This is a genomic window from Pseudomonadota bacterium, assembly GCA_039815145.1.
In the GTDB taxonomy this organism is placed as follows: domain Bacteria; phylum Pseudomonadota; class Gammaproteobacteria; order Steroidobacterales; family JBCBZW01; genus JBCBZW01.
The window spans coordinates 1-55,803 of sequence record JBCBZW010000024.1; the positions used below are offsets into that span (position 1 = coordinate 1).

Below are 55,803 nucleotides of genomic sequence, written 5' to 3' on the forward strand. Positions count from 1 at the left end.
CCTAGTCAGATCACCCGCGATGCAGACGTGACGACGTTCGGCTACAACGCCGATCTCGAGCCACTCCAGGTGACACAAGACGCTGCGGATGAGCCTGGCGTGTCAGGGCATTGGTACTACACCGACGGCCTGACGACCTACCTGTCCGACAGCGGCACACACGTCTACCGAATCCCGGTCGAAGGGGTGGTGATCGGTGCGGCTGACTCCGCCACCGGCGAGGTGACGTACTACCACTACGATTTACTGGGTAGCGTCGTCACGACGACGGATGCGGCGGGAAATCTAGATGCCGAAGTGCGCTTCGACGCGTTCGGCAAGCGGCGGCTTCTGAACGGCAACGCTGACGCGAACGATAGCCTGCTCTTCGGTCAGGAAGACGAAGATCTCCCCGGTTTCACGGGGCATCAGCAACGAGATCTTGCGGGGCTGGTGCAGATGAATGCACGTACGTACGACCCCGTAGTAGCGCGCTTCATGAGCGTGGATCCGTTGATGCGGGATGTGCTGGATAGTCGCTCGCACAATGCGTACTCGTACGTGGAGAACAGCCCGCTGACGTACACCGATCCTACGGGGTTGGCGTTGGATGGGGCTGGTGCTGGAGGTCCTCCAGTCAATATATCCGTTCTCTCGGGTAGCGAGACCACGTTCGCCCTCATTCAAGAGCTCGCGCTTGGAACGGAACGTCGAGTCGCTCTTGAGGAGTACTTTGTCGGTGTTGGGCGCGCTGACGAGATTCAGTTTGCTGCCGGACCTGCTAGCGCTGCTCTCGTTTCGGATCTTTACACGACTGAGACTGGCTTTTTCGATCGCCCGCTGGGGGTGCCGGGGCGAATCGGAGTGGCCGCGCTGGGTGGGGCAAGTGTGGTCGGAATAGGTCTCCTCCTGGCTAAAACGGGCGTTGTCACTGCATGCGTGTCGAGCGTTGTGTGCGCAGTTGGGGTGGTTACTGTGGCGAGCGGTGCCTTGGTCTACGATCTTACCCACGGTGGAGCAGAACGTATTCGGGATTCCTTCGTGGCATTCTTCACCAAGGAGACTGCCACCGTCGGGCAATCCCTAGAGGTCGGAGGGGTCACTTTCGGGGTATTGGGAGGTGGTCTTGCAGGGGGGCGTTTCGCCCTTCGCTTGCCACGAGGATCCGTGCGACGATTGGTAAGTGATCTGGGACTTCCCGTAGAAGCCCAGAGGGCGCTGTTGCGGGAGTCGCTAGGGAGCACGCCAGGCTCAGGACAGGTAGCGCATCACCTTGTGCCATTGGAGGCAATTAGTCGGTTTCCCGGGTTGCTTCAGAAGGCCGCCCAGGGAGGGTTTAACATCAACGGTGCGAACAACGGGATCTTACTCAACGCTGCGGAGCACGTTGGCGGGCACCCGATCTACAATCAAGTGGTATTGCAGGAGCTCGCCAGAATTCCCGCTGGACTAAGTGCTCGTCAGTCTGCGGTCCGTTTGCAGCAAACGGCGGATACACTTAGGCGGGCGATCCAGCGGGGCACGTTTGGTCCAATCGGTTAGGGGATGAGTTATGGATGATCGATGGAAGACATCCTGGGATGCCTTCGCGAGAGAAGTTGCGAGTAGATTCAATTCTGGGGAAGACGACGCCGGACTATCTAGTAGGTTCGGCGGAAAGACAGTCCGTTGGTTTGGGGTCATCGCGGAGATGCAGCTGTCAGCTCAGTACGCTCCCGGTATTTCCCTGAGAATGCCGAGCGTGCGGCTACCTGTCCGTGGGGATGTCACTTACATCGCCGAGCAAGTTTTCGTTGGAACAACTCCGGAGCTTAGTGACGCTTGGAGGGATACGGACGTCGGCGATGAAGTTGAGTTTGATTGTGAGATCGGTGCAGGAAATGAGCTATTTCCCGGGATTAGAGTATCCGTGTTCGAGGAGGAGAAGGAGTGTTTCCTTGAGCTGGCGCTAGAGCGTGCTAGGTTGCGCTGTGTGCGTTGACGTGTGCTTAGGCATGTGGATCGAGCAGACTGAAGGCGCGAAGTTCTGGATGCGCGTGATGACCGAACTGCGAGGCCGTGGTACCCAGGGTATTCTCATCGCCATCGTCGATGGGCTGAAAGGCTTTCCTGACGCCATCACGGGCGTGTTCCCTTAGACGGTTGTCCAGACCTGCATCGTGCATCTAATCCGCTACTCAATGCAGTTCGCTTCGTGGAAGGAGCGCAAGCAGGTCGCGGCAGCGCTGAGATCGGTCTACTCAGCCCCAAGCGCTGAGGCCGCCGCAGAGGCCCTGGGTACCTTCGAGCAAGGCGAATGGGGCCAGAAGTGCCCGGCCCTCGTTCAGAGCCTGGAGGCGGCGCTGGGAAGAAGTGATCCCTTCTTCGCCTTCTCCTCGGAGGTGCGCAAGATTGTCTACACCACGAACGCCATCGAGTCGCTCAACAGCAGCGTGAGAAAGGCGATCAGGAACCAGGGCCACTTCCCCAACGACACAGCGGCCACGAAGCTGATCTACCTCGCGCTCAAGCGCATCGAGTCGAAGTGGAAACGGGCACCGAAGGAGTGGCATCCTGCGAAAGCGCAGCTGGCAATCCAGTTCGGTGATCGATTTATCGTTGAGGAATGAGACTGAGGATCGGCTCAGACACAGAAATCCTTACACCGCCGGAGTGCTAGCGCTGATAGCTCAATGGGCAACCGCCGCTGCAGTGATTCTCTGCCTGCCTCGACCGGCAATCACTACCCCCGAGTGGGATGTGAGCTCAACCGTAGATCCCGTAGATCTCTCTCACCTGCGATGTGTCAACCGCCGGCTCTTCCGAAGGTCGCTCGAAGCTAGAAACGACTCCGTTCGAACAAAGAAACTTGGCTGGATACTCGGCACTACTCTTCGCGAGTGAGCATCCGCACGAAGCGCAGGCGGTATTCCGAAGGGCTTCCTCTAGCGGTGGGCCAAGATACGCTTCCCAAGCAACATCGACGGCGTAGATCTCTCCGCATTCGAGACACGAGAGCAATTCGTACCCGTAGTCACCTTCGGCGTAGGTGACGAATACCGACGTTTCGTCACAGTCTCCGCACCGAGGCACCGTGATCTCCCAGCATCGGATTTTCACCTTTTTCATGTTGGGACGACCTTCACGCCCCGGTGGTGGGGAATCAGAACGAACTCCTAACCCCCCAAGTAAGGCTGCGACCGCAACAACAACAACGCCCCACTAGGCGACATCACCACCGGATGATCCACCCCCCGCTTCCCCAGCAGGTAATCCCCAGCCACCAACAACTCCCCACCAATCTCCAGATCCCCCTCCAACACCAAACACTCCTCATCCATCTCATGCGCGTGCGCGTCCACCTCGGTACCAGGCTGCACCCGCCACAGGGTCGTCTCCGCCCCCGTATCCGCATCCTTGTGCAGCAGCTTGATCTCGATCCCGGGTGCGAAGTCCTGCCACTCGCCCTCTTCGCGGCGGACGATGAACAAATCCGGTGACTTGTTGATCTGCTCCATCAGGCGACGCTTGAAGGCCTGGCGGCGCTCCAGCGGCATCGGGTGTTGATTTACGGCGTCCAGCATCTCATCGAGGGGCGGTTGATCGTCGTGGGTCTCGGGTGTTGTTCGTGGGTCGTTGTTGCTGTGGTCGTTGTGGTTCATCGTTCAGGCCTCCGTGCGCGCGGGGTCATGGGTGGCCAGGTGCGAGCGCATCGCTCGCATGGCGCGACGGGAATGGGATTTCACGGTGCCGAGGGGCATGTCGAGGGTCTCGGCGATCTCCGTGTGGCTCAGATCTCTAAAGAAGCTCAGGCTCACCACCTCGCGTTGGGCGGGGGTGAGTTGGCGGATGGCCTCGGCCACGGCGCTCTGCTCGTCGAAGGCGTTGAGCAGGCGCTCAGGCGCGTCGTGCTCATCGGGCACCTCGGGGGGGGCGTCCATGAGGATCTGCCGTTCGCTCTCGCGGCGGCGTCGTCGGAGCAGGTCCAGCGCCCGGCAGCGGACCATTAACATCAACCAAGTCATAGGGTTAGCGCGGTCGGCATCGTAGCGATCGACGTTGCGCCACACCTGCAGGTAGGCCTCCATCATGGCCTCCTCGGCGTCCTCGACAACGGGCAGGATGGTGCGTGCCACGGCGTGGGCCCGGTCCACGGTGCGTTCGTAGAACTCGCCCATGGCCTTCTCGCTGCCGCTGGCGATGCCGGCGAGCAGGTCGTTCAGCGTGGCCACCGGGGTGGTGCTCGCGGCGCCGGAGGCGCTGCTCGGGGTCATGTCCGTTGCTGTATTCACGGTCCGCTCCGTCTGCGGGACACACTCGTATTGTGCGCTTCGTTGGATCCTGATGGGTATACGGAGCGGGCGAGCCCACCGGATGCACCGGCGGGCTCCTGGTGGCGGGAGGGGTGTGTGCCCGGGGAGTGGGTGCCCCCTAAGAGCGTTCGAGGCGCAGCAACTTGTCCCGATCGTAGGGGCTGAACATCACGATCCTCCAACCCTCCTCGGTGCGGTACAGCAGGTAGAGAGACGCGGTTTCGTAGGCGATCTCACCGCCCTCGGTGAAGCCGACGCCAACGTTGTTGGCGAGCACCTTGTTGTCGCTTAGCACCTGGAACTCGCGGCTCACCCACTCGAGGCGCTCGACGCCCTTACCCTCGAGCATGGTCACGAAGCCCTCGAAGCCGGCGGTGAAGGACTCGACGGTCTCGGGCACACGCGGCGTGCTCATGGGCGGCGATTGCAGGAATGGCATCAGCACCTGCTGGCTGAGTTCCTCGCGGAACTGGGTGCTGCGTTCGGGATGGCCGAAGCGACGGTTGTAGACGGCGAGGTAGCCGTCGAAGAACGCGTCGACTTCCTGCTTCGTCTTGGGGTCATCGATGTCTGCGGCTGCCGCGAGTGCGGTGCCGGTGAGTGCCAGGAGTAGGCTGGCGGCGAAGGTAGTCACAAGGTGCATGCAAAGCTCCGGGTAATCCGTCCTGGATGATAGGGAGCTGGCACTATCGGGCTCGGCCTCGGGAGCCGAGTCGTTCGTAGACCGGTGGCTGACTTCCGTCGACGACTGCGCCCTGCTGACCGGCGACCTGTGCCGCGCTCGCCCGTGGGCGCGAGCCTGCTAGGCGGCGGTGACGGCGGCCTCCAGCTCCTGGATGCTGTAGTCGCCCTTCATCAGGTAACCCCCCACGAAGTCGTAGGCCTTGGAGCGGAGCATGTCGCGTTGGTGCCCTGAGGTGGTGATCATCATCACGGTCGTGGCGCCGAGGTCGTGGCGGGTGCGCAGCTCGGTGAAGGCTTCGAGAAAGCCAAAGCCGTCGAGGAGCGGCATGTTGATGTCGAGGAAGATCTTGAGGGGCGGGAAGTCGTCGCCGAACTTACGCTTGTTCTCCTCGTACTGCTCGAAGAACACCACGGCGTCGGCGCCGTTCTTGGCCTCGTGGATGGCGAGGTCGACGGACGCCAGGCTCTCGAGTTCGCGCTTCAGCAGGTAGCGGTCGATCTGGTCGTCATCCACGATGAGCACGGGCACTTTGGTCATTTGGTCGTTCACCCCTGCAGGGCCTTGGGTAGGTTGAGCACGAAGCGCGCCCCGCTCTCCTTGGCGGGCGCCTCGTAACGGATCTCGCCGTGCATCCGATCGACATGCCGCTTCACGATGGCGAGCCCGAGGCCAGAGCCTGTGCCGACGGTCGGGTGGAAGCGCTTGAAGCGGGTAAAGAGCTTGGGTTGATGCTCGGCAGGCACGCCGAGACCGTTGTCCTCTACGACGATCTGCCAATCGCGGTCGCGTTCGGCGACGTCGACGTGTACCCACCGATCCGTCTTGCTCGCGTCGGCGTACTTATAGCTGTTGGACAACAAGTTGTTCAACACCTGGGCGAGGCGTATGCGTTGCGTTGTGATCTGGTCCGCAGGCGGGACGCTCGCAGTCATGCGCACACCGCTCTCGTCGGCGAGGGGGGTGAGCTCCTCGGCAATCTCATCGAGGAGTTCGCTGACGGCGAACCGGTCGCTGGGTGAATCGACCAGATCGGTCTTGGCCAGGGAGATGAGATCTTCCACCAGCGCTTCGAGCGAGGCCATCTGGTCGTCGATGGCCCGAAGGTTTTCCTGCGCCTCCTGGGTCTCTCCTCGCTTCAGATCATCGAGGATGAACTTGATCAGGCGTCGCGTGCGCGTGAGCGGAGCCTTGAGGTCGTGGGAGCTGCGATAAGCGAACTGCTCGAGCTCATCGTTTGCGTCTTGCAGGGCGGCGGTCTTGCTATGGATCAGCGCGCGCAGCCGCTCGTTGGTGTTGATGTTGAGGAGGTCCTGCTCCAGCCGTGCCTCGGCCACCCGGAGCAGTTCGCGCAGCTCCGTCGACAGCCGGCTGCCGAGTTCGCCGGCGGAGCGCTCACGGTGCGAGTCCGACTTCAGCAGGCCGATGGCCCGAGCGATGGAGCCGGAGATGGTGCGCGAGAGGTAGGTGATCAGCGCGATGTTGAACAGGGAGATGAACAGGATCAGGGGGATCAGCGTGCGCAGGGTGAACTGCACGGTGTTGGTCACGGGTTCTTCGAAGGCCGATGAGTTGGCGATGAACTCATCGCGCGCAAAGCGCAGGGCGCTCTCGAGCTCGGCCTGGGGCAGGGTGCCGGCCTCGTAGCGGTCGATGGCGGCCAGGGCGGCGTCTGCGTCCGCGATGTCCTTCTCGCAAAGCTCCAGCGCGCGAATCGTATCGATCAGACGCATGATGACGCGATCGAGGGCACCCGCCTTCTCGATGCAGGCGATGGGCTGTTCGCGGATCAGGTTGATGGTGGTGCGCAGGGCGTCGAGCGCCAGGCCGCCGTTGGGTGGCATATCGGCCAGCTGGTCGGAGAACTGGGCGTTGTACTTCAGGTGCAGGGAGTTGAGCTGGTGGTAGGTGGCGCCCTTGGCGATGCCAAGCGCGGCCCAGACGGTGACGCTGACTTCAGCGACGGTGAGCAGAACGATGATCAGGAGGCGTTGCGCAATGCTCATAGGCGGCAGGCGACGCCTCGTCAGATCTCGGCGATCGTCTCAGCCTTGCCGCTAGATCCCACCGTATCCACGCGCACGCGGAAGCCCCACAGGCGGCGTAGGTGACGGGTGACCTCCAGCGCAGCTTCCTTGTTGAGCGGCCGATCGTTGTACTGCTGGTGACGCACCGTGAGGCTGCGATCGCCCCGGTGGTTCACCTCATACACCTGTATGTTCGGCTCGCGGCTGTGCAGGTTGTAGTTGTCCGCCAGCGCCGTGCGTAAGCGTCGATAGCCCGCCTCGTCGTGGATGGCGGCGATCTCCAGGGTCTCCTCGCTCTCGTCGTCGAGCACGTCGAACAGGCGCAGCTCGCGCATCACCTTTGGGCTCAGGTACTGGGCGATGAAGCTCTCGTCCTTGAAGTTACGCATGGCGAAGTCGAGGGTGGGCAGCCAGTCGCTGCCGGCGATGTCCGGGAACCAGTAGCGGTCCTCGTCCGTCGGGTCTTCGCACATGCGCTTCAGGTCGGTGAAGATCGAGAAGCCGAGCGTGTAGGGGTTGAGACCTGAGTAGTGTTGGCTGTCGAAGCTCGGCTGGTAGACCACATTGGTGTGCGACTGCAGGAACTCGATCATGAAGCCGTCGCTGCAGTAACCCTCGTCGTAGAGGCGATTGAGCAGCGTGTAGTGCCAGAAGGTGGCCCAGCCTTCGTTCATCACCTGGGTTTGGCGCTGGGGATAGAAGTATTGCGCCACCTTGCGCACGATGCGCACCACCTCGCGCTGCCAGGGTTCCAGTAGCGGCGCGTTCTTCTCGATGAAGTAGAGCAGATTCTCCTGCGGCTCGGCGGGGAAGCGCTGGTGCTTCTGATCGTTCGCGGCGCTGCCCTGGTTGGCGTACTGGGGGATGGTGCGCCACAGCTCGTTCACCTGGCGCTGCAGGTAGTCTTCGCGATCACGTTGACGCGCGCGCTCCTCCTGCAGGGATAGCGGCGAGGGGCGCTTGTAGCGGTCGACGCCCTGGTTCATGAGGGCGTGGCAGGAGTCGAGGAGCAGCTCTACGGCTTCCTGGCCGTGGCGCTCCTCGCATTCGTGGATGAAGTTACGGGCGAACTCGAGGTAGTCGATGATCGCGTCCGCGTTGGTCCACGCGCGGAAGAGGTAGTTGCCCTTGAAGAAGGAGTTGTGGCCGTAGCACGCGTGGGCGATCACCAGCGCCTGCATGGGCAGCGTGTTCTCCTCCATGAGGTACGCGATGCAGGGGTTGGAGTTGATCACGATCTCGTAGGCGAGGCCCATGAAGCCGCGACGGTAGGCCTTCTCCACGTTCAGGAACTGCTTGCCGAAGCTCCAGTGGTGGTAGTTGATGGGCATGCCTACGGAGGAGTAGGCGTCCATCATCTGTTCGGCGGTGATGATCTCGAGCTGGTTGGGGTACGTATCGAGGCCGTACTCCGCCGCCAGCTCGGCGATCACGTGGTCGTACTTCTCGATGAGCGGGAAGGTCCAGTCGGAATCTTCCGAGATGATCCGATGGGTCATGAGCTGAGTTGACGGGCGAAGAGCTTGCGAAACACCGGGTAGATGTCGTTGGCGCCGTCGATCTGCTGCATGGCGAAGTTGGGATGTGCTTCCTTCACGATCTCATACTCCTGCCACAAGCGCTGATGACTTGCGGGGGTGATCTCGATGTAGGCGAAGTACTGCATCAGGGGCAGTAGCTCCTCGCTCAGGATGGCGCGGCAGCCGGGCGAGTCGTCGGGCCAGTTGTCGCCGTCGGAGGCCTGGGCGCAGTAGATGTTCCACGCGTTGGAGGGGTAGCGATCGCGAATGATGTCGCGCGTGAGGTTCAGGGCGCTGGAGACGACGGTGCCGCCGGTCTCGCGCGAGTGGAAGAACTCGTCCTCCTCCACCTCGATGGCCACCGTGTGGTGGCGGATGAACACCACGTCGATGCGCTCGTAGTTACGCTGCAGGAAGAGGTACAGGAGGATGAAGAACTGCTTGGCGAGGTCCTTGCGCTCCTGGGTCATGGAGCCGGACACGTCCATCAGGCAGAACATCACGGCCTGGGTGCTCGGCTGCGGCTGCTTGATGCGGTGGTTGTAGCGCAGGTCCACCGTGTCCAGGAAGGGGATGGCGCGCAGGCGCGTACGCAGGGAGCGCATCTCCTCTTCCAGCTCCTGGCCGCGGTCACCTTCCTTTTCGTCGTCGCTCAGGGCCTCGAACTCGGCTTCCAAGGTCTTTAGCTGGCCACGGAGCGGACCGCCCATGGCGATGCGCCGCGCGAGGGAGCCGCGCAGGGAGCGTACGACGTTGATGTTGGTGGGCATGCCGTCCAGCGTGTAGCCGGCACGCACAGTCTTGTAGTCGGGCAGGCGGGTGAGTTCTTTCTTGACCAGGTGGGGTAGCTCGAGATCTTCGAACATGAAGTCGAGGAACTCCTGGCGACTCAGCTCGAAGGCGAAGTCATCCTCGCCCTGGCCGTCCTTGCTCGCCTTGCCGCCGCGACCGCCCTTGCCGCCCTTCGGCCGCTGCACGCGATCACCGGTGATGAACTCCTTGTTGCCCGGGTGCACCATATCGCGACGGCCGCCGTCGCCGATCGTGAACTGCGGCTCGGAGATGTCGCGGGCGGGAATGGTGACCTTCTCGCCCTTGTTGATCTCCGTGATGCTGCGACCGGAGGCCGCGTCGTTCACGGCCTTCTTCAGCTGATGCTTGAAGCGCTGCAGGAAGCGCTGGCGATTGACGATGCTCTTCTTCTTCGCATCGGCCCGCCTGTCGACGATCAGTGACACTAAAGCGCTTCCCTAGCTGGTCTTTCGAACGCGCAGATACCACTCGCTGAGCAGACGCACTTGCTTCGGCGTGTAGCCCTTCTCGACCATGCGGTCCACGAAGTCCTGGTGCTTCTTCTGATCCTCGTCCGACGCCTTGGCGTTGAAGGAGATCACCGGCAGGAGGTCTTCGGTCTTCGAGAACATCTTCTTCTCGATGACGATGCGCAGCTTCTCGTAGCTGGTCCACTTCGGGTTCTTGCCCGAGTGCTTGGCGCGAGCGCGCAGCACGAAGTTGACCACCTCGTTGCGGAAGTCTTTGGGATTTGAGATGCCAGCGGGCTTCTCGATCTTCTCCAGCTCCTCGTTGAGGGCGGCGCGATCGAGCAGCTCACCGGTGTCCGGATCGCGGTAGTGCTGGTCCTGCAGCCAGAAGTCGGCGTAGGTCACGTAGCGATCGAAGAGGTTCTGGCCGTACTCGGCGTAGGACTCGAGGTAGGCCTTCTGCAGTTCCTCGCCGATGAACTTGGCGTAGTTCGGCTGCAGGTAGTTCTTGATGAAGCCGAGGTAGCGCTCCTCCACTTCGGGCGGAAACTGCTCGCGCAGGATCTGCTGCTCCAGCACGTAGAGCAGGTGCACGGGGTTAGCCGCCACCTCGCTGTGATCGAAGTTGAACACGCGGGAGAGGATCTTGAAGGCGAAGCGGGTGGACAGCCCGGCCATGCCTTCGTCGACGCCGGCGTAGTCCTGGTACTCGCGGATGGACTTGGCCTTGGGGTCGGTGTCCTTCAGGTTCTCGCCGTCGTACACGCGCATCTTGGAGAAGACACTCGAGTTTTCGGGCTCTTTCACCCGCGACAGCACGGAGAACTGCGACAGCATCTCCAGCGTGTCCGGCGCGCAGGGCGCTTCGCTGAGGCTGCTGCCCTCGAGCAGCTTGTTGTAGATCTTCACCTCGTCGGACACGCGCAGGCAGTACGGCACCTTCACGATGTACACGCGATCGAGGAACGCCTCGTTGTTGCGGTTGGACTTGAAGGCCTGCCACTCCGATTCGTTGGAGTGGGCGAGGATCAACCCCTCGAAGGGGATCGCACCCATGCCTTCGGTGCCGTTGTAGTTGCCCTCCTGCGTGGCGGTGAGCAGGGGGTGAAGCACCTTGATAGGTGCCTTGAACATCTCGACGAACTCCATCACGCCTTGGTTGGCGAGGCAGAGGCCGCCGGAGAAGCTGTAGGCATCCGGGTCGTGTTGGGCGAAGTTCTCGAGCTTGCGGATGTCGACCTTGCCGACCAGCGAAGAGATATCTTGATTGTTCTCATCGCCCGGTTCGGTCTTGGCAACGCCGATCTGTGCCAGGCGCGAGGGGTAGCGCTTCACCACGCGGAAGCGGGTGACGTCGCCATTGAACTCCTGTAAGCGCTTCACGGCCCAGGGCGACATGATGGTGTTGAGGTAACGACGCGGGATGCCGTAATCCTCTTCCAGGATGTCGGCGTCTTCGGTCGGGTCGAACAGCCCGAGCGGCGACTCGTTTACCGGTGAGCCCTCCAGCGCGTAGATGGGCATGTGTTCGATCAGTTGTTTGAGCTTCTCGGCGAGGGACGACTTGCCGCCGCCCACGGGGCCCAAGAGGTAGAGAATCTGCTTGCGTTCTTCGAGGCCTTGGGCGGCGTGCTTGAGGTAAGAGACGATCTGTTCGATGGTCTCCTCCATGCCGAAGAAGTCCTGAAACGCCGGGTAGACGCGCAGCATCTTGTTTTGGAAGATGCGTGATAGGCGTGGATCATCACGCGTATCGACCGTCTCCGGCTCACCGATCGCCATCAACAGGCGCTCGGCGGCGTTGGCGTAGGTGGCGGGTTCCTGCTTACACAGTTGGAGGTAATCCTGGAGGCTGATCACCTCCTCCTCCGTGCCCTTGTACCGCTGCTGATGCCGCTCGAAAATGTCCATCAGGACCTTACCTCTCTAGCACGAAGACGTGACTCGCCGGTTCGATCGTTGGGCAGCTGGCTCATTAAGCGCGCTCGCGAACCGATCGATGCGGGTACATGGGTTTTTGAAGGCGAGGGTGAAACGAAGCGCCGCTCCTAAGGTCGCCCTTATGGCTGAGACGCCTTCCAGGTAAACCTAGTTCCATGGTTGGCGCTCGAACGTCACCTTGGATAACACTCTTGATGCTACACATCGCCGCGGGTGTCAAGGCGATGTAGAAGCGCGCACAAGCCGTGTCGTCGTGAGGTGACCGACGCTTTCGACCGTACGCCGCGGGGGCCTTGGGCGCTGTGACACGAATCACGTATGTCACACCGATATGTTGCATGGCTGGACGGCCCGCCGAGCGGACTCCGACGGCACCGCAAGCAGCGCGCTACACTGGCAGTCGAAGGAAGCAGGCGTCGGTTGTGGAGGCACCGTGAGCGAGTCAGACCCGATCAGGATTTGTGTCAGTCATACCTGGTCAGAACACGATGACTATCACCGATTCTTCGAGTACATCGGTGAGGTAGACAGTTTCTTCTACAGCAACCTGAGCAAGCCGCTGGCCGAACCGCCGACGTCGCGACTCGATGTCGAGCAGCGCCTCGGCACGCAGATCGAGGCGGCCGAGATATTGATCGTGCTGGTGCCCGTGTGGGAGGAGAACGCACCGCTGATCGAGTTGCAGATCGCGTTGGCGCGGCGCCACCGTCGACCGATCATCGCGTTGCGCGCTTCCGGGGCGCAAACGTTCCCAAAAGCCCTCGAAACACTTGTTGACGATGTCGTGATTTGGAATGAACGCCTGATTGTAGACGCAATCTTGCGCCATGCCCGCGGCGATCATACGAATCGATTCGAAGTACTGGATTTCCCTTGATAGTCTTGGCGTTGGCAGACCTGATCGAAGGTTCTGCCGCCTAGGAAACAACAATACGGGGGAAAAGCATGACCAAGCTTACCGAGATCGAGGGGATTGGCGCGACGTACGCGGAGAAACTGTCCGCAGACGGCATCAGCACCATCGAGAAGCTGCTCGAGGCGGGCTGCACCAAGGCCGGTCGCAAGAAGATCTCCACCCAGTGCGACATCAGCGAGAAGCTCGTGCTGAAGTGGGTCAACCGTGCCGACCTGGCGCGCGTGAAGGGCATCGGCGAGGAGTACGCGGATCTGCTCGAGCTGGCCGGCGTCGACACCGTGCCGGAGCTGGCACAGCGCAACGCGGCCAACCTGCACGCCAAGATGGCCGAAGTGAACGAAGAGAAGAAGGCTGTTCGCCAGCTGCCCAGCGCCGACACGGTGGCGGGCTGGATCGATCAGGCCAAAGATCTGCCGCGCGTTGTCACGCACTAGCAGTTCGCGACAAGACCGGCGGCATCGCACACGATGAAGTTCTCTCTGTTTCTCATCGCGGCAGGGTGTTCCGCCCTCGCCGCGGCGTGCTTCCTGATCTTCCAGGTGGAACAGGGGGCGACCACCAATGCCGTGGGCCAGTACGTGTTGGCGGGCTTGCTCGCCTTCGCTCTGCCGCTGGTGACGGTGCTCGTGATGCGTTTGCTCACACCGGCCAGGAGCTACCTGGCCGGTGCGCTGGCATGGATCGCCGTGGCCGCCGGCACGGGCGGTCTGTTCGGCATTCTCCTGCTGCGCTAGGCGCAGTCGCCGCAACTCGGTGCAGCCAAGGGAGCTTCGCCTAGCCACGCCTGGCCTCTACTTGGCTGGGCGCTTGTGGTCGCCGCCGGCGCCGGCGGCGGATGCTGTGCCAGTGCTCGCTGTGCACGGGTTCCAAGACAACGCGGCGAGCTTCGATCGCCTCGCCCCTGCCTGGCTCGCCCGTGGCGAGTGCGCCTGCAGTGAGCTGTTCGCGCTGGATCTCGCGGGTCACGGCAGATCCGGCTGGCGGGCGCCGGGCGCCGGGTACTTCATCATGGATTACGTGGCCGACGTGCTCGCCGCTGCCGACGCGCTCAGCTGGTCGCGTTTCGTGATCCTCGGCCACTCGCTGGGTGCGGGCATCGCCACGTTGCTGGGCGGTGCGCGGCCGGAGCGTCTTCTCGGCGCGCTGCTCATCGACGGCCTCGGCCCCGTCTCGATGGCGCCGGGGAAGGGGCCATCGCTCGCGGCCACAGCCTTGGCCGAGCGCTCGCGCGCCCCCTCGCGTGCGCGGGAGATGCGCGACCTCGAGGAAGCGTCCGCCGTTCGGGCCAGCTCGCGGATCCGGATCGACCGCGACGCCGCGAGAATGCTCTGTGCCCGCGGCACGCAGGCCACCGCCGAGGGCAAGGTGACCTGGCGCGCAGACCCGCGCTTGAGTCGCCCCTCCCTGAGTCGTCTGACCGAGGACACGGTGCTGGCCTTCTTGCGAGCGATGGCCGTGCCTACGCTGCTGTTCGAAGCCGATCAGGGGGTGTTGCACAGCTTGCCGGCAGGGCGCTATGCGGCACGCCTCGAGGCCCATCCCGCGCTTACGCGGGAGGCGTTGCCAGGTCATCACCACCTGCACATGGCGTCTGCGGCGGCGCCGATCGCCGATCGATCAGACGCGTTCTTGCGTACCCATTTGCCGCCTGGCTCGCGGTAAGCTTCGCGCTCACGCCATTCATTCATCCTGGCAGCCCGCCTCGGCTGAGCGCTGCCCCACCGGAGCCTCTGCATGGAAGTCAGCGCTGTCCATCCCTACTCCTATCCGCTCGATCAGGTGATCGCGCAGTTCATGAGCGCCGACTTCTACCGCGCCAAGTTCACCGCCGTGGGGGCGCGCAACATCGAATTGCTCGACGAGCAGCGCGGGGAGGATAGCTACGTCATCGTCACCGAGCGCGAAGTGCCTCTGGAGGGCGTGCCCGGTGTGCTAAAGAACTTTCTCGGTGCCTGGAACAAGATCCACCAGAGCGAGCGTTGGGAGCGTGCGGGCGATGAGTACTTCAACGAACTGAAGATCACGGCGGCCGGCGTGCCCGTGGATCTGACCGGCAGCATGATGTTGCGGCCGGACGGCACCACCTGCGTCAACGAAGTGCACATGGAGGTGACCTGCGCCGTGCCGCTGGTGGGCGGCAAGCTGATGGAATTCGTCGCTGAGAACACCTCGCGCGGCCTCGCCGACGAGCACCGCGTCATCAGCGAGTACCTGTCGCAACACCTGCCCTCGTCTTCTTGAACGATCGAAACGTGCAGTCGATCGCCGCTGCTTCCTGCCTGCAATCGGTGCCTCGATGGAAATAGTCGGATTGGACTTGGGGTGCGGGTACACCAAGGCGGTGTCCGGAACGCGGTCGGACGTGTTCAAGTCGGTGATCGGCACCGCCAGCGAGCGACCCCTCAGCGACGATCTGGCGCTGACCGACGCGAGCGACCGCCATCGCGAGTTCGCCTTGGCGGACAGCGGCAAGCGCTACTACCTCGGCGACCTCGCCGAGCGCGAGTGCGACAGCCCCAAAGCCACCCTGGAGGCGGGGGAGTTCTTCGACGAGTTCGCCCCGTCCCTGGCGCCGGCCAGCCTGGCCTGGTTGCTCGGCCGCGACGTGGAGGAGCTCGGCGTGGTCGTGGGCCTGCCGATGGCGCAGTTCGCTGACCACCGCGAACGCCTGACGGATATGCTCACCGGTCAACACCAGGTGGACCTCTACGAGCGCGGCGGCGGGAGCAAACGGGTCAAGGTTACGGTGAGCGAGGTGTGCGTGCTACCGCAGCCGTTGGGGTCGGCGCTGCACCTGATGCTGGGCGATGACGGCCAGGTGGTCGAGCAGGAGATTTTCGACAAGAAGATCGGGGTGATCGACGTCGGGCTGCACGCTACCGGCTTCGCGGTCGCGCACCGCGGTGACTATTCCCGTCGCGCGAGCGCTACGGCACCGAACGGCCTCGCGCGAGCCTATCGCGTCATCGCCGACCGGCTGCAAGAGGCGAGCGGGGTGGCGGTCGATCTGCATCGCCTGTCCGCCGTGCTGCAGGCGGGCAGTATCCGCATCCACGGCACTCGTTACGACCTGCGCCGGATCGCCGAGCAAGCCTACGAGGATCTGGCCATCGTCATCGCCAAGTACGCTGAGAAGCACTGGCGCGACGAGTGGGATCTGGACGTGATGCTGCTAACGGGCGGCGGCGGGCCTTTGCTGGCCCCGTGGCTGGCGCCTGCTTTGCGGGGAGAGGTGGTGTTGGCGGACGAGGGCACCGATCCGCGTCTGGCGAACGCCTGGGGGTTCGCCAAATACGGCCGGCGCCTCTGGTCGCTGTCACCGTCGGCTTGAGTCCTCGGGTGTTACGTTTTCGAGCGCGAGCGTAGGGATGAGATCAGCTCGCTCAGCAGGTAGAGCGTGAAGTAGGCCGGCACGCGACGCTGTCGTTCCGGAGTGGGCGTAACGCCCTTGGGCGCCTCGGCAGATGCCTCGTCGTCGATGCGTTCCATAATCCTTGGGCACCTTTTGCTGCGATCGGTATCTACACAGAGAGCAAGCTGCGTGCCACGCTATCAAGGGACGATGATTCAGTGACATGCGCCTGAAGGCACGAGTGCTGGCCGCGAGGCTGTAAAGAAGGTCGACGACCAATGCTGTATCGCACCAAGACCATCGTAGGCTGCCTCCTCGGGCTGAGCCTGTTGGCTGCCAGCGTCGCGGCTACGGGGCAAAGCGTGGACGCCTGGAGCAGTTCGGCGGACGCCAAGGGCCGCACGCTCGTGCGTACCCGCTCGGTCAGTGGCATCGAATCGGTCGACGTGCACGCGGGCACGGGCGTGGTGGCCTTGCAGGGCGCTGCCGAGCAGGCGGAGTTGCTGGTGTCCGTACGCCTCACGGAAAACGAGGAGGCGCTGCAGCCCGGCGCCGTGGAAACGGGGCGGGCGCAGGCCAGTGCCGCGATCGCCGCCGCGAGCCTGGAGGTCGACAACCGCGGCAGCTGGCTCTTCCTGGAAGTGCGTTACCCCCCTGGAACAGATCCTGCCCTCGTGCGCGAGCAATGGACCGTGACCTTGCCGCCGGGCATCGACGCCGAGGTGGAGATGGCGGCCGGTCGCCTGTTCGCCCGAGATGTGGATGGACGCCTCGACCTGCACCTGGGGGTGGGCACCATCAAGGCATCAACCCGTGGCCCGGGCATCGATGCCGAAGTCTCCTACGGCGATGCCTCGATCGACGTCTTCACGGCGTCCCCCGGGCGTCTCTCGGCGATGACCGGGACGGGCAACGCCCGGGTCACCCTCGACGGGGTCGCCCTGCCCATGCGTCGCCCCCTTCCGGGCGCGGTGGTGGTGGGCAACGCCGGCGGGCAGAACGACTACATCGTGCGGTCCGAGGTGGGGAGCGTGGAGCTCAGCGTGCGCCGTCTGACGCCCGAGGGCGAGGAAGTGCCACTGGAGGAGTGAGCGGGCCTCAGCCGGGCTTGCGCTGGGGTGCAGCCCGCGGCGCGCTCGCGTCCTGCCCCGGCGATGCCACCGGTGCGGTGGGCGCGGCACTTGCCTTGGGACTTTCGGGGGGACGCTCCTCGCCGAGCACGCGGCGTAGTTGGGCGATCTCCTTGTCTCGTTGCTCCACCTGAGCCTGCAAGCGTACCAGCTGGTGCCTCAGCTGCTGCTGCGCGCGAGGATGGGCATTGTCGCCGGGCGTGGCGCCGCGGCCTCTCAGGTCTCTTGCCTGGCGATGTAGTCGACGTTGCATCGAGGAGAGTTCTGCCCGCGCGTGGTAGCCGCGCACCAGCCAGCCGGCGAGGGCGCCGAGGGCGGCCGTCAGCATCAGGCAGACCAGCACTTGGCCGATGATGTACAACACGAAGCTAATTCTCCTGCTCGGTCTGTTGGAACACGAGCTGCAGCCTCACCGGGTCGCGCTGGCCCGCGACGCGAGCGACGGCCACCAGCTCGGCGCCGAGCCCTGCCTCGATGAGGTAGGCGCGCACGTCGTCGGCGAAGGTGGCAAAGCCCCGGGCCGCGACGTCGGGCGCGGCGACGACCAGTCCTGCGCCGCAGCTTTGCACGAGCGCGCGGACCTGGTCTAGCGTCAGGCGGGCACGACGATCGAGGCCCGAGAAATCGCCGTCGGGCCGAAGCTCGCCGCCATCGATCATCAGTCCCAAGGCGCTGCGGCAGCCGTCCTGATCGACGCGACCGTCGCGAAAGATCGGGACCAGGTTCACCCGCAGGGCGAACTGGGCGGGCGCACGCTGGCGCAGCGACTCGCGCACGGCGCTGAGCGTGGTGCTGTCGGCGGCAGCGCCCGTCAGGGTCAGCGATGCGCGGCCTTCTCGGTCGCGGCGAAGCGTCGCGTTGGCCACGTCGAGCAGGGCGATGGTGGAGATCGCCGCCGCTGCCGCCTGGCGCCATTGTTCGCTGGCGCGCGGGGTGAGTTCCAGCTCCGTGGTCACCGCCTCGGCGGTGAAGCGGCGCTCCGCGTCGTGCACCAGGGCCGTGGTAGTCTGCGCGTCACCCACTTCCCCCACCAGGCGGAGTTCCGAGCCATCGAACACGATCCACAGGCTGCGCGGCAGTCCTGGCGCCGCCGTGGCGCCCATCTCTTGCGAGGCGGCAGCGATCTGATCGGGCGGCACGGCCACCACCAGGTGGTCGTGCACGCGGGTGACCGCGGTGAGCTCACCGACCGCTTCGCGAATCCGCGCCTGATCGAGGTCGCTCGGCGCGATACCGAACAGCAGCACCTCGCGTCCGAGCACGTCGGCTTGTACCCACGTGTCGGCGAGCTCGCGGGCGAGCACGCGGTCGACGCGGGCGGTGACGTCCCGCTCGATCACCGGCACGGCGCGCAGGCTGCACCAGAGCGAGAACATGGCGAGCAGCCCCGCGCTGGCGAGGGTGATCGCGTTGCGTTCGAGCCGTTGCTGTTCGTCGAGATCGCCGGGCTTGCGTTCGATCGCGCTCAGCATTCGCGCGTGCAGGCCCCTGGCGGCATTCATCGCCCGATCCGCCTGTTGGCTCAGGTGGGGGCGAAGGCCACGGGAGATCGCTCGCAGGCGAGGCGAATCAGTCATCGGCGTTGCGCCGTTGTCGCGGGTGGGGGAGCGTCAGGCGATGCATGACATCGGAACCTACATCGTGGCGGTGCTGACCTTGGCCGTGGCGGCCCAGTGGCTGGCGTGGCGCATCAAAGTGCCGTCGATCATCCTGTTGGCGGTGGCTGGCCTGGTGGCCGGACCTTTGACCCTCAGTCTAAACCCGCACGAGGTGTTTGGAGCGTCCTTGCACCCGATCGTGGGCTTGTGCGTGGCGATCATCCTGTTCGAAGGCGGTTTGCACCTACACATCGGCGACCTGCGGGTCGCCGGTCCGGGCGTGCGGCGCCTGGTTGTCCGTGGCGTGCCCCTGAACTGGCTGTTCGGCGCCCTGGCCGGGCACTACATCGGTGGCCTGTCCTGGCCGGTCGCGACCGTGTTCGGCGCCATCATGACCGTCACCGGGCCCACGGTGATCCTGCCCATGCTGCGTCAGGCGGGTCTCAACCGGCGCACGGCTTCGTACTTGAAGTGGGAGGGCATCGTCAACGACCCCGTGGGCGTGATGCTCGCCGTGCTCGCTTTGCAACTGTTCACCCAGGACGGTCACGGCGGCGTCGGCAGCCTGGCGCTCGCCCTGGGCAAGACGGTGTTGGCCGGTGGCCTCGGCGTCGGCGTCGGCTACGCGGTGGGCAGAGTGTTCCGCGCGGGTGGCGTGCCCGAGTACCTGAAGGCGCCGGTCATGCTCATGTCGGTGTTCGTGGTTTACCAAATTGGTAACTGGCTGCACGAGGAGGCGGGGCTCTTCGGGGTGACCGCGCTCGGTGTGGTGCTCGGCAATATGGGCCTTGCCAGCATCGAAGACATGCGGCGCTTCAAAGAGTACATCGTGGTCATCCTGGTCGGGGTCGTGTTCATCCTCCTGAGCGCCGACATCTCCCGCGAAACGCTGCTGGCCGTGGATTGGCGTGTGCTCGCCCTCGTCTTCACGATCATGTTCGTGACCCGTCCCGCGGCCACCATGTTGGCCACGGCCGGGGCGGGCATGACCATGAGCGACCGCCTGTTCCTCTCCTGGATCGCGCCGCGTGGCATCGTGGCCGCGGCGACCGCCGGCCTCATGGCGGCGAGCCTGCAGGCGGCGGGCTACGCCGACGCCGAATCCATGCTGGCCCTCGTGTTCGGGGTGATCTTCGCCACCGTGATCCTGCACGGCGCCACCGTGGGCTGGCTGGCACGTCGCCTCGGGCTGGTTTCGAAAGAGGTGGGTTCCCTGCTCATCGTGGGTGCCTCGCCCTGGAGCATCGCCCTCGCCAGCAAGCTCCAGGCCCTGGGCGTGCGGGTGGTGATGGCGGACGACTCCTGGCGCAGCCTGCAGCGCGCCAGAATGGCTGAGCTACCGATCTTCTACGGTGAGATCCTGTCGGAGCACGCGGTCGACTCGGTCGAGATCGCCCACGTGAGTACGGTGTTGGCGGTCACCCACAACGACATGTACAACGCTCTCGTGTGCACCGCGATGGCACCGGCGATCGGGCGCAACAACGTGTTCCAGCTGGCGATGGATCGTGAGGAGGAAGATCCGCGACACGTGGCCCGTCCCCTGCGCGGGCGCGTGGCCTTTGGTGGGGATGTCGATTTCGACCGCCTGTGGCGCCTGCACGCGAGGGGCTGGGAGTTCGGGTCCTCGCGCCTGAGCAAGACCTACGACTACGAGGCGTTTCAGGCTGATCTGCCCGAGGACGGGCTGGAGCTGATCGTGCGCAAGGCCCAGGGCACCCTATCCGTGCGCGACGGCAAGGAGAGCGCGCCGGGCGCCGAGGAGGATGTCATCGTCTATCTCGCCCCCGCGCGGGAGAAGACCAAGCGGGCCGAGTCGCCGCGCGAGGAGAGTTCGGCACCGGCCACGGACGCGCCGGAGAACTGAGCGAAGGGAAGTGAAGGATCGATGTCATCGACAACAGCTGAACGGTTGACGATCGCAGGCCCCGGCGGGGCCCTGCAACTCTTGGTGGAGTCGCCGGAAACGGACGCCCTGGGGGTCACCGTCGTGTGCCATCCCCATCCCCTCCACGGCGGCACCATGGACAACAAGGTCGCCTACACCCTGGCCCGCACCATGAACCTGCTCGGCCGCACGGCCGTGCGCTTCAACTTCCGTGGTGTCGGTGAGAGTGCGGGTACGCACGACGACGGCCGGGGCGAGCGCGAGGACGTGCTCGCGGTGATCAAGTGGGCCGCCGAGCGCTATCCCGGGCTGCCCTTGTGGCTTGCGGGCTTCTCCTTTGGTGCCTGCATGGCTGCTGCGGCGGCGGACGAGGCGGGCGTGGAACAGCTCGTGTTGGTCGCGCCCGCGGCGGATCGCTACGGGATGACCGAGGTCAGCGTGGCCGCCCCGCTGGTGCTCGCCCAAGGCATGGCGGACGACGTGGTCAGCCCGGAGGCTGCCCTGCAATGGGCGCGCAGGCAGGAAGGCGAGGTCACGGTGTTGGAGTTCGCCGACGTAGGTCACTTTTTCCACGGTGCGCAGGTGTCTTTGCGCAGCCGTCTGCTGGAGGCGCTGGGTGCGCCGGAGGGTGGAGCATGATCCAGGCGCTCAAATCGTTGCTGGGGCTGGACCAAGCAACGGCGAGCGACAATGTTCGTTTGACCAGTGAGGACCTGCCGCTGGCCACCGCCACCTTGCTGGTCGAGATGACCCGTGCCGACCACAACCAGACCGAAGATGAGCGCGCCACGGTGGAGCAGGCGCTGGTGAGTCACTTCGCCCTGCCCGCCGACGAGGCGCGTGCGCTCCTGGAGGAAGCGGAGCGGGAGACGGACCGGGCGATTTCCCTGTACGACTACACGGCCGCGCTCAATCAGGCGCTCGACGATGAACAGCGGGTGAAGGTGTTGGAACTGCTGTGGCGAGTCGCGCTCGCCGACGGTCACCTGGACAAGTACGAGGAGTACCTGGTGCGCAAGGTGGCCGATCTACTCTACGTGCCCCACGCCAGCTACATCCGAGCCAAGCTGGCGGTGGTGGACGCCCAGGACGAGGGCTAGCGGCGCACTAGCCTCGTCCCGGAGCGGCGCGGGCGACCGTCCTTAGCGCGGCGGTCGCCCGAGCGACATCAGACCATATCCTTCAGAGTCTTCAGCGCCTGAATCTTCACGGTCTTGCGAGCCGGCTTGGCCTTGAACATCTGCTCTTCACCGGTGAAGGGGTTGATGCCCTTGCGTGCCTTGGTGGCCGGCTTGGTCTGAACCTTGATCTTCATCAGGCCGGGCATGGAGAAGATGCCGGGGCCGCGGCGACCGAGGTTCTTCTTCATCAGGCCCTGCAGGCTCTCGAAGACTGCGTTCACGTCCTTGCGTGCCATGCCGGTTTCCTCGGCGATGTGCGCGAGGATCTCGCTCTTGGTGGGCGGCTTCGGCGCCGCTGCAGCAGCACTACGCGTGGTGGTCTTTTTCTTCGTTGCCATGGGTGGATCCCCCTCAGGACTCCCTCTCGGGAGTGATTTGTTGAACTCAAGCCGGCACGCACCTGCGACCGGCGTCGATGGGTACTCGCCTTGACCCGTTGCCGCTCCGGCTGACGGGTCGCTGGGCGAGGCAGCGATTCGGTCAGAACTTGAAGGTGCGCCGGAACTTCAAATACTGCGAGGCAGTCTCGTTTTCCGGCGTCACGTCCAGTTCGATCATCAACGTTTCGGTGCTGCTGACGGGCAGCTCCGCGATGTAGTAAACGGCCTCACCGCCCTCGTCGATCTCGCGAAAGGAGAGGTCCTTTCGCTGCGCCGAGAGATTGGCCACGTTCGAGACCACCTCAGCCTTCACCGGTGTGGCGAGGCCGTCCCCGTTCTTCTTCAGCACGGACACGTTCACCAGCACTCGGCGCTGGCCACGGGTGATGCCGTAGCTGCGAGCGATCTCCGGGGAGAGCTGGTCCGTGGTGAAGGTGTTGAAGTAGATGACGTAGTCACCCGTATCGAGGGATGAGACGTCAGCGCCGAGGGCGGTGGCGGGTGCTTGGCGAGGAGCGGGGAGGCGGGTGCTGTCGGCGGTGTCGCTACAGCCGCTTGCAAGTGCAAGCAGCAGCGCAGTTGTCGTTGTGGCAGCTACCCATCGCCTCATGCGGCGGTCCCCGGTCAGCGCAATTGGCCGTAACTATAGTGCAAGGTTTCCCCCAAGTCATCGAAAAACACCTTTTTTTAAGGGTTTTTTGCGTGTTCGATGAGCGAAAAGCGGGAATTTCAGCAGGATTAGGCGTTTTCCGACCGTTGATCGGTGTCGTGAGAGCGTCTGTCGCCCCTGTTGGCTAGCAGATTTGCTGGCACCTCGACCCTGCGTTTCTCAGCTCAGAAAGTGGATCGTGGAGAGCTGAATCATGATGGCCTGGAGCGCGATGATCGCCACCAGCGGAGACAGGTCGAAGCCGGCGATGGCGGGTAGTACGGACCGGATCGGTCGCAGGACGGGATCTGCGATCTGCCCGAGTAAGCGCGCCACCGGGTGACCCGCCATCCCGGGCGCCCAGCTGAGCAGCGCGTTCACGATGAGGATCATGATCAGGCAGCGCAGCGTGGCGAGCACGCCCTGCAGCACCGCTTCCAGCAGGGTGCCACCGAGGGGCAGTGTGATCCCGCGCAGCACGGTGAAGACCACCACGAGCGAGACAGCTTCGATGACGATCACGGCGAGCACCGTGGCCAGCTCCACGCCGCCGACGTTGGGGATCACCTTTCTCAGGGGCGCGATCACCGGGTTGGTGACCCGATAGACGAACTGAGAAAGGGGGTTGTGAAACTCGGCGCGCACAGCGTAAAGCAGGAACCGCAGGATAAAGACCGTCGAGAGCAGGGTGAATGCGGTGGAGATCAGAAAAACCAAAGCAGCCATGCGGGCAGGCCTCCTCGTGTGCGCGGGTGCAGCGCTGGGCGGCGCCCAGCATAGCGGCGCCTCGGCGGGCGAGCCAGTACTCAGGTAGCGGGTCTTGGACCGAAGATGGCGGTGCCGATCCGCACGTGCGTGGCGCCCTCGGCGATCGCCGCTTCCAAATCGCCGGACATGCCGGCGGACAGTACGTCCAGGTGGTGGCCCGTGTCATTCAATTGACGTTGCAGCAGGTGCAGTTGGCGGAAGTGCTCACGCTGGCGCGCTTCCTCCCGCTCGGCGGGGGGCAGGGTCATCAGTCCGCGCAGGGCGAGGCGAGGTAGCGAGGCGACGTGTTCGGCGAGGGCGCCGAGTTGCTCAGGGGGCACGCCGTTGCGCCCGTCCTGGCCCGTGAAGTCCACCTGCAAGCACACCTGCAGCGGCGGCCGGTCGTCGTCCGGTCGCTGGGCGGAGAGGCGATCGGCGATCACCGCCCGATCCACCGAATGTACCCAGTCGAATCGCTCGGCCACGGCGGCGGTTTTATTGCGTTGGAGGCGACCGATGAAATGCCAGCACAGGGAGAGATCGCCGAGCGCGTCGAGCTTGTCCTGCGCCTCCTGGGCGTAGCTCTCGGCGATGTGTCGATGGCCCACCGCGGCTAGGGCGCGCACGGCTTGCGGCGGGTGTCGCTTAGCGACGGCAATCAGGGTGATGCTCGCCGGGTCGCGGCCGTAGCGTTCGGCGGCGGTGCGAATCCGCTCGTGAACCGCGTCAAGATTCGCTGTGACCTCGGTCATGTTAGCTCCGCATTCCCTTGGCTATACTTCAGCACCGCCCAATACGGCCCTGCTATGCTCCGGCGCATAGGCTCATCGCTGGCCGCGACCCCTGGATGACCCAATGGCTGTAGACATTTCCCAGCTGCTGAACTTCGCCGTCAAGCACAACGCGTCCGATCTGCACCTCTCCGGCGGCATGCCGCCGATGATCCGGGTGGATGGGGACATGAAGCGCGTCAACATGCCGTCACTCTCCCACAAGGAGGTGCACGCCATGGTGTACGACATCATGAACGACAAGCAGCGTAAGGACTACGAAGAGTTCTTCGAGACCGACTTCTCCTTCGAGCTGCCGGGCGTCGCGCGCTTTCGCGTAAACGCCTTCAACCAGAATCGCGGCTCGGGTGCCGTGTTCCGGAGCATCCCCTCGCGCATCCTCACGCTCGAGGATCTCGATGCGCCGCGGATCTTCCAGGAGATCTCCATGTACCCGCGCGGCATCGTGCTGGTGACCGGGCCTACGGGCTCTGGTAAGTCGACCACCCTCGCGGCCATGGTCGACTTCATCAATGACTCCAAGCCGGACCACATCCTCACCATCGAGGATCCGATCGAGTTCGTGCACGAGAGCAAGCGCAGCCTTATCAACCAGCGCGAAGTGCACCGAGACACGCACGGTTTCGCCGAGGCACTTCGCTCGGCGCTGCGTGAAGACCCGGACGTGATCCTGGTCGGCGAGATGCGCGACCTCGAGACCATCCGCCTCGCGCTCACCGCCGCCGAGACGGGGCACCTGGTGTTCGGCACCCTGCACACGAGCTCCGCCGCCAAGACCATCGACCGCGTGGTCGACGTCTTCCCCGCGGCCGAGAAGGACATGGTGCGCTCCATGCTCTCCGAGTCCCTGCGCGCGGTGATCTCCCAGACGCTCTTGAAGAAGACCGGTGGGGGACGCGTGGCCGCGCACGAGATCATGATCGGCACGCCGGCCATTCGTAACCTCATCCGCGAGGGCAAGATCGCCCAGATGTACTCGGCGATCCAGACCGGCCAGGGCATGGGCATGCAGACCCTGGATCAGTGCCTGCAGGACCTCGTGCAGCGCGGCGTGGTCAGTCGCGATGAGGCGCGCCTGAAGGCGGCCCAGAAAGATCAGTTCTAACACCTAGGCGAGATGCTCGGCGCACGCCGGGATGACGCGTTTCGGGGAGTGATCAGAGATGGAAAGAGAACAGGCCTCGAAGCTGGTCAAGGATCTGCTGCGCCAGATGATCATCAGCGGCGCCTCAGATATGTTCATCACGGCGGAGTTTCCGCCCGCCCTGAAGATCGATGGCAAGATCCGCACGGTCTCCGAATCGCCGCTCACGCCTGAGCAGGCGAACCTCGTCGTGCGCACGCTGATGAACGACAAGCAGCTGAAGGAGTTCGACGCGACCAACGAGTGTAACTTCGCCATCTCCCTGGCCAATGTGGCCACCCGAGGCGGTGACAAGGTGCACGGTCGCTACCGCGTGAGCGCCTTCGTTCAGCAGGGCAACGCGGGCTGCGTGGTGCGTACGATCAACACGCGTATCCCCACCTTCGAAGAAATGGATCTGCCCTCGCAGCTGCGCGACGTCGTGATGACCAAGCGGGGGCTGGTGTTGGTGGTGGGCGGCACCGGCTCGGGTAAGTCGACCAGCCTTGCGGCCATGATCGGCCACCGCAACCAGCACACGCGCGGGCACATCATCACGATCGAGGATCCGATCGAGTTCGTGCACCCGCACCACGGCTGCGTGATCACCCAGCGCGAGGTGGGTGTCGACACGGACAACTGGCATACGGCGCTCAAGAACACCCTGCGCCAGGCGCCGGACGTGATCCTGATCGGTGAGATTCGAGATCAGGAGACGATGCAGTACGCCGTGCAGTTCGCCGAGACCGGCCACCTGTGCCTTGCCACCTTGCACGCGAACAACGCCAACCAGGCCCTCGACCGCATCGTGAACTTCTTCCCCGAAGAGCGCCGGCCGCAGCTGCTCATGGATCTGTCCCTGAACGTGCGTGCCCTCATCTCCCAGCGCTTGCTCACCCGCGAGCAGGGCAACGGCCGCGTCGCCGCCATGGAGATCATGACCACCTCCCCGCTCATCGCCGATCTCATCCATCGCGGCGAGTTCCACAAGATCAAGGAGGTCATGGCCAAGTCGAATCGTCTCGGCATGATGACCTTCGATCAGTCCCTCTTCATGCTCTACGAAGCGGGCTTCGTGAGCGAGGCGGAGGCGATGCGCAACGCCGATTCGAAGAACGAGCTGCGCCTGCGCATCAAGCTCGAGAGTCAGCGCGCGCGAGACAACGACAGCGCGGAGGCGGACAAGCTGCGCATCCTCGAACCGGATTCGAAGGGGGTGAGCGGCTTGGCGCGCGGCGCTGGCGGGCACCAAGAGGGAAGGGGCGAATGATGCGCGGCGTTAGTGGACGCAGGGAGGCGCTGCCCCGATGAACATGCGTCCGCTCCTGAAGTTGATGGCTGAGCGCAAGGCCTCCGATCTCTTTCTCACCGCGGGTGCCCCGGTCAAGATCAAGATCGAGGGCAAGATCATGTCGGTGAACAAGCAGGTGCTGAACCCGGCCAATGTTCGCCAGGCGGCCATCTCCCTGATGTCCGCCGACCAGGTCGATCGCTTCAGCCGCGAGATGGAACTCGATTTCGCGGTGAGCGAACCTGAGTGGGGGCGCTTCCGCGTCAACGTCTTCCACCAGCGTGGCAACGTGGCCATGTGCCTGCGCTACATCACCGGTGGGGTGCCCACGCTGGGCGAGTTGAAGATGCCTGACGTGCTCGCCGATCTGGCCATGCTCAAGCGGGGCTTGGTGTTGATGGTGGGGTCGACCGGTTCGGGTAAGTCCACCACTCTTGCGGCGATGATCGACCATCGCAACCGCAACGCCAGCGACCACATCCTCACGATCGAGGATCCGATCGAGTACCTGCACTCGAACAGTAGTTGCATCATCAATCAGCGTGAGGTGGGGCTCGATACCGTGTCCTACTCACGAGCCCTGCGCAGCGCCCTGCGCGAGGCGCCGGACGTGGTGCTGATCGGCGAGATCCGCGATCGGGACAGCCTGCGCTCGACCATCGACCTGGCCGGCACAGGGCACCTCGCCGTGTCCACGATGCACGCGAACAACGCGGCCGAGACCCTCGACCGGGTGGTCAACATGTTCCCGGCGGAGCAGCACACGCAGGTGCTGATGGATCTCTCCCAGTACCTGAAGGCCATCGTGTCCCAGCGCCTGGTGATCGGCCGGGATGGGAAGCGGGTGGCAGCCGTCGAGGTGTTGCTGGTGACGCCCTACGTGAGCGAACTCATCAAGAAGGGTGATATCACGGCCGTGAAGGAGGCCTTGGCCGAGGGGCGTGAGTCGGGCATGCAAAACTTCGATAGTGCCCTGTACGATCTTTACGCGGCGAACCGCATCGGTCTGGAAGAAGCCCTGTCCAACGCCGATTCGCGCTCCAACCTCGAGTCTCGCATCAACTTCTCGTAGGCATCCGTAGCAGTCGCCTAGACGTGGACCGCTCCGCGGTCCAGGCGCAGTGTCTTCCATACCCGTTCCAGCACGGCCATGCGAATGGCCACGCCGTTGGCCACCTGTTGGCGCACGGTGGAACGGGGGTCTTCGACCAGGCTCGACTCCATTTCCAGGCCCCGATTCACCGGCCCCGGGTGCATCACGATCACCCCCGCATCCGCCTGCGCCAGGCGCTGCGAGGTAAGGCCGTAGTCGCGGAAGTATTCCTCGGGCTGCGGCATCTCGTCGCTGCGCATGCGCTCGCGCTGAATACGCAGTCCCATCACCACGTGGGCGCCGGCGATGGCCTGGTCGATATCGGTGTAGCGCGTGCAGCCGGCGTACTGATCGGGTTCGGGCAGCATCGCGGTGGGGCCGCACAGACGCAGTTCATCGACGCCCAACACCTGCAGCGCATCCACGGCTGAGCGGGCGACGCGCGAATGGCGGATGTCGCCCACGATCGTCACCTTTAGCGATGCCATGTCCGGGTGGTGGCGGCGAATGGTCATCACATCCAGTAGGCCCTGGGTGGGGTGTGCGAGGTTGCCCTCACCGGCGTTGACGATGGCGACGCGCGGATCCACCTGCTCGGCCACCTGCGCCAGGATGCCCTTGTCGCCGGTGCGGATGACGAAGATGTCGCAGCGCATGGCCTCCAGCGTCAGCACCGTGTCGAGCAGGGTCTCACCCTTGCTCTGGGAGGAGGTGGTCACGTCGAAGTCGAGCACCGTGGCGCCGAGGCGTCGGGCGGCCAGCTCGAAGGAGGCGCGGGTGCGGGTGCTCGGCTCGCACATCAGATTCACCACCGTGGCGCCCGCCAGCAGGCGGTACTCGGGGAGGGGTTCGCTGCGGTCGGGGGCGAACTGCTCGGCGCGGTCCAGTAGTTCGCGCAGCATCGGCGCTGACATGCCTTGCAAGGTCAATAGGTGACGCAGGTTGCCGTCGGCGTCGTACTGGGCGTTCATGGACGGTCATCTCCGGTTTGGGCCAGCCAGGTCTCGACGATCAGGCGGGCGGCGTGGGAATCGAGATCACCCGGACGTACGCGACGCTTGCGTACGCCGGAGCGACGTTGCTCGCGAAGCTGCTCGCGGGCTTCGAAGGAGGTCAGGCGCTCATCCACCAGCTCCACGGGCAGGCCCGCACGGGCGCCGAGGGTCTCGGCGAAGGTCTCAGCCGCGGTGGTCATGGCGGAGTCCGTCCCGTCCATGTTCGACGGCCGGCCTACCAGCAATCGCGTCGGCGACCATTGGGCGATGAGGGCATCGATGGCGGCCCAGTCCGGCTCGCCGCCTTGGGCCTGCAGGGTGGCTTCGGCGCTGGCCGAGGCGGTGAGGGTCTGGCCGACGGCCACGCCGATACGCCGCGCGCCGTAGTCGAAGCCGAGCAGCAGCTCCGTCGTCATGCGGCTCAGGCGTGCCCCACGTCTGAGGAGAGCAGGGAGAGATCCACGCCGAGCAGCTGCGCAGCACTTTCCCAACGTCGATCGAAGGGCGTGCTGAAGATGATCGCCTGATCCGCGGGCACGGAGAGCCAGGCGTTGTTGCTCATCTCGTCTTCGAGCTGGCCCGCGTCCCAGCCGGCGTAGCCGAGGGCGACGAGGGCATGGTGGGGGCCATCGCCCGCCGCCATCGCCTGCAGCACGTCGCGAGAGGTGGTCACGGACAGGCCGGGCGCCACCTTCAGGGTGGACTCCCACTCGCTCGCGCCATCGTGGAGCACGAATCCGCGCTCGGGCTGCACCGGCCCGCCATCGAGCACCTCGCGGTTGCTGACGGTGTCCGCCGGGTTCTCGAGCGACAGCTGATCGAACACCTCACGCAGGCGCATCTGCCGCGGTCGGTTGATCACTATCCCCAGCGCGCCCTCTGCGTTGTGTTCGCAGATCAGCGTCACGGTACGGCGAAAATTTGGATCGGTCATCGTAGGCATGGCGATCAGGAACTGATTGCTCATGTCAGAGGTGGTGCTCATCGGCGCCATTGTAGCGGACGGCCCGCATGCGTGCGGCGCCGCTGGCGCTCACGGACTGATGATACGGCCACCTGCGAAACGCCATTCGTAGACGAAGCGGAGGGAGTCGTAGTCGCGCCTCAGGTGGTCGGGGAAGGGAGCGAACGGGGCCGCCAGGCGAAGGATCCTCAACGCCGCCTGGTCGAGGAGTGGGTGGTCGGACGGGCGCACCACTTGAATGCTGCGCAGGCCACCGTCGGCATTGATGGCCACCTCCACGAGTGGCGAACCGGACAAGCCCTGCTGGCGAGCAGCGTCCGGGAAATACAACGTGCCTACCTCTTCCACGCGGTCTTTCCAGCGCGCCATGTACTCCGCCACGTTAGAGGCCTGGGTGGACACGGAGATCTCCAGCTCGCGAATCTCGCCCTCCGCCTGCAGGCGATCGCGCCGCTGGAAGGTGGTTTTCGGCGAGGCGAACTGAATGCGGGCGCTAAGGCGCGCCGGCGCCGTTTGTCGAGCCGCGTCGGGCGGGGCGTTCACCTCGCGCCGGGCCTCGTTGGGCGTGACGAGCTGCTCGTGGGGGATTTCTTCCGCCGCCTGCTCCTGTTCTTCGGCGGCATCGCCGTCCGTCTCACCGAGGGCGTCCACGGCGTTGGCGGGCATCACGATGCCGCCGCTGTCTTCGGCGCGCTCGGTGCCCGAGCCAAGGCGGTTGGCGGCAGCCGCGTACACGGCATCGTCGGGCGTGTAGTCGAGTTCCTGCGCCTGGGGGTCGCTCAGCACCACCTTGAGCGGTTGTCCGCTGCTGGAGGGGGTGGCTGAGTTGTCGAAGGTGATGCCGAGGATCAGCAGCCCGTGGAGCAGCGTTGCGCCGAAGAGTGCGTAGACCAGGGCATCGCTGCTACTGGCGTGGCTGGGGCTGCCGAGGCTACTCACGCGGGCGCCAGCCCCCGGCGTTCGGCGATCACCTGCATCAGATCCCCGGCGATATCCAGGCCGAACTGGGCGTCGAGCTCGCGGATGCAGGTGGGGCTGGTGACGTTGATCTCCGTCAGCTTGCCGCCGATCACGTCCAGCCCCGCGAACAGGATGCCCCGCGCCTTGAGTTCGGGGCCGACGCGGGCACAGATGGCGAACTCCGCGTCGGTCAGGGGACGGCCGACGCCGCGGCCGCCGGCGGCGAGATTGCCGCGCAGCTCGCCCTTGGCCGGGATACGTGCGAGGCCATAGGGCACCGCCTTGCCGTCGATCAGGAGCACGCGCGTATCGCCTTCCTCGGCGATCTCGGGGATGTACTCCTGAAGCACGGTGAAGCGTTTACCGTGATCGGTGAGTGTTTCAAGGATGACGCTATTGTTCTGGTCCTCGCGGGACATCATGAAGATCGACTTTCCGCCCATGCCGTCGAGCGGCTTGGCGACCGCGCGCTCGTAGCGAAGCGCGAATTCCCGAAGGCGCTCCATGTCCCGACCGATCATCGTGGCCGGGCATAGTTCGGGGAACCACGCGGTGAACGCCTTTTCGCTGATATCGCGCAGGCTCCGGGGGTCGTTCACCACCAGCACGCCGTCCAGGGCCGCCCGTTCGAGGATGTAAGTTGTGAACACGTACTCGATATCGAAGGGCGGATCCTTGCGCATGAGGATGACATCGAGCTGGTTCAAGGGAATGTGATCTGGGTCAGAGAGTGACCACCAGCGACGCGTATCGTCTTGGACTTCCAGTTGGCGCACCGTGGCGCTGGCCTGGCCGTCCACCAACTGCAGATCGTCCAGCTGCATGTAGTAGAGGCGCCAGCCACGCCGGGCCGCCGCCAGCAGCATGGCCAGCGTGCTGTCCTTTTGCGGCTTGATGGCCTCGATGGGATCCATGATCACCCCGACCCGTAGCGGCTCTACCGACATGACCGATTTCGACCCCTTGCGACTGAGGAACCGGATCATAGCAGGCACGCGAAGTGGCCCCAGATGAGGTGCGCTGGGCGTCACGGATTTGGACTGCGGAGCCCGACAGATGACGATTTGTTGCGGAGCTGTGGTATACAGCCGCTGCGGGATACAGAAATAGGGAAGGATTTCCCACATCGAGGACAGGAGGTCCGATGATAACAAGGTCGCACCACTTGCCTCTGGACCTTCCGAAAGAGGGGCTCACGTGAGCAGTAACGAAAGCAGCGCCACCACGTCGGATGCCGTCGCCTCGCCCTTCGAGGGGTTGAAGGTGTTGGTAATCGACGACAGTAAGACCATTCGCCGAACGGCCGAGACCCTGTTGAAGCGCGAGGGCTGTGACGTGGTCACCGCCGAAGACGGCTTCGACGCCCTGGCCAAGGTGGCGGATCATGAGCCGGATATCGTCTTCGTCGATATCATGATGCCGCGTCTCAACGGCTATGAAACTTGTTCACTGATCAAGAACAACCGGGCCTTTCGCAGCATCCCGGTGATCATGCTGTCGAGCAAGGATGGTTTGTTCGATCGTGCTCGCGGCCGCATCGTCGGCTCCGAGGAGTATCTGACCAAACCCTTCACCAAGGATGAACTTCTCGAAGCTATCGAACGGCACGTAGAACGGTAAACCGGATGGAGCAATGGCCATGGCACTTGTTCTGATCGTGGACGATTCACCAACGCAGACGCACGCTTTGCGCACATCGTTGGAGAAGCACGGCTACGATATCGCCACAGCAGTCAATGGCCAGGATGGCGTACGCAAGGCGCAGGAACTGCACCCGGACTTGATTCTCATGGACGTGATCATGCCGCATCTGAATGGATTTCAGGCGACGCGCGAGCTGTCGAAGCACCCCGAGACGGCTGCGATTCCCGTGGTGATGGTGACCACGAAGGACGAGGAAAGCGACCGCGTCTGGGGCATTCGCCAGGGCGCCGTCGACTACCTGGTGAAACCCGTGTCGGAGCGCGAACTGCTCGACACGGCGCGCGCCGCTTTGGAGCGCCGCAGCGCATGAGTGAGCCGTCACCGCCGTCGGAGAACGCCGAGGAGCACGCGGCCTCTTCGCTGCTCAGCCTGCGTCACGACCCCTACCGCCTGCTGCTCGAGATGGAGCGCCGCGCGCGCGAGGCTCGCCTCGGGCCGGGCGAAGACGGTGCGCCCGGGCAGGAGTGGAACGGCATCGCCCTGCGGGTCGGTGATCTGCGCCTGCTCACGGCCCGCGAGGAGATCATGGAGGTGTTGATGCCGCCGGAGGTCACTCGCGTGCCGGGCGCGCAGCCGTGGCTGCGTGGCATCACCCAGCTGCGCGGTCAGCTCATCCCGCTGACGGACCTGCGCGCCTACCTGTTCGATGCCCCGGTGCCCGTCGGCTTGAGCGGCACTCGCGTGCTGGTCGCTAGCCACCGGCAGATTCCCGCAGGCTTGATCGTGGACGAGGTCTACGGCTTCCGGCGCATCCCGGACACGCGCCGGCGCCAGGTGGAGCTGGATGGACTGCCACCGCGCATCCGGCCCTGCGTCGAAGGCGGTTTCCTGGTCGACGATCAGGTTTGGCCTGCCGTCCGCCTGCACACGCTGATTGAGAGCGATAAATTCCTGGATCCGGCGGTTTAGCGCCTCGCGATCCGACTGACCGCGCCCCGGCGCGGGATCATACGAGAGTCGATCATGTCTGAAAAAAGCCTGTCGGAACGATTGCTTCCGTTGTTCGGAATCGCCCTGGTGGCGTCCTTGGCGGTGGCTGCCGCGAGCCACTTCCTCGGCGTTCAGGAGGAGGAAGGCGGTTCGCGAATGGCGGCAGCGGTGCAGCAGCAAGGCGTGCTGTCACAGCAGCTGATCGCCGTTGCTGGCGCCGCTCGACGGCACGAGACCGAGGCCTTCGACTCGCTCGGCACCCTGTTGAACGGGGTAAGGGCGACGCAGCCGTTGCCCAACGAGGCGTCGGCCGTCGCCGAGGCTAGGGACAAGGTCGCCCGCCATGCGAGCGCCGTGCTCGAGACGCGCTCGGCGCTGGAGGAAGTGAGTGCCGCCGCGACCCAGATCGATGCCCAGGTGGACCAGCTCTTCGAGCAGCTGGGCGACCTCCTCGGCATGCTGCCCTCAGCTGAGCGGGCCGCCCTGGCGCCGCACATCGAACGCTTCGAGCTGACCGCCAAGGGCATGCAGCAGGACGCTGCGGCGCTGAACGGCGGCTTTGGCACGATCGCCCTCGTGGTCGAGCGCATGAGCTCGGGCGAGGAGTACCTGGGACAGATGATCCGGGGCCTCAGCGAGAAGAACAATGCGCTCGGTGTCCCCGATGTCTCGAGCGGCACCACGCGCGCCCAGCTGGCGCGCGTCTCCAGCACCTTCAACGAGTTGTCCGGTGCCGTGCGCATCGCCGTGGGCGCGGCGGATCGCCTGATCTTCATGCAGAGCCGCGCCGATCTGCTGACGGCAGCCTCGGAGCAATGGTTCAAGGCCTTGCCGGCCGTGACCGGCACAACCGTGGCCAGCGGCCTGAGCTCCCTGCTGATGCCGATTGCCCTCGGCGTCGGCCTCGTGCTCGCCCTGGTCATGCTCGTGCTGCAACGGGGCGCCGCCAGCGCGCAGCGTCTGGCCAAGGCCCAGGCGGCCCAGAACGAACGCAACCAGACGGCGATCCTGCGCCTGCTCGACGAGCTCGGCAGCCTCGCCGACGGCGACCTTACGGTGCAGGCGACGGTCACCGAGGACATCACCGGTGCGATCGCCGACTCCATCAACTACGCGGTCGAGGCCCTGCGCGGCCTGGTCGAGACCATCGACGCCAGTGCCATTCAGATTGACGCCGCTGCCCGCCAGACCAAGGCGAGCGCCGCTCACCTGGCCACCGCCAGCGGCAACCAGTCCCGTCACGTGGCCTCCGCCACCGAGTCGATCGCCAACATTGCCAAGCAGATCGAGGAGGTCTCCGGCAACGCCGAGCGCTCCTCCGACGTGGCACGCCACTCGGTGGACGTCGCGCACAAGGGCGGCGAGGCCGTGCGCCGTACCATCGACGGCATGAACACGATCCGCGAGACCATCCAGGAGACCTCCAAGCGCATCAAGCGTCTTGGCGAGAGCTCCCAGGAGATCGGCAACATCGTGGAGCTGATCAACGATATCGCCGATCAGACCAACATCCTCGCCCTAAACGCGTCGATCCAGGCCTCCATGGCCGGCGAGGCGGGCCGCGGCTTCGCGGTAGTGGCAGACGAGGTGCAGCGCCTCGCCGAGAAGTCCGCCAACGCCACCAAGCAGATCGAAGTGCTGGTGCGCACGATTCAGGCCGATACCAACGAGGCCGTGATCTCCATGGAGCAGAGCACCACGGATGTGGTCAGCGGTGCGACCTTGGCGGAGAATGCAGGCGCATCCCTCGATGAGATCGAGCAAGTGTCGAACCAGATCGCCTCCCTGGTGCAGAACATCTCTGCCACCGCCCGCCAGCAGGCCACGGCCGCCGGCGGCGTGACGCGCAACATGGCCGTGCTGCAGGAGATCAGTGCCCAGACCGCCGAGTCGACCGGCGCCACCTCCACCGCCATCGGCAAGCTCGCTAAGTTGGCGAGCGGGCTGCGCAAGTCGGTCGCCGGCTTCACCCTGCCCGACCGCGCGAGCGGCAGCAGCGGCCCGAGCACCACCACCGGTGCGATCGATATCTCTGGCGCGGCAGAAGACGACAGTGCCCGCGCCTCCTCCAACGCTTCGGCCCAGCGCACGGCGGGAGCTGCCTGAGATGACGCAGCCCCCGGCAGGGCCCACGACGACGAGCACCGCCGGCAGCAGCGGATCGCGTCCGCGGCCGGCACGCCGTGGGGCGGGAGTCGCCTGGTCTCACGAGACCGTGCAATGGGTGAAGCGCGAGCTGGCGAACAGTATCGTTGACGCCCACGCGCTCCTCGAGCGCTTCGCCGAGGACCGCGAGGCCCTCGATCTCATGCGCCGCTTCGCCAACCTCATGCACACGGCCGCTGGCGCCCTGCGCATGGTGGACATCCAGGGAGCCACCTTGCTGGTGGAGGAGATGGAGGTGGTGGCCGAGGGCATCGAGCAGGGCACCCTGCTCAGCGCCGACGACGGCCTCGACGCCCTCACCCGCTCGGTGGTTCAACTGCCCGCCTACGTCGAGCGCGTGGCCGCCGGCGAGCGGGATATTCCCCTGCTTCTCCTGCCCCTGCTGAACGACCTGCGTGCCGTGCGCGGCAGCCCCCTGCTCTCCGAGAGCACGCTGTTCATTCTCAACATTCCGGCCGAGACCATGCCGGAGAAGTTCGGCGGTAAGGCCAGCGCCGAAGACATCTCGCAGGTGCTGCGCAAGCTCCACCCGCACTTCCAGCTGTCTTTGCTCGGGTGGCTGCGTGGACGTGATGCCGAACGTTGTCTGAGCCGCATGAACGTGGTGTCGGAGAGCGTGATCGATCTGACCCGCGTGTCCTCCCTCGCCCGCTTGTTCTGGGTGGTGTGCGCGGTCATCGAGGCGCTGCAGGACGGTGGCTTACCCACCGGTGCGTCGATCAAGCGACTCATGGGGCAGGTCGAGCGCCAGCTACGCCGCGTGGTCACGGCTGGCGAAGAGGATTTCGAAGCCTCTCCAGCGGAAGAACTGCTGAGCAACCTGCTCTACTACGTGGCGCGGGCCGGTTCGACCGGTGAGCGCGTCGGCGCAGTAAAGCAAGCCTTCGCCCTGCGTGAGCTGTTGCCGGAGAACGAGGAACTCGACTCGGCGCGCGCCGATCTCGGTGGGCCCAGTGCGGAGCTCATGGAGACCGTGGGCGAGGCGATCAAGACCGATCTCTCGCGTATCAAGGAGCTATTGGAGCAGCACCTCGCCAGCGGTGGCAGCGCCGACTCGGCGACCCTCAGCGAGAACGTCGAACAGTTCAAGAAGATCGGCGATACGCTGCGCGTGCTCGGTCTGGGTGACCTGTCCCTGCGTATCGAAGGGCAGCGTGACGCGCTCGAGGGATTGATCGAAACGGGGCAGGTGGATGCCGAGGCCCTGCTCGGCGTGGCTTCCGCCCTGCTCGAGATCGAAGATGCCCTGGACGATGCCCTGGAGTCGCAGTCGCTTTCCTCCAGCCGCGACGAGGAAGAAGGCGCCGGGGTTACTCAAGAATTTCAAAAGGTGGTGGCGGCGGTCGTCCGCGAGTGCAACGTCAGCCTCGGGGAGATCAAGGAGATCCTGGCCCGCTACTCGCGCGATCCGCGCGACCGGCAGGATTTCGAACGCCTCGGACCGCTTCAGCGCACGGTCGCGGCGGCCCTGCACATGCTCGAGAAGCACGAAGCTGCGACTATCGCCCGCCGCCTGGTCACCGTGGTGGAAGGGCCTCTCCTGAACGGTTCTTCGCCGCCGGCGGACAGCGACCTCGACCGCCTTGCCGACGCCTTGGTGGGTCTAGAGTATTACCTCGAGACCATCGGCGCCGGGCGGCCGGACCCGGGCTACATGCTGGAAAACGCCGCGACCTGTCTCGATGTGCTCGCGCCCGTCGAGGAGGCGGCGCCCGTCACCGAAGCGATTGCGGAGGCGCCGCCGAGTGCGCCGGGCGCCGCTGACGAAATGGAAGCTGTCCGGCTCACTGGCGCCGGTGTCGCCGTGGACCCAGAACTGCTGGAACTCTTCCTCGAAGAGGCCCGGGAGGAGATCGAGTCGATCGACGCGTACCTGCCGGCGTGGCGGGACGCCTCCGACAGCCGCGAGATGATCGTCGCCCTGCGCCGCTCCTTCCACACCTTGAAGGGCAGCGGCCGCATGGTCGGCGCCATGGACATCGGCGACTTCGCCTGGGGCGTCGAGCACCTTCTGAACGGATTGCTCAACAAGCGTTTCTCGGCTACCGCCGAGCTGCGTGCATACATCGATGAGGCGGCGCTCGCCTTACCTGGCTTCATTGCTTGCCTGGAGCAGGGGTCGGCGATCGACGAGTCGCTGCGAGCCATGATTCGGCGCGGCGCTGAGCTCGGTAACCTCGCCGTGCCCGCAGCCGCATCACCGCCGCCGGTAGCACCTGCGGCGCCTGAGCCGCCGCCGCAGAGCGAAGCGCTCGAGGAGGTGATCGAAGAAGCCTCCGCGCCGACCCCGAGCGACGATCAGCCCGCGCAGGACCACGACGCGCAGGTCGGTGCTGTCGCCGAGACGGACGAGGAACCCTCGCTCGCCCCGATGGCCGATGCGCTCGAGGACAATCCCGACAGCCTGGACTCGACCACCCATCTCGACGAGTGGGACGCGGCGACCGCCGCGATGCGCGCGCGCCGCGACCCCACGGAGAGCCTGCCCACGCTGCTCGAACTGCGCGATGTGGCCGGCGATGAGGAATTGGAAGACTCGGGGCTCATGACCAGTCCCGGGTTGGAGGCGCTGCCGCCGCCTGAGCTCGACGATGCGATGCGCGAGGCGATCGACTCGGCGGTGGGGCAGGTAGGTACGCTCACGACCGAGGCGTGCACGAGTCTCGGGGTGGCGGCGGTCGATCCACAGCTGGTCGAGGCGTGGAGAAGCGTGGAACGCCTGGCGAGCGATGCGAGCCTGGAGCCCCTCGAGCGGCTGGCCGAAAGCGTGTGGCGCTACCTGGAGCGGGCCGCCCTGGAGGCATTGGCCCTGCCCGATGCCGCTGCCGAAGTGCTGGGTACTGCGGCGGTTACGGCCGAACGCTGGATGGAAGATCCGGCGGAGCTTCAAGCGCCTGACTCGATCGACGCCCTGGACGATCTCCTGGAGCAGCTCTACGACCTGCCCGAACCGGACGCAGCGCCGCAGGCCGTACCTGACGAGCTGGTCAGCACCGTCAGCCACGAGCACACCGCGCCAGCGGCGAGCGACGAGGCAGCGGACGACGGGGAGCACGCACCCGCCTACGACGACACGCTCGTCGAGATCTTCACCGAGGAAGCGGGGGAGTTGCTCGAGGCCGCGGACAGCAGCCTCCAGCAATGGCGCCAGGAGGCGGGTGACAGCGCTGCGGCCGTCGCCGAACTCAAGCGCGTGCTGCACACCCTCAAGGGCGGCGCGCGCATGGCGGGCATCACGCCTATCGGCGACGTTAGTCACGAGCTCGAAACGCTCTTGATTCGCGCGGGTGAAGGCGAGGATGCGACCGGCGATCAGCAAATCCTGGATCTCGCCCAGAGCACCGTCGACAGTCTCCAGGGCATGCGCGACGCGTTGGTGGCACGCGAGCCCCTGCGCGGCTCCGCCGCGGCCCTGAATCGCATCCGCACGGCGGCCGGCGGCGGCCACGAGACTGAGGCGGATCCGGAGCCGCAGGCGCCCGCGCAGGTCAGCGCCCAAGACGACCCCACACCGCAGGCGGACGTGGTCGCCAAGGGCATCGCTCGGGCGGCTGGCGAAGACGCTGCCACAACTCGGGCTGCGCCGGCAGCGCCAAGGGCCGACCTGACCAAGCGCCGCGAGACGATTCGCGTGGGTGCAGATCTGCTGGATTCCCTGCTCAACGATGCCGGCGAGATCAGCATCTTCCGCTCCCGCATGGAACAGCAGGTCTCCTCCATGGGCTTCAACGTGGCGGAGTTCGGGCAGACGGTAGATCGCCTACGGGCTCAGCTGCGCAAGCTGGAGCTCGAGACGGAGGCGCAGATCCTCTTCCGCCACCAGGACGACAGCTCGCGTGAGCGCACCAACTTCGATCCCCTGGAGCTCGATCGCTACTCCCTGATCCAACAGCTCTCGCGCGCCCTGGCCGAGTCGGTGAACGATCTTGGCAGCTTGCGCGACATACTCTCCGGCATGCACCACGAGTCGGAGAACCTGCTGGTGCAGCAGGCTCGCGCCACCGGCGACCTGCAGGCAGGGCTGATGCGCACGCGCATGGTGCCCTTCTCTCGCCACACGCAGCGCCTCACGCGCATCGTGCGCCAAACGGCGGATGAACTCGGCAAGCAGGCAGCCCTGCGCGTGGACGGGGGCGCCGGCGAGCTCGATCGTCAGATCCTCGAGCGCATGCTGCCGCCCTTCGAACACATGCTTCGCAACGCCGTCGTGCACGGTATCGAGTCGCCGAGCGACCGCCGCAACGCCGGTAAGGCCGAGCAGGCGCAAATCACCATCAGCCTGCGCCGCGAGGGTGCGGAGATGGTGATCGCTGTGGCCGACGACGGCGCCGGCCTCGATGTCGACGCGATCCGCGAGCGCGGCCTGCGCCAGGGGCTCATTCACGAGGACGATCAGCTCAGCAATCGCGATCTGATGCAGCTGATCTTCCGCCCCGGTTTCAGCACCGCCTCCGAGATCACGCAGGCCGCGGGCCGCGGCGTGGGCATGGACGTGGTGGCGAGCGAGGTGCGCAAGCTCGGCGGCACCCTCGACTTCGAATCCGAGCAGGGCCAGGGCACCCGTTTCGAGGTGCGCTTGCCCTTCACCCTCGCGATCACCCAGGCCTTGCTGGTGGAAGCTGGCGGCGAGGGCTACGCCATTCCCCTGCCGGCGGTGGAAGGCATCCTGCGCCTGCCCACCCCCGAGGTGGAGCGGCACCTGGAAGAGTCCGGTCCGGTCTACGAGTACAGCGGCACCCGCTATCGCTTCTCCTTGCTAGGGAATTTGCTAGGTAACGAGACGGCAGCCCTGCCCGATACGACGACCACGCCGGTGATCCTGGTGCGCGCAGGCGAGCGCAGCACCGCTCTGGTGGTGGACGCCCTGAACGGCAACCGGGAGATCGTCGTGAAGACGGCGGGGCCACAGATCGCGGCGATCCGCGGTATCGCCGGCGCCACGGTGCTCGGCGATGGCGCGCTGCGCCTGATCCTGGACGTCGGCGCTCTCGTGCGTGGCGGTGCGGTTCGCGCGGCGCAGGCCGAAGAGCTTCCCCCGGCCGAGCACCACAAGCCCCTGGCGCTGGTGGTGGATGACTCGATCACCGTGCGGCGCGTGACCAGCCGTCTCCTCGAGCGCAACGGCGTGCGCGTGCTCACGGCGCGCGACGGCATCGATGCGATCTCCGTGATGGAGGAGTACATGCCGGACGTGCTGCTGCTGGACATCGAGATGCCGCGCATGGACGGCTACGAACTCGTCGCCCACATGCGCAAGCAGGATCGACTGCGGACCATCCCCATCGTGATGATCACCTCGCGCGTGGGTGAGAAGCACCGTGCCCACGGACTGGCCCTCGGGGTCAACGACTACCTTGGCAAGCCCTATCAGGAAGCTCAGCTGCTCTCGGCTCTCGAGCCGTTCTTGAATCGATCTCGCGTCAGCGGTGCCGGTGCCGGTGGAGGCGCCTAAGCAATGAGCAATGCCCACGATCTGGCGTCCGATAGCGGCGCCCTGTACAGCCTTCTCGTGCCCCTGGAGCAGATGCGCCTGATCGTGCCGCGCGATTGCGTGGCCGAGGTGGTGGGATGGGATGCGGCTCGCCATGCGCATCGCGACTCGCGCACGCCCTGGCTGATGGGCAAGCTCCCTTGGGATGACGTGGACGTTCCCGTCATCTCCTTCGAGGGGCTCTGTGGGATCAACGTGGAACCGCCCGCTCACCGGGCGCGCGTGGTGGTGATGCGTTGCCTGGGCGATGCCTTCTCGCCGGGCTACTTCGGCATCCTGACGGCGGGCTTTCCGCAACTGGTCCGCGTGAGCGCCGAGGTGCTGGTGGCGGACGAGCAAAGCAACTGGCCCGCGTCGGCGCCCGTACTCTGTCAGCTGCGCATGGTCGGTCAGTCGCCCGTCATTCCCGATCTGGAACTGCTAGAGCATCAGCTCGCCGAGACCGCTGCCTGAGGGCAGCGCTAGCCCCCCAGGCTGAAGACGAACACCAACCCGATCGCGATCGGCGCGACGAAGCGCGTGAACAACTGCCAGAGCCGGTACCAGAAGGTCGGTAGCTCCAGTTCAGCACTGGTGATCGCGCTCGAGATCCACCAACCGGCGAACAGCGCGTAGAGCATGCCGCCCAGGGGCATGATCACGTTGGTCACCGAGAAATCCAATAGATCGAAGATCGTCTTTCCTTCGAAGCGCGGGATGAACGCGAGGGGGTGGAAGTTGCCCAGCACGTTGAAGGAGAAGACGGTCAGCAGGCCGAACACGAACGCGGCAGCTGCCAGTAGCGGGGCCATCGTGCGTCGGTTCAGCTTCGGCGACTCCTCCGCGCGCGAGGTCATGAGTTCGAGCATGCCGATGGCCGAGGTGAGGGCCGCGACGAAGACGAGCAGGAAGAACAGGGCGCCGATCACCGAGCCACCCGCCATCTGACCGAAGGCGGTGGAGAGGGCCACGAAGATGAGTTGCGGCCCCTCGGCAGGGTCGATGCCGTACTGGAAGACGATCGGGAAGATGGCGAGGCCGGCGAGCAGGGCAACCAAGGTATCGCCCGCCGCCACGATCAGGGCGGCCTTGGGCAGGTGAACGTTGGCGGGCAGGTACGCGGAGTAGACGAGCACCGACCCGATGCCTACGTTGACCGAGAAGAAGGCCTGCCCCAGCGCGTCGAGGGCCACGTCGAAGTTGACCTGCTCCAGGCGCGGCACGAACAGGTAGTTCATGGCGGTGGGGAAGTCGCCCGCCACCATGCCGTAGATCACCATGAAGATCAGCAGCACGAACAGCGCCGGCATCAGGAGCTTGAGGGCGCGCTCGATGCCGCCGGTGATGCCTCGCGATACCGTGTAGCCGGTGACGGCCATGAACAGGGCGTGCCAGAACACCAGCTCCGCCGGCCGGGACAGGAAGTCGCCGAACATCTGCCCCGCGCCCTGGGCGGACAGATCGACGAAGGCGCCAGTCACTGCTTTCATTAGGTAAGCCAGGGACCAGCCTGCCACCACACTGAAGAAGCTCAGTACGATGAAAACGGCGACGATCCCGGCCCAGCCGAGCATGGCCCAGGCGCTGCCGCCGCGGTCGCCGGCCAACTGGCGCAGGGCCTGGGGCGGCGACAGCCCCGTGCGGCGTCCGATGATCATCTCGCTGAGCATGATCGGGGTGGCGATGAGCACGATGGCCACCAGGTACATGGCGACGAAGGCGGCGCCGCCGCTCTGCCCCAGGGTGTAGGGGAACTTCCATAGGTTCCCCAGGCCAACGGCCGTGCCGATAGCGGCCAGCAAGAAGGCGAGGCGGGAACTGAAGTGCTCGTGGGCAGGGGCGCTGCTGCTGCTGCTGGTGGCGGTCGCTGACATGTAATCGTCCGTGAGTGCAGAGGGCTTGGCGGGTTCGGTTAAGGCCCGCGCGGCGGTGCTTCGAGGGAGGACAGTAGCAAACCGTTGCCGCTGCCGGGGCTTCTCATCGCGATTCCCAGGTGTCGGCTGCCTTCGATCATTCAGCGCCCGCCAGCGCTGCGCGGTGGGCCATAGCGCCGTGGAGCATCGCCAGGGAGGCAAGGCCCGCGGTGTCGGCGCGCAGCACGCGCGGCCCCAGGGAGAGCCGCTCGAACTGGGCGGCCTCCAGCAGGAGATCCTCGCGGGGATCGAAGCCGCCCTCGGGGCCCACCAGCAGCACCACCGCGCGCGGCGTGCTCGTCAGGGTGCCAGCGCGCTGGCCGAGATGGTGTTCGGCGCGCGGATCCAGCCACCAACGCAGGGTGTCTTCGTGCGGGTCCAGGCCGCGCACGGCGTCCTCCAGGGAGGTCGGTGAGGCCACCTCAGGCACGCGGTTGAGACCGCACTGCTCGCAGGCTGCGTGCACGACCCGTTGCCAATGCTCGCGCCGTTGCTCGCCGCGCTCTCCCTGGAGCTTCACCACCGCCCGATGGGTCTTGAGGGGCACGATCCGGTGCACGCCGAGTTCGGTTGCCTTCTCCACCACCGTATCCATGCGCCCACCGCGACAGACCGCCTGCCACAGGGTGACGGCCAGCCCCGCCGCATCGCGATCATCCGCACGATGCTCGTGGATATCTGCGGCGAGGCGTCCGCTGCGTTGCACGAGCGTGGCGTGGTACTCGCCGCCACGGCCGTCGAACAGCACCAGCGGCTCCCCGGGGCGCAAGCGCAGCACCCGCTGAACGTGGTGGGCGATAGGTTTCTCGAGGTCGAGGGAGTCTCGACCGTCGATAGGCTCCTGCACCAACACTCGGGGGATACGCATAGGGGGTCGCGGTCGCTCTCGGTAAGGCGGAAGCGCGTGGGGTCGCCTCCAAAGGCGGCGCGCCGTCCAGTCATCAAGGTGGCACGATTCTCCCGAGCGCTCTGCGTTGGCGCAAGTCTGCCCAGGCAGCGCGCGGCGGAGGTAACCGCTAGAATCGGTTCGTGAATTCGACTCCTCGCCAGCGTTCTCGTGGCCGCATTCAGGTCGACCCGCAGAGCGGATGTGTCACCGGAGCGGTGCAACGCCACTCCCCCAACCAGGACCCGCGCCCCGACGGTGTGGTGCCCTCGCTGGTGGTGCTGCACGGCATCAGCCTGCCGCCGGGGTGCTTTGGCACGGGGGACGTTCACGCGCTTTTCACCAACTGCCTGGCGGGCCATGAGGACTCGCAAGTCGCCGCGCTGAGCGAGGTGCGAGTCTCCAGTCATCTGCTCATCGAGCGTGATGGCCACCTGTCGCAGTACGTGCCGTTGACCGCCCGCGCCTGGCACGCAGGGCCGTCGTGCTACTTCGGTCGCGAGGCCTGCAACGACTTCTCGATCGGTATCGAGCTGGAGGGCACGGACGCCACGCCCTACGAAACGGCCCAGTACGACACCTTGGTCGAGGTGTTGGGCGCGATCTTCGCCGCTTGGCCCGGGACTCTGGGGCCGCAGCGCGTCGTCGGTCACTGCGACATCGCCCCCGGCCGCAAGACCGATCCCGGCGTGGCCTTCGATTGGCCGGCGTTGTTCTCTCGCCTGACGACGTCGGATCTGCTGGCTGCCGGTCGCTGTTCTTCGGGGCGCTCATGCACCTGATCGCCCTCCTGCTCGGGTTGGTGCTCGAGTACCGGCTCACCCGCTTGTTCTCCCTGCGCGAGCTGCGCTGGTTCGACGCCTACTTCGATCTCGCGCTGGGCGTGCTCTCGCGCTGTCGGGGTGGGGTCGCCCTGGTGCTGGCGGTCCCCGTGGTGGCGCTGCCGGTAGTGCCGGTGGCGTGGGCTTGCCACGTGCTGGCGCAGAACTGGCTGTTCGGTGCGCCCTACGTCGGCTTCTCGGTGTTGATGCTGTTGATCGCGCTGGGCCCCAGAAACCTGGCGGAGGACGTGCAGGACTACGCCACGGCCCTGCGTGCGGGGGATGCGGAGCAAGCGCGTCGCTTAGGCAAGGGATTGGTCGAACACGACATTCATCGCGACGCGCAAGGTAGCGACGCCGAGGTGCCGAGGCGCCGGTTGCGTGAGGCGATCTTCGTGCAGGCGGACAATCGCCTGTTCGGCGTGATCTTCTGGTTCATCGTGTGCGGTCCCTTCGGCGCCGCGGCGGCCTGGGCCTTTCGAATCAGCGATCTCCTGCGCCGCCGCGCGGCCTTCGAGGCGGACAGGCGAAGTGCGGGTGGTGAGGCGTCGCCGGCGTTCCTGCGCGCCGTGCGTCGCTTACACGGGTTATTGGCATGGGTGCCGATTCGCTTGCTGGCCCTCGCCCTCGCCCTCGCGGGGAGCTTCGATCGGGCGTTGGCAGCCTTGCGCGAGCATCGGCGAGGGGAAGCGCTGCCGTTCTACATGGCCAACGAGGCGCTGCTCGCTCGCGTCGGCTGCGGGGCCCTCGGCGCGGAGGCCGACGACGACGAGATGGATTTGGCCCACAGCGTGGAAAGCGCGCTAGCGCTCGTGGATCGGGCGCTCTGGGTGTGGCTGACGGCGATCGCCCTGATGACCCTTGCCGGCTCCGTGCGCTGAGCCTGGCTCAGCGATCGCGACGCCACAGCACATCGCCGCCCCGCTCGTGACGGGCGAGGGTGCGGGCGATGACGAACAGCAGATCCGATAGGCGGTTGAGGTAGGTCAGGAGCAGCGGGTTGACCTCCGTGTCGCGCGTGAGCGTCCACACGCGGCGCTCCGTGCGTCGGCAGACCGTGCGCGCCACGTGCGCCGCCGCCGCCGCCGGTCCACCGCCCGGCAGGATGAAGTCCTTCAGCGGCGGCAGATCTTCGTTGAGCTGGTCGAGCACCTGCTCGAGGCGATCCACGTGCGCTTGGGTCATCGCGGTGTACCCGGGAAGGCAGAGCTCCCCGCCGAGATCGAACAGGTCGTGTTGCACGTCCGTGAGGGTCTCGACGACGCGCTCCGGCAGATTCGGGACGGCGAGTAGCACCCCTACGTGGCTGTTCAATTCGTCGGCGGAGCCGTAGGCTTCCACCCGCGGGTCGTCCTTCGGCACGCGCGAGCCATCGCCAAGGCCGGTAGTGCCCTTGTCGCCGGTACGCGTGTAGATCTTGGTGAGTCGATTGCCCATAACAGCCTCAGCTAGCCTCCGTTGCCTCTGGTGGTCGCGACGACGCAGGTGCGCGGCGAACAGCTGCCATGGCCGGGGCGCAATCACCCCGCCATGCCACGGGCGGCGATTCTACCTGACGCGGACCGCACAGCGGCAGCATGAGCGATAAGGAGTCGAGTTGATGAGCACGGTCGGGAGCCGATCATTGCAGGTCGCCCTGGAAGCGGCCAAGGCTGGCGCGGACATCGCCGCCCGTCACTATCGCGCCTCGATCGAGGTGCAGACCAAGGATGACGGCAGCCCCGTGACAGAAGCGGACATCGCCGCCGAGCATGAGATTCGCGACATACTCAGCCGAGAGTTCCCCGACGACGGTTTCCTGGGCGAGGAGACGGGGCGCTCGCGGCCGCAGGCGCGGCGTACCTGGATCGTCGATCCGATCGATGGCACGCGCAGCTTCGTGCGCGGCTATCCCTTCTTCTCCACCCAGATAGCGTTGCAGGAAGATGGGGACTTAGTGCTCGGCGTTTCCGCTGCACCGGCCTTCGGTGATCTGGCCTTCGCCGAGCGTGGCGTCGGTGCCTGGTTGAATGACCAACCGCTCGCCGTGAGTTCGCTCGATGCCCTTGGCGACTCAACGATATCGATAGGTAATGTCGGCCGCTTGGCGGCAGACGATCGCTGGCAGGCGATCGGTCGCCTGGCGCAGGAGACGGCCCGCTTCCGCGGCTACGGTGACTTCTACCACTACCACTTGCTCGCGAGCGGACGCCTCGAAGGGGTGATCGAGTCGGACGTGAATATCTTCGACGTGGCGGCCCTGGCCGTGATCGTGCGCGAGGCGGGCGGCGCGGTGAGTGACCTCGCTGGGGGCGCGTTTACCCTGGAGTCGACGGACATCCTGGCCACCAACGGCGCCCTCCACGAGCGCCTGCTCACGATGCTGCGAGACCCGAACGGGCAAGCGTAGGGTGCTAGTTGGCGTCCTCTACCTCCACGCTCACCACCATGTCGTCCTCGACGCGTACCCGGATGCTCATGGGGCGGCAGCACACGGCGCAGTCCTCGACGAAGGCCTGCTCCCCCTCGATCGGGTCGATCACCACCGAGTGAGTCTCCCAGCATGCGGGGCACTGCACGAGCTGTTCGAGATCCATCATGGCGTGTGGTCCGTATCAGGGTTGTAGTCGGGAAACCGTCCAGGGCCCCGTATCGGCGCCGCCCTGATCATCCGTGTGGGGGGTGACCTCGCGTACCCACACGGCGCGGTCGTGCACCCGTGCCGGGCCCGACACCCACAGCTCCATCCGTTGCGGCCAAAGGCGCCAGCCACCCCAATGGGGCGGTCGTGGCACCTCATCACCCTCGGCGAAGCGCTCGCTCGCCGCCGTGAACTGATCGATCAGCGCATCGCGGGAGTCGATCGGCTGGCTTTGCTGGGAGGCCCAGGCGCCGATGCGAGAGTCGCGATCGCGCGAGGCGAAGTAGCCGTCGCTCTCGCTCGCCGGCGAGCGCACGACGGGACCTTGCAGGCGCACCTGGCGATCGTGAGCGTCGAATAGCAGGACAGCTTCCGCCCAGGGCGTGGCGCTGAGCTGCTGACCCTTGTCCGAGGCGTAGTTGGTGAAGAACACCACGTGGCCGCCGGTGCCGTCGACCAGCTTGCACAGGACCACGCGGGCCCGCGGTCGCCCGTCTTCATCGACGGTGGCGATGCACATGGCGTTGGGGTTGGCGGTGGCCTTTGCGGTCATGGCCTCGTCGAGCCAGCGCTCGAAGGTGCTGAAGGGTTCCCTGGGCAGAGGATCGGGTAGCAGGGGGGTGCTCGTGGTCATCGGGGCTCCACAGGTGCCGTGCCTAGCGGCTTGGATAGGTTAGGGGGTGCCTCCCTTGGCGGCGCCTCCCGTGCGGCGGGGGTCCGCCGCCGACTCGAGGCGGCCGTCGGCGCGCAGCAGCGCGGCGCCGACACCCCCGAAGTACATGGATTGTTCGTCGAAGCCACGCACGGGGATGCGCACGGCGCTGGCGTCGATGCCGGGCTCGACGGCGACCTGCTCATCGCCCGAGTCGCTCACTTCCGTGTGCAGGCGTGGCGCGTTGATGGCGTCGGTCAAGGACATGTCGCGATACACGAAGTTGATCAGGGTCTGCAGGATCGCGCTGGTGATGCGGTCCGCCCCCGGCGAGCCGATGGAGAGCACGTCGCCGGCACCGTTGACGGCGACGGTCGGCGCCATGTTCGAGGAGATGCGAGTCCCAGGGGGTCCCGCGATCAGGCCGCGGCGATTGAGTTCGATCTCGCCCAGGCAGTTGTTCATCCAGATCCCGGTGCCGGGCGGGATGACGCCCGCGCTGTAGCCTGCGGACATGGTGATGGCGCACGCACCGCGGTGATCGTCGACCGCGGAGGCGTGCACGGTGGAGGACGACGGTGAGGTCGGCTGCAGGGCCCCGTCACGGGCCATGTCCAACAGGGCGCGCGCGTCGGCATCGACCTGGTCGCTGAGGTCGAGGGTGCGGCGACGGTAGCCGAAGACGGCGCGCTGGATGTCCACCAACTGGGCGATCGACTCCGCGTCCGTCCCCTGGTGTTCCGCGCGCCGAACCGCGAGCAGCATCGCGGAGAGGGTGGTTCCCCCGATCGCCGGGGGCGGGTTGGTGGCGATCTCCCAATCGCCCAGCGATAGGGCGAGGGGGGGGCGCACCACCGGCTCGTAGGTGGCGAGGTCTTCGGCCGTCAACATCCCTTCGTGTTCGCGGCTGTCGCTCGCGATGCACGCGGCGATCTCGCCACGATAAAAATCGCTCACGCCGTGGCGTGCGATCCGCTCGAGGCTGCTGCCGAGATCTTCCACCAGGATCAACTCACCGCGCGCTTTCAGGCGCCCGTCATCGTGGTGCAGGGCTTTGCGGCTCAGGGGATGCCAACCGAACACGACCTCGTGGGAATGGACCAGGTAGTCGTGGGCCGGTTGCGGCAGGGGAAAGCCATCGCGGGCAAGTTCGAAGGCCGGTTGCACGAGGGCGTGCCAGGGGAGGCGGCCGTAGCGTTGCGACGCGAGGCCCAGCGCGGCGAGGGCCCCGGGCACGCCGACACTTCCGTGGCCGACGATCGTGCGCAAGCCACCGCCGTAGCTCATCACCGCGTCGTGAACGCCCTTGCCGAGTGCCTCTTCACGCAGGCCACGGCCCGGCATGGCGATGCTGCCATCTATCGTGACCGGCGCTTCGCCTGGGGCGCTGACCGTGACGAAGCCACCACCGCCAAGGGAGCACACGCCGGGCTCTGTGGTCATGGAGACGAGCGAGGCAGCGATGGCAGCATCGACGGCGTTGCCGCCCTCGTCTGCGATGCGCTTGCCGGCCTCAGCGGAGAGCTGTGAACTGGATGCGACGGCGACTTCTGTCATAACTGCATGTTAGCAGCGTTGCTCGCGACGCGAGTGTTGCAGCTGTGGGTGTTGGGGCAGCAGGCCTGTGATCTATCAGGGCGCGGGTCGAGGCAGGTCCGTGCTTTGATGCGGCATGCCTTACGCAGCGGTCAATGGCATTCGCCTGCATTATCGTTACCTCGGTCAGGACCGACATCCCGACGCGCAGCCCGTGCTCATGCTCCACGGCTTGGGCTGTTCCAGCGAGGACTGGGATCTGCAGGTGCCAGCCTTCTCGCCCCATCACCCCTTGATCATGCCCTGCCTGCGGGGTTTCGGTCGTTCAGACAAGCCGACGGGCTGCTATACGGTGCCCGCCTTCGCCCAGGACATCTTGGGATTGCTCGATGAGATGGGCGTGCGCCGGGCACACGTGCTGGGGTATTCGATGGGTGGCGCCGTGGCCCTGCAACTTGCCGTGGCGCGGCCTGAGCGGGTGGCGTCGGTGACCCTGGTCAACGCGCAGGCGTCCTTCGAAGTCGCGCGCTGGCGGGAGCAGTTGATGAAGCTCTACCGCATCGGTATGGGAAGCGAGCGGGGTCTGCAGCGCATGGCGCGCTTGCTCAACCGCCACTGCTTTCCCGAGCCGCACCAGCAGGCCCTGCGGGAGGAGATGACGCGGCGCCACCTTCGCAACCACAAGCCGAGCTACCTGGCGGCGATCCAGGCGCTGGCCGGATGGTCCGTGGCCCCTCGCCTGCGCGAACTCCAGATGCCGGTGCTCGTGGTGAGCGGTGATAAGGACTTCGTGCCGCCCGAGGATCGCATGGCGATGGTTCGCCAGTTGCGCAAGGCGCACTTCGAACTGGTGAAGGACAGCCGCCACGCCACGCCCTACGATCAGGCGACGGTCTTCAACGATCTGGTGCTGTCGTTTCTGCGCGATCCCGAGGCGCTCGTCGGGGGGGCGGACGAGGGCGACGCGGTGGCGAGCCCCTTGGGCGGCCTGCGCGCCCGTCGCTCGCACGTGTTGGCCCGTCAGGGTGCGGCCAAGGCGCACCCCTAGGCGCTACCACATCAGATCGTCGGGCACCGGGTGGGCCGCGTAGGCATCGTCCGTCGCTGCCGCGTCCGGCGTGGGCTCATCCGCCTTTGCGATACGAATGTGTTCGCCCTTGGCGTCTACCTTCTGTAGCCGTTCCGCCTGTGCGGTGGCCATCAGGTGTCCGCGACCTTCGAGCACAGCGACCACCAGGGCGCCGGTCACGAGTTCACGTTGTTGTTTCGAAGTGACCCAGATCTGCTTGATCTTCTTACCAGACTGGTAGAAGTGCTTGATGTCACCTTCCGGGTCGTTCAGTCGCTGCTCGTTGATGATGGCGCGTAGCTGGCCGAGGATGGCCTTGCGCTCGCGCTCCACGTTGCGCGCCTGGTTGAGTTCGCGATCACGCAGTTGACGAGCGGAGGAGGCAGCCTTGGCAGCGCGCGTGGCTTCGCTGTCCGGCGCCTTGGCAGCGCGTTCCGCCTTGCTCTTGCGTGGCTTGCGCTTGCGCCCCTTGGCGGCGTTTTGCTTCGACTTGCGAAGTTGATCTTCCGAGACCAATCCGGACTGCAGCAGCTGATCCTGCAGACTACCCATGGGTGCTCTCCGCCGACCGAGCCGTGCGTTACGGCGGGTCGATAGCTCTGATTAGATGACGGTGCGCTGGTAAGCGAGGAACGCAAAATACCACAGCATTGTCGAAGCACAACGGTACCCGTTGCAACTTCGGGGCGAGCGGTGCCCGCCTAGCCCTGGAGCAGCCCTGCGCGGTGTGCCCACCACAGAGCACCGCCGATCACGCCAGCACCTAGCGCTACCGCTAGCACGATCGATGGCCAGTGCCAGGGTCGCTCGCCAACGACGCGCCCGGTGCGGGCGTTGACGGCAAGGCGAAAGCGCTTCGATCGGTACTCGTAGCTTGCCGTCCAGACCGGCAGCAGCAGGTGCTTGAAAGTGGTGTCGAAATGCTCGGTCTGCACCGAATGGACGCGCTGGCGATCGCCGCCGATGTCGCGCAGGACATCGCGTCGGATGATCCCGCCCATGATGCCCCGGGCCACCTCGAAGCCCTGGTCAAGGCTGACCTCGTACACCTCGCTGCGAAAGCCACTCAGGTAGCGCTCATCGTAGGGCACCAGGGCGGCGAGATCCCAGGGCGCGAGCTTGTCGGTCAGGGTACGGGGCAGGGACTTCGATGCGCCCACCAGCACGTCGTCGAAGCGGCGCGCGACGGTGCCGCTCACGCGCCGCCAGCGCACCCGCGCTTCTCGCCGATTCACGGTGACCGTGCGCCCGTTGCGCACCGTGGTCACCGGCACGTTCACGTAGTAGACGGTGCCGCGTTCGCCCGTGTAGCTACTGCGCGTGCGCGAATCGTAGGTCCAGTAGGGGAGGTACACGCCGTGCAAACCGCCGACCCGCCCGTAGCGGCGCAGCTTCGGCGGCGCGAAGATGAGTTTGCCCAGCCACTTGGAAACCCCGTCCCGCGCGCCTTGCTCGTCGACGTCGAAGGGGAGGAGGGACTTCGGATGGATCCGCGTCGGACTATCGGGATCCTCGAGGGCGAGCTGATTGACGACGATGGGAGTGGCGCAGAACGGGCACTCCCCGGCGTGTTGCTTGGGGTCGAATTGAAACTGCGCGGCACAGCTCGGACATCGTGTGGCCGTGGGGGACACCGGCCCCGCCTGCGCCAAGCGGTCTAGCGCCTCGCGCAGGGGATACTCACGGATCTGCGCCGACGCCCGTTCGGGGATCGGCGTCTCATGGCCGCAGAACGCGCACTCGAGCGTGCGCGTGCCCGGTTGGAAGGTCTGCAGCGCACCGCAGCCGTCGCAAGCGAAGGCGCGTTCGTTGGCCTGGTGGCGCGGCTTGGGGGGCGCCTCCGGCGCCTGCGCAGGCGCCGCGTCTTGCTCGTTCAACGCGGTGGGGTCGACCGGCGCCTATCGCCCCTCACTGGGGTGGGAGCGGCGGCGGCATCTGGGCGAACATCTCGGCGAGCTCCGCCACCCCTTGGGCTTCCTGCCATTCCTTCAAGCCAGGCCGCCAGGCCAGCGAGTCCCGGGAGAGCTCCCCCGACTGGATCTTCGTGCGCACCTCGGTCTTGGTGAAGGGGCCGGTTTGATGGCCATTGACCGCCAGGTAGTAGCGCGCTTCGGTGGGCAGCGGCGGCGGCGTGTCGCCGGCAGCGCCGGCAGCCGGGGCGTTGCCCTTGCCGCCCGTGCTCAGGGTCTCCCCCAGCTTTGAAGCCATCGCAAAGCCCATGCCTAAGCCGACCCCGTCGCCCGCGCCGCCACCTGGGTTGGCGGCCGCCACGGTCATCGCTTCGGCGGCTTGGAAGGTGGCGTAGTCCTCGAGGTTGCCGATGATGCCCATGCTGGTGCGCTTGTCGAGCGCCTTCTCCACGGCGTCGGGCAGGGAGATGTTCTCCACCAGCAGCGTGGGAAGGGCCAGGCCGTACTCCGCAAACTCCTTCCCGATCCACTTGCTGATGAAATCACCGAGCTTGTCGTAGTTGGCGGCGAGGTCGAGGACCGGGATGCCCGAGTCGCCAAGGATCGTGCTGAAGCGCGAGACGATGAGATTGCGTAGCTGGTTGGTGATCTCATCGGTGGTGAAACGCCCGTCCGTGCCGACCACTTCGCGCAGGAAGACCGAAGGGTCCTCGATGCGGATCGTGTAGGTGCCGTAGGCACGAAGGCGTACGGGACCGAACTCACGATCGCGCAGCATGATCGGGTTCTTGGTGCCCCACTTCAGATCGGTGAACTGGCGCGTGCTGAAGAAGTAGACCTCGGCCTTGAAGGGGCTCTCGAAGCCGTGCGGCCAGCTCATGATCGTGGTCATGATGGGCATGTTGCTGGTTTCCAGCTTGTACAAGCCCGGCTGGTAGACGTCGGCGAGGCGGCCCTCGTTGACCAGCACGGCCACCTGTCCCTCGCGCACGGTCAGCATGGCGCCGTACTTGATCTCGTTGCCGTAGCGCTCGAAGCGGTGGACTAGGGTGTCCTGCGAGTCGTCGGTCCACTCGATGACGTCGACGAATTCGCCGCGGATGCGATCCCAAAAGCTCATGATTCACTGTTCTCCGTCTGCTCGCGGCCCGCCGCGTTGGTGAGAGCTTCTCTTAGCTGCGCTTCTGCTGTCTGCAGTTCTTCGCGCGCAGCGACTCGTGCCTGGCGCCCCTCCTCGGCAATCGCGAGGCTCTCCTCGATGGTCTCGATGAGGGTCTGGTTGGCCGCCTTTACCGAGGCGACATCCAGGGCCCCGCGTTCGATCGCTCGCCGGCTGTCCGCATTGGCTACCTTGAGGTCGCGTGCGTTGGCCTCGAGCATCTCGTTGGTAAGGTCGCTCGCCGCCTCCACCGAGCGCGTCGCCTGGCCGGAGCGGTAGACGGCCACGGCGGTCGCCAGCTGCTGGCGCCACAATGGCACGGTGTTGGTGAGCACCGAGTTGATGCGGTTCACCAATCCCTTGTTGTTCTCCTGCACCAGGCGGATGCCGGGCAGGCTCTGCATGGTTACCTGGCGCGTGAGGCGCAGGTCGTGCAGGCGGCGCTCGAGGTCGTCACGCGAGGCGCGCATGTCGCGCAGCGCCTGCGCATCGAGCACGTCACCGCTGCTGTCGGCCTTCTCCTGCAGCGCGGGCAAGGTTTCCGTGTCGGCCTGGGCCAGGCGCTCCTCGCCGACGGCGATGTAGCCGTCGAGGGCGTGGAAGCACTCGAGGCTTCCCTGGTAGAGGCGATCCAGGCGTGTGAGGTCTGTGAGCAGGGTGGTCTTGTGTTGCTCCAGGCGATCGGTGATGGCGTCGATCTGTCCGCGCACGCTCTCGTAGCGCTGCAGGAACTTCGCCAGGGGGCGCGATGCGGAGAACAACCAGGAGAGTAGTCCTCGTCGCTTGCCCTGGGCGGCGAGCGCGTCGACGTCGAACCCGCGCAAGGTGGCGATCACATCGTTGAGCGCTTCGCCCGCCTGACCGACGTCCTGGTTCTTCACCCCATCGAGGATCTGATCGGTCACCCCGGCCAGCTCCTGTTGCGCGCTGGCGCCGAAGGTCATGATGGACTGCGCGTCCGCCAGGTCCAGGCGTGCGCTGAGGGCGGCGCGGTCGATCTCTGCAACCTCGTGATCTGGTTCGGGGGGATTTGATGGTGATGACATGGGCTGATCCTCGCGTAGTCAGGGCGCTTACCTAGCTGATGCCCTCGAGTTCCAGACGACGCTTGAGCACCTCGATTTGCACATCGAGATCCAGCACGTCGTTGGCGAGCAGCCGCTCACGCTGTTCTGCGAACACGCGGGCGATCGTGTCCAGCACCTCGGTGAAGTTCTCCTCCAGCGCCGTGACGCCGTGTTGGAGCGCGGTGTTCTCGTAGCGCTCGCAAACCTGCAACGCGCCCTCGAGGTAGACGGACAGGAAGCGCCGGGCCTTGCTGACATCGCCTGGATCCGCTTCCAGCAAGCCCAGAATCTGGCGGGCTTCGCCGACGATCTGGTTCAAGCGTTCGGCCAGGGGAAGCTGACGCAAGCGCTTGGCGAGGGCGTCCAAGCGTTCGATCTGCGCCCGGGCCTGCGCCAGCTGTTGGCGCACGGCCTTGGGCGCCGTGCTGTCAGCGGCGCCCGTCGTCTCATGAGGCCACCAGGCGAGCCAGGCGCCCACCAGGGTCAGGCCGGCGATCAGGACCGAGAACCCGGTGCTGTGGCCGATAAGGAAGCGATCACACACGGCACACCCCAAGGCCAAGGCGCCGCTTCCCATCCAGCGCAGGCGGCGCGCACTGTCCGGCGCCTCCAGCAGCGTTTGCGGTCGCAGGCCCCGGCGCACGAGCCATACGGCCGCGCCGATCAGGCCCAGGGTGGCAAGCTCCGCCAGGACGTGGTCCGTTCGGCCGCGCGCCAAGGACAGGACGGTGGCGGGCAGCAGCGGGAGGGCGAGGGGTAACAGGAGATACCCGCGCAGATCGACGCGCGGCATGGCGCCGTGCCTAGCAGATCGATAGATCTCAGGCACCGGCAGCGCTCCACAGGCCCCCGCAGGTGGTCAGGCCCACCACGAGCATCAGGATCATGCCCCCGACTATGCGTCGCAGGACGAGACCCGCCGATGGCGGGCTCGGGAGCTTCGGCCCCACCGCGGGAGAGGGCGGCGAGGTGGAGGTGCGCGGTTGGCGGTCGATGTTGGCGCTCCCGACAGGCGGTTCAGGCCCCTCAGTATACGGCCTTTGCTGGGCGGTCTCCGGCCGTCGCCGCCGCGGCGCATCAGGGCCCAGCGGAAAACGTTGCGGGGCGATTCAAACGCTTGCGCGCCCCGTCACATCCAA

At 65.7% G+C, this 55,803-nt stretch carries 56 protein-coding genes and 1 pseudogene; 26 read left to right on the forward strand and 31 right to left on the reverse strand.

What is annotated here, in order from left to right; genetic code table 11:
• The 3 genes and pseudogenes from AAF184_08765 to AAF184_08775 all read left to right on the forward strand — a co-directional run.
• The coding region (locus AAF184_08765; GenBank protein ID MEO0422411.1) for an RHS repeat-associated core domain-containing protein at positions 1-1,521 on the forward strand (1,521 nt) is incomplete at its 5' end.
• 10 nt (positions 1,522-1,531) lie between these two features.
• Entirely contained in the window at positions 1,532-1,960 is a 429-nt protein-coding gene (locus tag AAF184_08770) for a hypothetical protein (GenBank protein MEO0422412.1), read from the forward strand.
• 7 nt (positions 1,961-1,967) lie between these two features.
• Positions 1,968-2,588 (forward strand): annotated as a pseudogene (locus AAF184_08775) (IS256 family transposase).
• Positions 2,589-3,134: 546 nt separating this feature from the next.
• On the opposite strand, the gene AAF184_08780 reads toward AAF184_08775, so the two are convergent.
• The 8 genes from AAF184_08780 to AAF184_08815 all read right to left on the reverse strand — a co-directional run bounded on the left by AAF184_08780 (position 3,135) and on the right by AAF184_08815 (position 11,673).
• On the reverse strand, positions 3,135-3,620 hold the full coding sequence (locus tag AAF184_08780) for a cupin domain-containing protein (protein ID MEO0422413.1): 486 nt from the start codon (positions 3,618-3,620) through the stop codon (positions 3,135-3,137).
• A 3-nt stretch (positions 3,621-3,623) separates the two neighbouring features.
• Complete coding sequence (locus AAF184_08785) at positions 3,624-4,250, reverse strand: sigma-70 family RNA polymerase sigma factor (GenBank protein MEO0422414.1); 627 nt, start codon at positions 4,248-4,250, stop codon at positions 3,624-3,626.
• 139 nt (positions 4,251-4,389) lie between these two features.
• Positions 4,390-4,914 carry a hypothetical protein gene (locus AAF184_08790; protein MEO0422415.1) on the reverse strand — a complete coding sequence of 175 codons (525 nt, stop codon included), beginning with the start codon at positions 4,912-4,914 and terminating at the stop codon, positions 4,390-4,392.
• 159 nt (positions 4,915-5,073) lie between these two features.
• Positions 5,074-5,493, reverse strand: coding sequence for a response regulator (locus tag AAF184_08795; GenBank protein ID MEO0422416.1), 420 nt, complete (start codon positions 5,491-5,493; stop codon positions 5,074-5,076).
• 8 nt (positions 5,494-5,501) lie between these two features.
• Positions 5,502-6,959, reverse strand: coding sequence for a HAMP domain-containing sensor histidine kinase (locus AAF184_08800; GenBank protein MEO0422417.1), 1,458 nt, complete (start codon positions 6,957-6,959; stop codon positions 5,502-5,504).
• A 20-nt stretch (positions 6,960-6,979) separates the two neighbouring features.
• Positions 6,980-8,479 carry a SpoVR family protein gene (locus tag AAF184_08805; protein ID MEO0422418.1) on the reverse strand — a complete coding sequence of 500 codons (1,500 nt, stop codon included), beginning with the start codon at positions 8,477-8,479 and terminating at the stop codon, positions 6,980-6,982.
• Complete coding sequence (locus AAF184_08810; protein MEO0422419.1) at positions 8,476-9,738, reverse strand: YeaH/YhbH family protein; 1,263 nt, start codon at positions 9,736-9,738, stop codon at positions 8,476-8,478. Before AAF184_08810 ends, AAF184_08805 begins: the two co-directional genes overlap by 4 nt.
• Before the next feature lie 12 nt (positions 9,739-9,750).
• Positions 9,751-11,673, reverse strand: a complete 1,923-nt coding sequence (locus AAF184_08815; protein ID MEO0422420.1) for a PrkA family serine protein kinase — start codon at positions 11,671-11,673, stop codon at positions 9,751-9,753.
• A 463-nt stretch (positions 11,674-12,136) separates the two neighbouring features.
• Here AAF184_08815 and AAF184_08820 point away from each other — a divergent pair, with 463 nt between their 5' ends.
• The 6 genes from AAF184_08820 (at position 12,137) to AAF184_08845 (ending at position 15,950) form a co-directional block, all read left to right on the forward strand.
• Positions 12,137-12,580 carry a hypothetical protein gene (locus AAF184_08820; GenBank protein MEO0422421.1) on the forward strand — a complete coding sequence of 148 codons (444 nt, stop codon included), beginning with the start codon at positions 12,137-12,139 and terminating at the stop codon, positions 12,578-12,580.
• A 68-nt stretch (positions 12,581-12,648) separates the two neighbouring features.
• The gene (locus AAF184_08825) at positions 12,649-13,053 is read left to right on the forward strand and encodes a DUF4332 domain-containing protein (GenBank protein ID MEO0422422.1); all 405 of its coding nucleotides are present in this window, start codon (positions 12,649-12,651) and stop codon (positions 13,051-13,053) included.
• Positions 13,054-13,086: 33 nt separating this feature from the next.
• Positions 13,087-13,353, forward strand: a complete 267-nt coding sequence (locus tag AAF184_08830) for a hypothetical protein (GenBank protein ID MEO0422423.1) — start codon at positions 13,087-13,089, stop codon at positions 13,351-13,353.
• 106 nt (positions 13,354-13,459) lie between these two features.
• Positions 13,460-14,281, forward strand: coding sequence for an alpha/beta hydrolase (locus AAF184_08835; protein MEO0422424.1), 822 nt, complete (start codon positions 13,460-13,462; stop codon positions 14,279-14,281).
• A gap of 72 nt (positions 14,282-14,353) precedes the next feature.
• Positions 14,354-14,860, forward strand: a complete 507-nt coding sequence (locus AAF184_08840; protein ID MEO0422425.1) for a DUF2505 domain-containing protein — start codon at positions 14,354-14,356, stop codon at positions 14,858-14,860.
• A gap of 55 nt (positions 14,861-14,915) precedes the next feature.
• A complete protein-coding gene (locus AAF184_08845) occupies positions 14,916-15,950 on the forward strand; it encodes a ParM/StbA family protein (GenBank protein MEO0422426.1) in 1,035 nt (344 codons plus the stop codon).
• Positions 15,951-15,961: 11 nt separating this feature from the next.
• On the opposite strand, the gene AAF184_08850 is transcribed toward AAF184_08845, so the two are convergent.
• The gene (locus tag AAF184_08850; GenBank protein MEO0422427.1) at positions 15,962-16,108 is read right to left on the reverse strand and encodes a hypothetical protein; all 147 of its coding nucleotides are present in this window, start codon (positions 16,106-16,108) and stop codon (positions 15,962-15,964) included.
• 141 nt (positions 16,109-16,249) lie between these two features.
• Here AAF184_08850 and AAF184_08855 point away from each other — a divergent pair, with 141 nt between their 5' ends.
• The gene (locus tag AAF184_08855) at positions 16,250-17,062 is read left to right on the forward strand and encodes a hypothetical protein (GenBank protein MEO0422428.1); all 813 of its coding nucleotides are present in this window, start codon (positions 16,250-16,252) and stop codon (positions 17,060-17,062) included.
• Between the two features lie 7 nt (positions 17,063-17,069).
• Here AAF184_08855 and AAF184_08860 read toward each other — a convergent pair whose 3' ends face one another.
• Positions 17,070-17,465, reverse strand: a complete 396-nt coding sequence (locus AAF184_08860; GenBank protein MEO0422429.1) for a hypothetical protein — start codon at positions 17,463-17,465, stop codon at positions 17,070-17,072.
• A gap of 4 nt (positions 17,466-17,469) precedes the next feature.
• The gene (locus AAF184_08865; GenBank protein MEO0422430.1) at positions 17,470-18,678 is read right to left on the reverse strand and encodes a BON domain-containing protein; all 1,209 of its coding nucleotides are present in this window, start codon (positions 18,676-18,678) and stop codon (positions 17,470-17,472) included.
• Between the two features lie 40 nt (positions 18,679-18,718).
• Between AAF184_08865 and AAF184_08870 the strand changes: the two genes are divergently transcribed.
• From AAF184_08870 to AAF184_08880, 3 genes are read left to right on the forward strand one after another with little or no spacing between them, the layout of a single operon-like run.
• The gene (locus AAF184_08870) at positions 18,719-20,566 is read left to right on the forward strand and encodes a sodium:proton antiporter (GenBank protein MEO0422431.1); all 1,848 of its coding nucleotides are present in this window, start codon (positions 18,719-18,721) and stop codon (positions 20,564-20,566) included.
• 21 nt (positions 20,567-20,587) lie between these two features.
• Complete coding sequence (locus tag AAF184_08875; protein ID MEO0422432.1) at positions 20,588-21,226, forward strand: alpha/beta fold hydrolase; 639 nt, start codon at positions 20,588-20,590, stop codon at positions 21,224-21,226.
• Entirely contained in the window at positions 21,223-21,687 is a 465-nt protein-coding gene (locus tag AAF184_08880; protein ID MEO0422433.1) for a TerB family tellurite resistance protein, read from the forward strand. Before AAF184_08875 ends, AAF184_08880 begins: the two co-directional genes overlap by 4 nt.
• 68 nt (positions 21,688-21,755) lie before the next feature.
• Here AAF184_08880 and AAF184_08885 read toward each other — a convergent pair whose 3' ends face one another.
• The 4 genes from AAF184_08885 to AAF184_08900 all read right to left on the reverse strand — a co-directional run bounded on the left by AAF184_08885 (position 21,756) and on the right by AAF184_08900 (position 24,296).
• On the reverse strand, positions 21,756-22,106 hold the full coding sequence (locus AAF184_08885) for an HU family DNA-binding protein (GenBank protein MEO0422434.1): 351 nt from the start codon (positions 22,104-22,106) through the stop codon (positions 21,756-21,758).
• A gap of 142 nt (positions 22,107-22,248) precedes the next feature.
• Positions 22,249-22,758, reverse strand: a complete 510-nt coding sequence (locus tag AAF184_08890) for a DUF4426 domain-containing protein (protein MEO0422435.1) — start codon at positions 22,756-22,758, stop codon at positions 22,249-22,251.
• Positions 22,759-22,977: 219 nt separating this feature from the next.
• Positions 22,978-23,523: a YggT family protein gene (locus tag AAF184_08895; protein MEO0422436.1), complete on the reverse strand. Its 546-nt coding sequence runs from the start codon at positions 23,521-23,523 to the stop codon at positions 22,978-22,980.
• An 80-nt stretch (positions 23,524-23,603) separates the two neighbouring features.
• Positions 23,604-24,296, reverse strand: a complete 693-nt coding sequence (locus AAF184_08900) for a YggS family pyridoxal phosphate-dependent enzyme (protein MEO0422437.1) — start codon at positions 24,294-24,296, stop codon at positions 23,604-23,606.
• A 103-nt stretch (positions 24,297-24,399) separates the two neighbouring features.
• Between AAF184_08900 and AAF184_08905 the strand changes: the two genes are divergently transcribed.
• Genes AAF184_08905 through AAF184_08915 form a run of 3 tightly spaced genes read left to right on the forward strand, consistent with a single transcriptional unit; the run spans position 24,400 to position 27,821 of the window.
• Complete coding sequence (locus tag AAF184_08905) at positions 24,400-25,440, forward strand: type IV pilus twitching motility protein PilT (GenBank protein MEO0422438.1); 1,041 nt, start codon at positions 24,400-24,402, stop codon at positions 25,438-25,440.
• 58 nt (positions 25,441-25,498) lie between these two features.
• Entirely contained in the window at positions 25,499-26,728 is a 1,230-nt protein-coding gene (locus AAF184_08910; protein ID MEO0422439.1) for a PilT/PilU family type 4a pilus ATPase, read from the forward strand.
• Positions 26,729-26,765: 37 nt separating this feature from the next.
• The gene (locus AAF184_08915) at positions 26,766-27,821 is read left to right on the forward strand and encodes a PilT/PilU family type 4a pilus ATPase (GenBank protein MEO0422440.1); all 1,056 of its coding nucleotides are present in this window, start codon (positions 26,766-26,768) and stop codon (positions 27,819-27,821) included.
• 17 nt (positions 27,822-27,838) lie between these two features.
• Here AAF184_08915 and AAF184_08920 read toward each other — a convergent pair whose 3' ends face one another.
• Genes AAF184_08920 through gshB form a run of 5 tightly spaced genes read right to left on the reverse strand, consistent with a single transcriptional unit; the run spans position 27,839 to position 31,708 of the window.
• A complete protein-coding gene (locus AAF184_08920; GenBank protein MEO0422441.1) occupies positions 27,839-28,813 on the reverse strand; it encodes an aspartate carbamoyltransferase catalytic subunit in 975 nt (324 codons plus the stop codon).
• Positions 28,810-29,253, reverse strand: coding sequence for a Holliday junction resolvase RuvX (ruvX, locus tag AAF184_08925; GenBank protein ID MEO0422442.1), 444 nt, complete (start codon positions 29,251-29,253; stop codon positions 28,810-28,812). The genes AAF184_08920 and ruvX overlap by 4 nt, the downstream gene beginning before the upstream one ends.
• A 5-nt stretch (positions 29,254-29,258) precedes the next feature.
• Complete coding sequence (locus AAF184_08930) at positions 29,259-29,822, reverse strand: YqgE/AlgH family protein (GenBank protein ID MEO0422443.1); 564 nt, start codon at positions 29,820-29,822, stop codon at positions 29,259-29,261.
• A 48-nt stretch (positions 29,823-29,870) separates the two neighbouring features.
• Positions 29,871-30,740 carry a TonB family protein gene (locus AAF184_08935; protein MEO0422444.1) on the reverse strand — a complete coding sequence of 290 codons (870 nt, stop codon included), beginning with the start codon at positions 30,738-30,740 and terminating at the stop codon, positions 29,871-29,873.
• Positions 30,737-31,708: a glutathione synthase gene (gene gshB, locus AAF184_08940; GenBank protein ID MEO0422445.1), complete on the reverse strand. Its 972-nt coding sequence runs from the start codon at positions 31,706-31,708 to the stop codon at positions 30,737-30,739. Before gshB ends, AAF184_08935 begins: the two co-directional genes overlap by 4 nt.
• 250 nt (positions 31,709-31,958) lie before the next feature.
• On the opposite strand from gshB, the gene AAF184_08945 reads away from it, so the two are divergent.
• From AAF184_08945 to AAF184_08970, 6 genes are read left to right on the forward strand one after another with little or no spacing between them, the layout of a single operon-like run.
• Positions 31,959-32,381: a response regulator gene (locus AAF184_08945; GenBank protein MEO0422446.1), complete on the forward strand. Its 423-nt coding sequence runs from the start codon at positions 31,959-31,961 to the stop codon at positions 32,379-32,381.
• A 19-nt stretch (positions 32,382-32,400) separates the two neighbouring features.
• Entirely contained in the window at positions 32,401-32,775 is a 375-nt protein-coding gene (locus tag AAF184_08950; GenBank protein ID MEO0422447.1) for a response regulator, read from the forward strand.
• Entirely contained in the window at positions 32,772-33,374 is a 603-nt protein-coding gene (locus AAF184_08955; GenBank protein MEO0422448.1) for a chemotaxis protein CheW, read from the forward strand. The genes AAF184_08950 and AAF184_08955 overlap by 4 nt, the downstream gene beginning before the upstream one ends.
• Before the next feature lie 54 nt (positions 33,375-33,428).
• Entirely contained in the window at positions 33,429-35,501 is a 2,073-nt protein-coding gene (locus AAF184_08960; protein ID MEO0422449.1) for a methyl-accepting chemotaxis protein, read from the forward strand.
• 1 nt (position 35,502) lies between these two features.
• Positions 35,503-41,013: an Hpt domain-containing protein gene (locus AAF184_08965; protein MEO0422450.1), complete on the forward strand. Its 5,511-nt coding sequence runs from the start codon at positions 35,503-35,505 to the stop codon at positions 41,011-41,013.
• A gap of 3 nt (positions 41,014-41,016) precedes the next feature.
• Positions 41,017-41,505, forward strand: a complete 489-nt coding sequence (locus tag AAF184_08970) for a chemotaxis protein CheW (GenBank protein MEO0422451.1) — start codon at positions 41,017-41,019, stop codon at positions 41,503-41,505.
• Between the two features lie 8 nt (positions 41,506-41,513).
• On the opposite strand, the gene AAF184_08975 is transcribed toward AAF184_08970, so the two are convergent.
• Together AAF184_08975 and AAF184_08980 are read right to left on the reverse strand one after the other, a co-directional pair.
• Positions 41,514-42,905: a sodium-dependent transporter gene (locus tag AAF184_08975; GenBank protein MEO0422452.1), complete on the reverse strand. Its 1,392-nt coding sequence runs from the start codon at positions 42,903-42,905 to the stop codon at positions 41,514-41,516.
• Positions 42,906-43,041: 136 nt separating this feature from the next.
• Entirely contained in the window at positions 43,042-43,812 is a 771-nt protein-coding gene (locus AAF184_08980) for a 16S rRNA (uracil(1498)-N(3))-methyltransferase (GenBank protein ID MEO0422453.1), read from the reverse strand.
• A 161-nt stretch (positions 43,813-43,973) separates the two neighbouring features.
• On the opposite strand from AAF184_08980, the gene ampD reads away from it, so the two are divergent.
• Together ampD and ampE are read left to right on the forward strand one after the other, a co-directional pair.
• Positions 43,974-44,612 carry a 1,6-anhydro-N-acetylmuramyl-L-alanine amidase AmpD gene (gene ampD / locus AAF184_08985; GenBank protein ID MEO0422454.1) on the forward strand — a complete coding sequence of 213 codons (639 nt, stop codon included), beginning with the start codon at positions 43,974-43,976 and terminating at the stop codon, positions 44,610-44,612.
• On the forward strand, positions 44,603-45,532 hold the full coding sequence (ampE, locus tag AAF184_08990; GenBank protein ID MEO0422455.1) for a regulatory signaling modulator protein AmpE: 930 nt from the start codon (positions 44,603-44,605) through the stop codon (positions 45,530-45,532). The genes ampD and ampE overlap by 10 nt, the downstream gene beginning before the upstream one ends.
• Positions 45,533-45,539: 7 nt before the next feature.
• On the opposite strand, the gene AAF184_08995 is transcribed toward ampE, so the two are convergent.
• A complete protein-coding gene (locus AAF184_08995) occupies positions 45,540-46,088 on the reverse strand; it encodes a cob(I)yrinic acid a,c-diamide adenosyltransferase (protein ID MEO0422456.1) in 549 nt (182 codons plus the stop codon).
• A 163-nt stretch (positions 46,089-46,251) separates the two neighbouring features.
• Here AAF184_08995 and AAF184_09000 point away from each other — a divergent pair, with 163 nt between their 5' ends.
• Entirely contained in the window at positions 46,252-47,040 is a 789-nt protein-coding gene (locus AAF184_09000) for an inositol monophosphatase family protein (protein MEO0422457.1), read from the forward strand.
• 4 nt (positions 47,041-47,044) lie between these two features.
• Here the strand turns inward: AAF184_09000 and AAF184_09005 are convergent, their stop codons facing one another.
• From AAF184_09005 to AAF184_09015, 3 genes are read right to left on the reverse strand one after another with little or no spacing between them, the layout of a single operon-like run.
• Positions 47,045-47,230 carry a CPXCG motif-containing cysteine-rich protein gene (locus tag AAF184_09005; protein ID MEO0422458.1) on the reverse strand — a complete coding sequence of 62 codons (186 nt, stop codon included), beginning with the start codon at positions 47,228-47,230 and terminating at the stop codon, positions 47,045-47,047.
• 15 nt (positions 47,231-47,245) lie between these two features.
• The gene (pdxH, locus tag AAF184_09010; protein ID MEO0422459.1) at positions 47,246-47,905 is read right to left on the reverse strand and encodes a pyridoxamine 5'-phosphate oxidase; all 660 of its coding nucleotides are present in this window, start codon (positions 47,903-47,905) and stop codon (positions 47,246-47,248) included.
• A 39-nt stretch (positions 47,906-47,944) separates the two neighbouring features.
• Entirely contained in the window at positions 47,945-49,480 is a 1,536-nt protein-coding gene (locus tag AAF184_09015; GenBank protein ID MEO0422460.1) for a gamma-glutamyltransferase, read from the reverse strand.
• Between the two features lie 115 nt (positions 49,481-49,595).
• Between AAF184_09015 and AAF184_09020 the strand changes: the two genes are divergently transcribed.
• The gene (locus tag AAF184_09020; GenBank protein MEO0422461.1) at positions 49,596-50,507 is read left to right on the forward strand and encodes an alpha/beta hydrolase; all 912 of its coding nucleotides are present in this window, start codon (positions 49,596-49,598) and stop codon (positions 50,505-50,507) included.
• A 3-nt stretch (positions 50,508-50,510) separates the two neighbouring features.
• On the opposite strand, the gene AAF184_09025 is transcribed toward AAF184_09020, so the two are convergent.
• The 5 genes from AAF184_09025 to AAF184_09045 all read right to left on the reverse strand — a co-directional run bounded on the left by AAF184_09025 (position 50,511) and on the right by AAF184_09045 (position 55,493).
• The gene (locus AAF184_09025; protein ID MEO0422462.1) at positions 50,511-51,080 is read right to left on the reverse strand and encodes a DUF2058 family protein; all 570 of its coding nucleotides are present in this window, start codon (positions 51,078-51,080) and stop codon (positions 50,511-50,513) included.
• Positions 51,081-51,229: 149 nt separating this feature from the next.
• Positions 51,230-52,405: a primosomal protein N' (replication factor Y) - superfamily II helicase gene (locus tag AAF184_09030; protein MEO0422463.1), complete on the reverse strand. Its 1,176-nt coding sequence runs from the start codon at positions 52,403-52,405 to the stop codon at positions 51,230-51,232.
• A 31-nt stretch (positions 52,406-52,436) separates the two neighbouring features.
• Positions 52,437-53,558 (reverse strand): SPFH domain-containing protein, encoded by a 1,122-nt coding sequence (locus AAF184_09035; protein ID MEO0422464.1) that lies wholly within the window; start codon positions 53,556-53,558, stop codon positions 52,437-52,439.
• Positions 53,555-54,643: a toxic anion resistance protein gene (locus AAF184_09040; protein MEO0422465.1), complete on the reverse strand. Its 1,089-nt coding sequence runs from the start codon at positions 54,641-54,643 to the stop codon at positions 53,555-53,557. The genes AAF184_09035 and AAF184_09040 overlap by 4 nt, the downstream gene beginning before the upstream one ends.
• A gap of 31 nt (positions 54,644-54,674) precedes the next feature.
• Entirely contained in the window at positions 54,675-55,493 is an 819-nt protein-coding gene (locus AAF184_09045; protein MEO0422466.1) for a 5-bromo-4-chloroindolyl phosphate hydrolysis family protein, read from the reverse strand.
• Positions 55,494-55,803: the final 310 nt, after the last annotated feature.

Bases quoted from the DNA above. Each gene is read 5' to 3' on its own strand.
- AAF184_08795 (MEO0422416.1), bottom strand. From the start codon at position 5,493: ATGACCAAAGTGCCCGTGCTCATCGTGGATGACGACCAGATCGACCGC.
- AAF184_08815 (MEO0422420.1), bottom strand. From the start codon at position 11,673: ATGGACATTTTCGAGCGGCATCAGCAGCGGTACAAGGGCACGGAGGAG.
- AAF184_08970 (MEO0422451.1), top strand. From the start codon at position 41,017: ATGAGCAATGCCCACGATCTGGCGTCCGATAGCGGCGCCCTGTACAGC.
- AAF184_08830 (MEO0422423.1), top strand. From the start codon at position 13,087: ATGAAGTTCTCTCTGTTTCTCATCGCGGCAGGGTGTTCCGCCCTCGCC.
- AAF184_08800 (MEO0422417.1), bottom strand. From the start codon at position 6,959: ATGAGCATTGCGCAACGCCTCCTGATCATCGTTCTGCTCACCGTCGCT.
- AAF184_08955 (MEO0422448.1), top strand. From the start codon at position 32,772: ATGAGTGAGCCGTCACCGCCGTCGGAGAACGCCGAGGAGCACGCGGCC.
- AAF184_08975 (MEO0422452.1), bottom strand. From the start codon at position 42,905: ATGTCAGCGACCGCCACCAGCAGCAGCAGCAGCGCCCCTGCCCACGAG.
- AAF184_08875 (MEO0422432.1), top strand. From the start codon at position 20,588: ATGTCATCGACAACAGCTGAACGGTTGACGATCGCAGGCCCCGGCGGG.
- AAF184_09035 (MEO0422464.1), bottom strand. From the start codon at position 53,558: ATGAGCTTTTGGGATCGCATCCGCGGCGAATTCGTCGACGTCATCGAG.
- AAF184_09020 (MEO0422461.1), top strand. From the start codon at position 49,596: ATGCCTTACGCAGCGGTCAATGGCATTCGCCTGCATTATCGTTACCTC.
- AAF184_09015 (MEO0422460.1), bottom strand. From the start codon at position 49,480: ATGACAGAAGTCGCCGTCGCATCCAGTTCACAGCTCTCCGCTGAGGCC.
- ampE (MEO0422455.1), top strand. From the start codon at position 44,603: ATGCACCTGATCGCCCTCCTGCTCGGGTTGGTGCTCGAGTACCGGCTC.
- AAF184_08900 (MEO0422437.1), bottom strand. From the start codon at position 24,296: ATGACCGAGGTCACAGCGAATCTTGACGCGGTTCACGAGCGGATTCGC.
- AAF184_09025 (MEO0422462.1), bottom strand. From the start codon at position 51,080: ATGGGTAGTCTGCAGGATCAGCTGCTGCAGTCCGGATTGGTCTCGGAA.
- AAF184_08825 (MEO0422422.1), top strand. From the start codon at position 12,649: ATGACCAAGCTTACCGAGATCGAGGGGATTGGCGCGACGTACGCGGAG.
- AAF184_09005 (MEO0422458.1), bottom strand. From the start codon at position 47,230: ATGATGGATCTCGAACAGCTCGTGCAGTGCCCCGCATGCTGGGAGACT.
- AAF184_08965 (MEO0422450.1), top strand. From the start codon at position 35,503: ATGACGCAGCCCCCGGCAGGGCCCACGACGACGAGCACCGCCGGCAGC.
- AAF184_08920 (MEO0422441.1), bottom strand. From the start codon at position 28,813: ATGAACGCCCAGTACGACGCCGACGGCAACCTGCGTCACCTATTGACC.
- AAF184_08890 (MEO0422435.1), bottom strand. From the start codon at position 22,758: ATGAGGCGATGGGTAGCTGCCACAACGACAACTGCGCTGCTGCTTGCA.
- gshB (MEO0422445.1), bottom strand. From the start codon at position 31,708: ATGTCGGTAGAGCCGCTACGGGTCGGGGTGATCATGGATCCCATCGAG.
- AAF184_08960 (MEO0422449.1), top strand. From the start codon at position 33,429: ATGTCTGAAAAAAGCCTGTCGGAACGATTGCTTCCGTTGTTCGGAATC.
- AAF184_08895 (MEO0422436.1), bottom strand. From the start codon at position 23,523: ATGGCTGCTTTGGTTTTTCTGATCTCCACCGCATTCACCCTGCTCTCG.
- AAF184_08865 (MEO0422430.1), bottom strand. From the start codon at position 18,678: ATGACTGATTCGCCTCGCCTGCGAGCGATCTCCCGTGGCCTTCGCCCC.
- AAF184_08780 (MEO0422413.1), bottom strand. From the start codon at position 3,620: ATGAACCACAACGACCACAGCAACAACGACCCACGAACAACACCCGAG.
- AAF184_08950 (MEO0422447.1), top strand. From the start codon at position 32,401: ATGGCACTTGTTCTGATCGTGGACGATTCACCAACGCAGACGCACGCT.
- AAF184_08770 (MEO0422412.1), top strand. From the start codon at position 1,532: ATGGATGATCGATGGAAGACATCCTGGGATGCCTTCGCGAGAGAAGTT.
- AAF184_08805 (MEO0422418.1), bottom strand. From the start codon at position 8,479: ATGACCCATCGGATCATCTCGGAAGATTCCGACTGGACCTTCCCGCTC.
- AAF184_08880 (MEO0422433.1), top strand. From the start codon at position 21,223: ATGATCCAGGCGCTCAAATCGTTGCTGGGGCTGGACCAAGCAACGGCG.
- AAF184_09040 (MEO0422465.1), bottom strand. From the start codon at position 54,643: ATGTCATCACCATCAAATCCCCCCGAACCAGATCACGAGGTTGCAGAG.
- AAF184_08915 (MEO0422440.1), top strand. From the start codon at position 26,766: ATGAACATGCGTCCGCTCCTGAAGTTGATGGCTGAGCGCAAGGCCTCC.
- AAF184_08910 (MEO0422439.1), top strand. From the start codon at position 25,499: ATGGAAAGAGAACAGGCCTCGAAGCTGGTCAAGGATCTGCTGCGCCAG.
- AAF184_08995 (MEO0422456.1), bottom strand. From the start codon at position 46,088: ATGGGCAATCGACTCACCAAGATCTACACGCGTACCGGCGACAAGGGC.
- AAF184_08885 (MEO0422434.1), bottom strand. From the start codon at position 22,106: ATGGCAACGAAGAAAAAGACCACCACGCGTAGTGCTGCTGCAGCGGCG.
- ruvX (MEO0422442.1), bottom strand. From the start codon at position 29,253: ATGACGACGGAGCTGCTGCTCGGCTTCGACTACGGCGCGCGGCGTATC.
- AAF184_08855 (MEO0422428.1), top strand. From the start codon at position 16,250: ATGCTGTATCGCACCAAGACCATCGTAGGCTGCCTCCTCGGGCTGAGC.
- pdxH (MEO0422459.1), bottom strand. From the start codon at position 47,905: ATGACCACGAGCACCCCCCTGCTACCCGATCCTCTGCCCAGGGAACCC.
- AAF184_08870 (MEO0422431.1), top strand. From the start codon at position 18,719: ATGCATGACATCGGAACCTACATCGTGGCGGTGCTGACCTTGGCCGTG.
- AAF184_08905 (MEO0422438.1), top strand. From the start codon at position 24,400: ATGGCTGTAGACATTTCCCAGCTGCTGAACTTCGCCGTCAAGCACAAC.
- AAF184_08930 (MEO0422443.1), bottom strand. From the start codon at position 29,822: ATGAGCACCACCTCTGACATGAGCAATCAGTTCCTGATCGCCATGCCT.
- AAF184_08845 (MEO0422426.1), top strand. From the start codon at position 14,916: ATGGAAATAGTCGGATTGGACTTGGGGTGCGGGTACACCAAGGCGGTG.
- AAF184_08840 (MEO0422425.1), top strand. From the start codon at position 14,354: ATGGAAGTCAGCGCTGTCCATCCCTACTCCTATCCGCTCGATCAGGTG.
- AAF184_08850 (MEO0422427.1), bottom strand. From the start codon at position 16,108: ATGGAACGCATCGACGACGAGGCATCTGCCGAGGCGCCCAAGGGCGTT.
- AAF184_08790 (MEO0422415.1), bottom strand. From the start codon at position 4,914: ATGCACCTTGTGACTACCTTCGCCGCCAGCCTACTCCTGGCACTCACC.
- AAF184_09000 (MEO0422457.1), top strand. From the start codon at position 46,252: ATGAGCACGGTCGGGAGCCGATCATTGCAGGTCGCCCTGGAAGCGGCC.
- AAF184_08980 (MEO0422453.1), bottom strand. From the start codon at position 43,812: ATGCGTATCCCCCGAGTGTTGGTGCAGGAGCCTATCGACGGTCGAGAC.